Annotated in this window: 48 protein-coding genes and 4 tRNA genes (1 of these 52 cut by a window edge); 31 read left to right on the top strand and 21 right to left on the bottom strand. The window is 64.3% G+C overall.

Translation table 11 applies throughout. The features are described 5' to 3' along the window. Window positions 1-476: the 3' portion of an MFS transporter gene (locus KHO41_RS00260; protein WP_211951313.1), read on the top strand. 718 nt of this gene lie to the left of the window's left edge; only the last 476 of its 1194 coding nucleotides appear in the window; its start codon lies off the left edge, out of view; it ends in the stop codon at window positions 474-476. On the opposite strand, the gene KHO41_RS00255 is transcribed toward KHO41_RS00260, so the two are convergent. Beyond that, on the bottom strand, window positions 473-1579 hold the full coding sequence (locus tag KHO41_RS00255; protein WP_211951312.1) for an NAD(P)/FAD-dependent oxidoreductase: 1107 nt from the start codon (window positions 1577-1579) through the stop codon (window positions 473-475). The genes KHO41_RS00260 and KHO41_RS00255 overlap by 4 nt on opposite strands. Before the next feature lie 49 nt (window positions 1580-1628). Further along, the gene (locus tag KHO41_RS00250) at window positions 1629-2336 is read right to left on the bottom strand and encodes a FadR/GntR family transcriptional regulator (protein WP_211951628.1); all 708 of its coding nucleotides are present in this window, start codon (window positions 2334-2336) and stop codon (window positions 1629-1631) included. Between the two features lie 207 nt (window positions 2337-2543). Here KHO41_RS00250 and KHO41_RS00245 point away from each other — a divergent pair, with 207 nt between their 5' ends. Next, a complete protein-coding gene (locus tag KHO41_RS00245) occupies window positions 2544-3440 on the top strand; it encodes a flagellar brake protein (RefSeq protein WP_211951311.1) in 897 nt (298 codons plus the stop codon). 79 nt (window positions 3441-3519) lie between these two features. On the opposite strand, the gene KHO41_RS00240 is transcribed toward KHO41_RS00245, so the two are convergent. Beyond that, complete coding sequence (locus KHO41_RS00240; protein WP_211951310.1) at window positions 3520-5208, bottom strand: electron transfer flavoprotein-ubiquinone oxidoreductase; 1689 nt, start codon at window positions 5206-5208, stop codon at window positions 3520-3522. A 284-nt stretch (window positions 5209-5492) separates the two neighbouring features. Between KHO41_RS00240 and KHO41_RS00235 the strand changes: the two genes are divergently transcribed. From KHO41_RS00235 to KHO41_RS00215, 5 genes are all read left to right on the top strand, one after another. Continuing rightward, window positions 5493-6278 carry an SDR family oxidoreductase gene (locus tag KHO41_RS00235; protein ID WP_211951309.1) on the top strand — a complete coding sequence of 262 codons (786 nt, stop codon included), beginning with the start codon at window positions 5493-5495 and terminating at the stop codon, window positions 6276-6278. A 281-nt stretch (window positions 6279-6559) separates the two neighbouring features. Continuing rightward, window positions 6560-7162, top strand: coding sequence for a TRAP transporter small permease (locus tag KHO41_RS00230; protein ID WP_211951308.1), 603 nt, complete (start codon window positions 6560-6562; stop codon window positions 7160-7162). Further along, the gene (locus KHO41_RS00225; RefSeq protein ID WP_211951307.1) at window positions 7159-8463 is read left to right on the top strand and encodes a TRAP transporter large permease; all 1305 of its coding nucleotides are present in this window, start codon (window positions 7159-7161) and stop codon (window positions 8461-8463) included. The genes KHO41_RS00230 and KHO41_RS00225 overlap by 4 nt, the downstream gene beginning before the upstream one ends. Before the next feature lie 58 nt (window positions 8464-8521). Continuing rightward, window positions 8522-9550, top strand: a complete 1029-nt coding sequence (locus KHO41_RS00220) for a DctP family TRAP transporter solute-binding subunit (RefSeq protein WP_211951306.1) — start codon at window positions 8522-8524, stop codon at window positions 9548-9550. 52 nt (window positions 9551-9602) lie between these two features. Then, window positions 9603-10004 carry an acyl-CoA thioesterase gene (locus tag KHO41_RS00215; RefSeq protein WP_211951305.1) on the top strand — a complete coding sequence of 134 codons (402 nt, stop codon included), beginning with the start codon at window positions 9603-9605 and terminating at the stop codon, window positions 10002-10004. A 171-nt stretch (window positions 10005-10175) separates the two neighbouring features. On the opposite strand, the gene KHO41_RS00210 is transcribed toward KHO41_RS00215, so the two are convergent. Further along, on the bottom strand, window positions 10176-10721 hold the full coding sequence (locus KHO41_RS00210; RefSeq protein ID WP_011297440.1) for a PAS and helix-turn-helix domain-containing protein: 546 nt from the start codon (window positions 10719-10721) through the stop codon (window positions 10176-10178). 172 nt (window positions 10722-10893) lie between these two features. On the opposite strand from KHO41_RS00210, the gene KHO41_RS00205 reads away from it, so the two are divergent. Together KHO41_RS00205 and KHO41_RS00200 are read left to right on the top strand one after the other, a co-directional pair. Next, window positions 10894-11595: a CoA transferase subunit A gene (locus KHO41_RS00205; RefSeq protein WP_211950261.1), complete on the top strand. Its 702-nt coding sequence runs from the start codon at window positions 10894-10896 to the stop codon at window positions 11593-11595. Between the two features lie 14 nt (window positions 11596-11609). Continuing rightward, entirely contained in the window at window positions 11610-12248 is a 639-nt protein-coding gene (locus tag KHO41_RS00200) for a CoA transferase subunit B (RefSeq protein ID WP_011297442.1), read from the top strand. A gap of 68 nt (window positions 12249-12316) precedes the next feature. Here KHO41_RS00200 and KHO41_RS00195 read toward each other — a convergent pair whose 3' ends face one another. Beyond that, a complete protein-coding gene (locus tag KHO41_RS00195) occupies window positions 12317-13093 on the bottom strand; it encodes a 3-hydroxybutyrate dehydrogenase (RefSeq protein WP_211951304.1) in 777 nt (258 codons plus the stop codon). Between the two features lie 196 nt (window positions 13094-13289). Between KHO41_RS00195 and KHO41_RS00190 the strand changes: the two genes are divergently transcribed. The 13 genes from KHO41_RS00190 (at window position 13290) to KHO41_RS00130 (ending at window position 25480) form a co-directional block, all read left to right on the top strand. Further along, complete coding sequence (locus KHO41_RS00190) at window positions 13290-14174, top strand: alpha/beta fold hydrolase (RefSeq protein ID WP_211951303.1); 885 nt, start codon at window positions 13290-13292, stop codon at window positions 14172-14174. Between the two features lie 51 nt (window positions 14175-14225). Further along, window positions 14226-14588: a RidA family protein gene (locus tag KHO41_RS00185; RefSeq protein WP_211951302.1), complete on the top strand. Its 363-nt coding sequence runs from the start codon at window positions 14226-14228 to the stop codon at window positions 14586-14588. Between the two features lie 26 nt (window positions 14589-14614). Further along, window positions 14615-16840: a RelA/SpoT family protein gene (locus KHO41_RS00180; RefSeq protein ID WP_211951301.1), complete on the top strand. Its 2226-nt coding sequence runs from the start codon at window positions 14615-14617 to the stop codon at window positions 16838-16840. Between the two features lie 21 nt (window positions 16841-16861). Next, a tRNA-Val gene (locus KHO41_RS00175) sits at window positions 16862-16938 on the top strand. A 369-nt stretch (window positions 16939-17307) separates the two neighbouring features. Continuing rightward, the gene (gene thrS, locus KHO41_RS00170; protein ID WP_211951300.1) at window positions 17308-19215 is read left to right on the top strand and encodes a threonine--tRNA ligase; all 1908 of its coding nucleotides are present in this window, start codon (window positions 17308-17310) and stop codon (window positions 19213-19215) included. 48 nt (window positions 19216-19263) lie between these two features. Beyond that, on the top strand, window positions 19264-19785 hold the full coding sequence (gene infC / locus KHO41_RS00165) for a translation initiation factor IF-3 (protein WP_084791900.1): 522 nt from the start codon (window positions 19264-19266) through the stop codon (window positions 19783-19785). 165 nt (window positions 19786-19950) lie between these two features. After that, complete coding sequence (rpmI, locus tag KHO41_RS00160) at window positions 19951-20148, top strand: 50S ribosomal protein L35 (protein WP_011297448.1); 198 nt, start codon at window positions 19951-19953, stop codon at window positions 20146-20148. Window positions 20149-20175: 27 nt separating this feature from the next. Continuing rightward, window positions 20176-20532 carry a 50S ribosomal protein L20 gene (gene rplT / locus KHO41_RS00155; protein ID WP_008650487.1) on the top strand — a complete coding sequence of 119 codons (357 nt, stop codon included), beginning with the start codon at window positions 20176-20178 and terminating at the stop codon, window positions 20530-20532. 220 nt (window positions 20533-20752) lie between these two features. After that, entirely contained in the window at window positions 20753-21784 is a 1032-nt protein-coding gene (gene pheS / locus KHO41_RS00150; protein WP_211951299.1) for a phenylalanine--tRNA ligase subunit alpha, read from the top strand. A gap of 60 nt (window positions 21785-21844) precedes the next feature. After that, entirely contained in the window at window positions 21845-24292 is a 2448-nt protein-coding gene (pheT, locus tag KHO41_RS00145; RefSeq protein ID WP_211951298.1) for a phenylalanine--tRNA ligase subunit beta, read from the top strand. Window positions 24293-24372: 80 nt separating this feature from the next. After that, entirely contained in the window at window positions 24373-24789 is a 417-nt protein-coding gene (locus tag KHO41_RS00140; protein ID WP_211951297.1) for an integration host factor subunit alpha, read from the top strand. 127 nt (window positions 24790-24916) lie between these two features. Then, on the top strand, window positions 24917-25348 hold the full coding sequence (locus KHO41_RS00135) for a MerR family transcriptional regulator (protein ID WP_211951296.1): 432 nt from the start codon (window positions 24917-24919) through the stop codon (window positions 25346-25348). 55 nt (window positions 25349-25403) lie between these two features. Next, window positions 25404-25480, top strand: a tRNA-Pro gene (locus KHO41_RS00130). Window positions 25481-25944: 464 nt separating this feature from the next. Here KHO41_RS00130 and KHO41_RS00125 read toward each other — a convergent pair. From KHO41_RS00125 to KHO41_RS00110, 4 genes are all read right to left on the bottom strand, one after another. Beyond that, window positions 25945-27492: a serine hydrolase gene (locus tag KHO41_RS00125; protein WP_211951295.1), complete on the bottom strand. Its 1548-nt coding sequence runs from the start codon at window positions 27490-27492 to the stop codon at window positions 25945-25947. A gap of 180 nt (window positions 27493-27672) precedes the next feature. Beyond that, window positions 27673-27933: a hypothetical protein gene (locus tag KHO41_RS00120; RefSeq protein ID WP_211951294.1), complete on the bottom strand. Its 261-nt coding sequence runs from the start codon at window positions 27931-27933 to the stop codon at window positions 27673-27675. A 48-nt stretch (window positions 27934-27981) separates the two neighbouring features. Beyond that, window positions 27982-28494, bottom strand: coding sequence for a cupin domain-containing protein (locus KHO41_RS00115; protein WP_211951293.1), 513 nt, complete (start codon window positions 28492-28494; stop codon window positions 27982-27984). Window positions 28495-28515: 21 nt separating this feature from the next. After that, complete coding sequence (locus KHO41_RS00110) at window positions 28516-28776, bottom strand: hypothetical protein (protein WP_211951292.1); 261 nt, start codon at window positions 28774-28776, stop codon at window positions 28516-28518. Between the two features lie 193 nt (window positions 28777-28969). Between KHO41_RS00110 and KHO41_RS00105 the strand changes: the two genes are divergently transcribed. Both KHO41_RS00105 and KHO41_RS00100 read left to right on the top strand, forming a co-directional pair. Beyond that, a complete protein-coding gene (locus KHO41_RS00105) occupies window positions 28970-29359 on the top strand; it encodes a hypothetical protein (RefSeq protein WP_211951291.1) in 390 nt (129 codons plus the stop codon). A 112-nt stretch (window positions 29360-29471) separates the two neighbouring features. Further along, window positions 29472-29798: a hypothetical protein gene (locus tag KHO41_RS00100; RefSeq protein WP_211951290.1), complete on the top strand. Its 327-nt coding sequence runs from the start codon at window positions 29472-29474 to the stop codon at window positions 29796-29798. Between the two features lie 26 nt (window positions 29799-29824). Here KHO41_RS00100 and KHO41_RS00095 read toward each other — a convergent pair whose 3' ends face one another. Continuing rightward, window positions 29825-34666: an NAD-glutamate dehydrogenase gene (locus KHO41_RS00095; protein WP_211951289.1), complete on the bottom strand. Its 4842-nt coding sequence runs from the start codon at window positions 34664-34666 to the stop codon at window positions 29825-29827. A gap of 201 nt (window positions 34667-34867) precedes the next feature. Further along, window positions 34868-35392: a MarR family transcriptional regulator gene (locus KHO41_RS00090; RefSeq protein WP_211951288.1), complete on the bottom strand. Its 525-nt coding sequence runs from the start codon at window positions 35390-35392 to the stop codon at window positions 34868-34870. A gap of 394 nt (window positions 35393-35786) precedes the next feature. On the opposite strand from KHO41_RS00090, the gene KHO41_RS00085 reads away from it, so the two are divergent. Further along, window positions 35787-37304, top strand: coding sequence for an acetyl-CoA hydrolase/transferase family protein (locus KHO41_RS00085; RefSeq protein ID WP_211951287.1), 1518 nt, complete (start codon window positions 35787-35789; stop codon window positions 37302-37304). A 92-nt stretch (window positions 37305-37396) separates the two neighbouring features. Here the strand turns inward: KHO41_RS00085 and KHO41_RS00080 are convergent, their stop codons facing one another. The 3 genes from KHO41_RS00080 to KHO41_RS00070 all read right to left on the bottom strand — a co-directional run bounded on the left by KHO41_RS00080 (window position 37397) and on the right by KHO41_RS00070 (window position 39464). Further along, window positions 37397-37783: a hypothetical protein gene (locus KHO41_RS00080; RefSeq protein WP_211951286.1), complete on the bottom strand. Its 387-nt coding sequence runs from the start codon at window positions 37781-37783 to the stop codon at window positions 37397-37399. 268 nt (window positions 37784-38051) lie between these two features. Then, window positions 38052-39029: a tripartite tricarboxylate transporter substrate binding protein BugE gene (locus KHO41_RS00075; protein ID WP_211951285.1), complete on the bottom strand. Its 978-nt coding sequence runs from the start codon at window positions 39027-39029 to the stop codon at window positions 38052-38054. 359 nt (window positions 39030-39388) lie between these two features. Further along, window positions 39389-39464: transfer RNA gene (locus KHO41_RS00070), tRNA-Lys, on the bottom strand. Window positions 39465-39584: 120 nt separating this feature from the next. Here KHO41_RS00070 and KHO41_RS00065 point away from each other — a divergent pair. Both KHO41_RS00065 and KHO41_RS00060 read left to right on the top strand, forming a co-directional pair. Continuing rightward, the gene (locus tag KHO41_RS00065; RefSeq protein WP_211951284.1) at window positions 39585-40493 is read left to right on the top strand and encodes a LysR family transcriptional regulator; all 909 of its coding nucleotides are present in this window, start codon (window positions 39585-39587) and stop codon (window positions 40491-40493) included. 109 nt (window positions 40494-40602) lie between these two features. After that, entirely contained in the window at window positions 40603-41994 is a 1392-nt protein-coding gene (locus KHO41_RS00060) for an 8-oxoguanine deaminase (RefSeq protein ID WP_211951283.1), read from the top strand. 103 nt (window positions 41995-42097) lie between these two features. Here the strand turns inward: KHO41_RS00060 and KHO41_RS00055 are convergent. Then, window positions 42098-42173, bottom strand: a tRNA-Lys gene (locus tag KHO41_RS00055). Between the two features lie 236 nt (window positions 42174-42409). Between KHO41_RS00055 and KHO41_RS00050 the strand changes: the two genes are divergently transcribed. After that, window positions 42410-42673, top strand: coding sequence for a DUF1488 family protein (locus KHO41_RS00050; RefSeq protein WP_011297465.1), 264 nt, complete (start codon window positions 42410-42412; stop codon window positions 42671-42673). Between the two features lie 190 nt (window positions 42674-42863). On the opposite strand, the gene KHO41_RS00045 is transcribed toward KHO41_RS00050, so the two are convergent. The 4 genes from KHO41_RS00045 to folD form a co-directional block, all read right to left on the bottom strand. Continuing rightward, on the bottom strand, window positions 42864-44663 hold the full coding sequence (locus KHO41_RS00045; protein ID WP_211951282.1) for a SulP family inorganic anion transporter: 1800 nt from the start codon (window positions 44661-44663) through the stop codon (window positions 42864-42866). Between the two features lie 166 nt (window positions 44664-44829). Further along, window positions 44830-45657, bottom strand: coding sequence for an exodeoxyribonuclease III (gene xth / locus KHO41_RS00040; RefSeq protein ID WP_211951281.1), 828 nt, complete (start codon window positions 45655-45657; stop codon window positions 44830-44832). Then, window positions 45654-47732, bottom strand: coding sequence for a M3 family metallopeptidase (locus KHO41_RS00035; RefSeq protein ID WP_211951280.1), 2079 nt, complete (start codon window positions 47730-47732; stop codon window positions 45654-45656). Before KHO41_RS00035 ends, xth begins: the two co-directional genes overlap by 4 nt. 105 nt (window positions 47733-47837) lie before the next feature. Continuing rightward, the gene (folD, locus tag KHO41_RS00030) at window positions 47838-48689 is read right to left on the bottom strand and encodes a bifunctional methylenetetrahydrofolate dehydrogenase/methenyltetrahydrofolate cyclohydrolase FolD (protein ID WP_211951279.1); all 852 of its coding nucleotides are present in this window, start codon (window positions 48687-48689) and stop codon (window positions 47838-47840) included. 177 nt (window positions 48690-48866) lie between these two features. Here folD and KHO41_RS00025 point away from each other — a divergent pair, with 177 nt between their 5' ends. Further along, on the top strand, window positions 48867-49547 hold the full coding sequence (locus KHO41_RS00025; protein WP_211951278.1) for an energy-coupling factor ABC transporter permease: 681 nt from the start codon (window positions 48867-48869) through the stop codon (window positions 49545-49547). An 84-nt stretch (window positions 49548-49631) separates the two neighbouring features. Here the strand turns inward: KHO41_RS00025 and KHO41_RS00020 are convergent, their stop codons facing one another. Further along, window positions 49632-50264: a response regulator transcription factor gene (locus KHO41_RS00020; protein WP_011297471.1), complete on the bottom strand. Its 633-nt coding sequence runs from the start codon at window positions 50262-50264 to the stop codon at window positions 49632-49634. Between the two features lie 120 nt (window positions 50265-50384). Then, window positions 50385-53000: a PAS domain S-box protein gene (locus tag KHO41_RS00015; RefSeq protein WP_211951277.1), complete on the bottom strand. Its 2616-nt coding sequence runs from the start codon at window positions 52998-53000 to the stop codon at window positions 50385-50387. Window positions 53001-53414: 414 nt separating this feature from the next. On the opposite strand from KHO41_RS00015, the gene aceE reads away from it, so the two are divergent. Beyond that, complete coding sequence (aceE, locus tag KHO41_RS00010; RefSeq protein ID WP_211951276.1) at window positions 53415-56102, top strand: pyruvate dehydrogenase (acetyl-transferring), homodimeric type; 2688 nt, start codon at window positions 53415-53417, stop codon at window positions 56100-56102. 162 nt (window positions 56103-56264) lie between these two features. Further along, on the top strand, window positions 56265-56944 hold a 680-nt coding region (locus KHO41_RS00005; protein ID WP_342344451.1), incomplete at its 3' end, for a biotin/lipoyl-containing protein.

Genomic DNA, 56944 nt, shown 5'->3' with positions numbered 1-56944 from the left:
TGGAACGCCTGGGCTACAGCAAGTTCGCGATCGGCGTGATGTGGACGATCGGCGTGGTCGCTGAGATCGTGTTCTTCTACTTCCAGGGCCGGTTGTTCGCGCGCGTGCCACTGGGGACGATCCTGGCCGGGACGTTCGTGCTGGCCGCGGTGCGTTTTGGATTGACCGGTTACTTTCCCGAGGCCTTGTGGCTGATGGCCGCCGTGCAGGTGTTGCACGCCGCCACGTTTGCCGCGCACCACAGCGCGAGCCTCAAGCGCCTGCAGCACTGGTTCGCAGGGCCGCTGCAGGGCAGGGGGCAGGCGCTATACACGGGGATTTCCTACGGCGTCGGCGGCACACTGGGCGGGCTGGTGATGGGCTGGACCTGGAAGGTGCTGGCACCCGCGCACACCTTCGGTCTTGCGGCGGCCGCTGCCGCCGCGGGCGCCATCTGCGCCGCGATGAGTTTTCGCAGCCGCCCAGGCGCGGCTTAGGGCAATTCGGCAGCGACGCGTTCGGCGATGGCGAGCGAAGAGGTCAACCCCGGCGACTCGATGCCGAACAGGTGAACCAGTCCCGGCACGCCGTGCACGGCGGGGCCATCGATGCGGAAATCGGCAGCAGTTTCGTGCGGGCCGCTGATCTTCGGGCGGATGCCGGCATAGCCAGGCTGGAGCGCCCCGTCGGCGAGCGCCGGCCAGTAGCGGCGTACCTCGTCATAGAAGCTGTCTGCGTCGGTGGGATCGACGCTGTACTCGATGTCGTCGATCCATCGCACATTCGGGCCAAATCGGGCTTGCCCGCCCATGTCGATCGTCAGGTGCACGCCGAGGCCGGCGGCTTCGGGCACCGGATAGATCAGCCGCGAAAACGGCGCACGCCCGGCCAGCGTGAAATAGCAGCCCTTGGCGTAGTACTGCGGCGGGATGTGGTCTTCCGGCATGCCGTCGATACGGCGAGCCAGTTCGGGCGCGGTCAGGCCGGCCGAGTTGACGACCGACCGGGCTAGCAGCGTGGTGCTGCCGCCGTCTTCGCTGCCGACTTCGAGTTCGATGCCGGCCGGCGTGATGGCGCCGCGCAGCACCGGCGACTGTACGGCCAGCATCGCGCCCGCGTTTTCGGCGTCGCCGAGCAGCGCTGTCATCAAGCCGTGGCTGTCGACGATACCGGTCGATGGCGAGAGCAGGGCAGCGTGGCACTGCAGTTGCGGCTCCAGCGCCTGTGCTTCGGCTCGGGTCAGCAACTGCATGTCATGCACGCCATTGGCTGCTGCCTTGGCGCGGATGCCCTCCAGCGTGGCGACCTGCGCCTCGCTCGTGGCGACGATCAGCTTGCCGCAGCGCTGGTGGGGAACGTGGTGCGAGGCGCAGTACTCGTACAGCATCTCTTTGCCGCGCACGCATAGTTCAGCCTTGAGCGAGCCGGCCGGATAGTAGATGCCGGCGTGGATTACCTCGCTGTTGCGCGCACTGGTAATGGTGCCGAACGCATTTTCGGCCTCCAGGATGATCACTTCGCGCCCGTTCTGTGCCAGTGCCCTGGCGACTGCAAGTCCGACAACGCCTGCACCGATCACCACGCAATCCACGTTCTCCATGGTCTTTTCCTTGTTCTGGTTGATGCTGTTTCCGATCTGCGACTGATCCTCAGGCCAGGCGAAGGCCCAGCCGTCCGGCGGCGGCGTTCAGGTGGTCGAGTGCCGCCTGCCGCGCAGTGGCCGGGTTGCCGCTGGCAATGGCGTCTACCAGCGCCGCGTGTTCCGTATCCGCGGCGCGCGCGGCGCCGTCCCGAGCCTGCAGGCGGGCCGTGTTTTCCCAGGCGCGCTGGCGCGCGGCCAGCATCTGCTGGCTGACGAAATCGGTCAGCCCGGTGAAGCAGGGGTTGTGCGCGGCCTGGGCGATGGCGTGGTGAAACGCGATATCGGCAGCGGCCGCGGCCGCGAAATCGCCGGCCTGATCGCGCATGTTGGTCAGTGCCTCGCGAATCTGCAGGAGATCCGCCTCAGTCCTGCGCGCCGCCGCCATTTCGGCGCACGCGGTTTCCACGACCATGCGCAGTTCGAACAACTGAGCCAGCGTCGGACCGCCATCCGGCGCGCTGGCGACACGCCACGCTTGTCCGCCCGGCGTATCGGAGACATAGGCGCCGGCGCCCTTGCGCGTTACCAGAATGCCGTCTGCCTTCAGCAGTGCAATGGCCTCGCGCACGATCGGGCGGCTCACGCCGAACGTTCCGGCCAGCGCTGACTCGGCGGGCAGGCGCGCGCCGGTGGCGAACCGGCCCGCGGCAATGTCTTCGCGCAGCGACTGGGCAATGCGGTTGGCCAGCGAGGCCGGGCGCGGCAGGATATCCACGATCATATTGTAGATGTCAGGTTGTCAGACAGATTTAGCGAATTCTGCCGGTCGGAGCGTTCATCGTCAAGAGGCCTCGGATGGGCTCAAAAAGTCGCTTAATGTTTCCGGATATCCGTCGATATGAAACGGGTGGCGCATACTGCTCAGTTGGCGGTCGTCACGCAATCTCTCAGGCCTTGGGCCGCATCGCATGCCGGAGTAATCATGATCCATCTCTCGCCCAACGATCTTCCCGTAGGGGCGCCCTTGCCCTGGTCGCTGCTGGACGGCGATGGCAATCTGGTGCTGGGCAGCGGCAACGTCATTCCCGATACGCGCGATGTGGCGCTGGTGTTCCGCCATGGCGATCTGTGCCGCCTGGAGGCGGATTCGGGCGAGGATCCCCAGGACGATCCGCTTCCGCCGGGCCCGCTGGGGCTGCAGGTCGGGACACTCTTGCACGTCAAGCAGCCCGGCGACAACAGCCGCGCCGCAGCCAGCCGCCTGATCGGCTTCGTCGAGCAGGGCCTGTTCATGACCTGGCCCCAACTGGGTGGGCGCGACCTGCCGGTGCAGGCCGGCGATACGCTGCTGCTGCGCGGCTTCTCGGGCCGCGTCATCCACAGCTTTACCTCGACGATCACCGCGGTCTGCCGCAGCCCGTTCCGCTATCTGGTGCTCTCGGCGCCGTCGCAGCTTGACCAGATGCCGGTGCGCAAGGCGGCGCGCGTGCCGACCCGGCTGGCGGCCTACATGACGCAGTCGCAGGAAGGTTTTCAGGACGCGGGTCACGACGCGTTTTCCGCCGAGATGGCCAATGGTGCTGCGCGCCTGGTGATGGTCTCGGATCTCAGTACTGGCGGGGCGCAGGTGCATGCCGCCGGACCGGCGCCGGTCACGGGCAGTCGCGTACAGTTGCGTTTCCGCCTGCGTACCGCATCGCTCGACAGCGAGATCGTGGCCGATGCCTGGGTCCGCGCCGTTACCAGCGACAATGCCGACGCCGAGTTTCCGTCGTTCGGCATTTCGTTCGACGTACTGGGTGAACGCGAGATGACCTTGCTTCAGTGCTTCATCTACGAGCAGTTGCTGACCAGCAGCGGTCTGGGCGTCCACCGCTGACACACCGCATCAAACGAAAAGAGGCACCTGAAGGTGCCTCTTTTCGTTTGGAGGCCCGGCCAATGGCCGGGCACAGCCCTTACATGTTCACGTAGTTCGGACCACCACCGCCTTCCGGCGTGACCCACACGATGTTCTGCGTCGGGTCCTTGATGTCGCAGGTCTTGCAGTGCACGCAGTTCTGCGCATTGATCTGCAGACGCTCCTTGCCGGAGGTTTCGTCCTGCACGAACTCGTACACGCCGGCCGGGCAGTAGCGGCTTTCGGGGCCAGCAAACTTTTCCCAGTTGACGTTGACCGGCACGCTGGCGTCCTTGAGCGTCAGGTGAGCCGGCTGGTTCTCTTCGTGGTTCGTGTTGCTGATAAACACCGAGCTCAGGCGGTCGAAGGTCAGCTTGCCGTCCGGCTTCGGGTAGACGATCTTCTCGCACTCGGCTGCCGGCTTCAGGTAGACGTGGTCCGGCTTGGTGCGGTGGATGGTCCAGGGCGGGTTGCGGATGCCGAGCTTCGGCAGCAGCCATTGCTCGATGCCGGTCATCAGCGTGGCCGTGGTGCGGCCCTTCTTGAACCACTGCTTGAAGTTCTTGGCCTGCAGCAGTTCCTTGTGCAGCCAGCTCTGCTCGAAGGCAGCCGGGTAGGCGGTCAGTTCGTCGCCCTGACGGCCGGCTTGCAGCGCGTCATAGGCGGCTTCAGCAGCCATCATGCCAGTCTTGATTGCGGCGTGGCTGCCCTTGATGCGCGAGGCGTTCAGGTAGCCAGCGTCGCAGCCGACCAGCGCGCCGCCCGGGAATACGGTCTTGGGCAGCGACAGCAGGCCGCCTGCGGTAATCGCGCGCGCGCCGTAGGACAGGCGCTTGCCGCCTTCGAAGAACGTACGGATCTCCGGATGGGTCTTGAAGCGCTGGAATTCCTCGAACGGCGAGAGCCACGGGTTGGTGTAGTCCAGGCCGACGACAAAGCCTACCGCGACCTTGTTGTCTTCCATGTGGTACAGGAACGAGCCGCCGTAGGTAGCCGGATCCAGCGGCCAGCCGGCCGTGTGAACGACCAGGCCGGGCTTGTGCTTGGCTGGGTCGATTTCCCACAGTTCCTTGATGCCGATACCGTAGCTCTGCGGGTCCTTGCCGGCGTCGAGCTTGAACTTCGCGATCAGCTGCTTGCCCAGGTGGCCGCGCGCGCCTTCGGCGAAGATCGTGTACTTGGCATGCAGTTCCATGCCGAGCTGGAAGTTGTCGGTGGGCTCGCCTTCCTTGCCGATGCCCATGTTGCCGGTGGCCACGCCCTTGACCGAGCCGTCTTCGTTGTAGAGCACTTCAGCGGCGGGGAAGCCGGGGAAGATTTCCACGCCCAGCGCTTCGGCCTGCTGGCCCAGCCAGCGCGTGACGTTGGACAGGCTGACGATGTAGTTGCCGTGGTTGTGGAAGCATTCCGGCAGCAGCGCGTTCGGGGTGCCCTTGGAGCCGGACTCGTTGAGGAACAGGAAGCGGTCCTCGGTGACGGGCTGGTTCAGCGGCGCGCCCAGTTCCTTCCAGTTCGGGAACAGTTCATTGAGTGCGCGGGGGTCCATGATGGCGCCAGACAGGATGTGCGCGCCGGGCTCCGAGCCCTTTTCGAGCACGCAGACGTTGACGTCGTTGCCCTTCTCCTGTGCCAGTTGCTTGAGGCGGATGGCCGTGGCCAGGCCGGCAGGACCGCCGCCGACGATGACCACATCGTATTCCATGGCCTCACGTGGCCCGAACTGCTCCAGGAGCTGCTGCTGATCCATTGTCTCTAACCCTCTGTTTCTTGGCGCCTTGCCTGCAATTGTGGGAAATGCTTGTTTGTTCGTAGCGAACCGGCCTGCGCGCAAAGGGCGCCAGGATGCGCCGTTCCGCGCGTTTTCCCTCTTTCCCTTTACTAGCCAAGTTCTTAGAATCTCCGGCATTGTCCGGGACTCGTCACCCTCAGGCAAGATTTTTTTTGGAACGGTCGTTCTTTTTTTGGTATCCTGCCTTTCGAATCACGTTGGGCAGGGTACGCCACATGGTCAGCGGGCACACAGAGGCAAATATGGGTTTGTCGATCAATCTGGAGGGCAAGGTCGCGCTGGTGACCGGTGCCTCGAGCGGGCTGGGCTCGCGTTTTGCAACCGTTCTCGCCGCCGCCGGCGCCAAGGTGGTACTGGCCTCGCGCCGCACCGAGCGTCTCAAGGACTTGCGCGCGTCGATCGAGGCCGATGGCGGCAGCGCCCATGTGGTGCGCCTCGACGTGACCGACCAGGCCAGTATCCGCTCGGCCGTCGCGCACGCGGAAACCGAGGCGGGTTCCATCGACATCCTCGTCAATAATTCGGGCGTCTCCACGACGCAACGGTTGACCGACGTCACCACGGAAGACTTCGATTTTGTCTTCGACACCAATACGCGCGGCGCCTTCTTCGTCGCGCAGGAAGTGGCCAAGCGCATGATCGCGCGTGCGAAGGGTGCCGAGAAGAACGGCAACCCGCTGCCGCAGGCGCGCATCATCAATGTCGCGTCGGTGGCGGGCCTGAAGGTGCTGTCGCAAATCGGCGTCTACTGCATGAGCAAGGCCGCGGTGGTTCACATGACCAAAGCTATGGCGCTCGAATGGGCGCGCCACGGCATCAACGTCAATGCGATCTGCCCCGGCTATATCGACACCGACATCAACCACCATCACTGGGATACCGACGCCGGCCAGAAGCTGATCCAGATGCTGCCGCGCAAGCGTCTGGGCAGGCCGGAAGACCTGGACGGCCTCATGCTTCTGCTGTCTTCGGACCAGTCGCAATTCATCAACGGTGCTGTGATCACCGCCGACGACGGCATGGTCTGATCTCCCTGAGAGGGAGGTAACCGCACCGCGCCGCCACACCGCTGCCCAGGGCCAAAAGCCGGTGGGCAGCGCTTTTTCATGGATCGTTCCAGGGCTTTATCCGGTCCCCTTGGGCGATATTCGAGCGCGGCTTCCACTCAGGTAATCATAAAACCCGATACAGGGCGGCCCAGTCTTGGCATAATCCGCCATGTTTTCTGATTAAGTCTTTACATACAAAATAAGCTGCGGTGGTCGATCAGCCTGATCCGCCCGAGCAGCCCGGACCGGAGGCCGGGGAGATGGAGCAACAAGAGCAGGCACGGCGCGACGCCGTGCCGCAACACGTCGTCGACTCCGCGGTGATCCCGCAGGCGGCAGACGAGGCGCAAGACGCCGATTTCCGGGTTTCACCCCGCGTCGAGGACTGGATCGGCGTGATCGTGATGGTGCTGCTGGTCTGCATCACCTTCGCCAACGTGGTGGTCCGCTACTTCACCGACGAGTCATTCGCCTGGACCGAGGAATTCTCGGTGTTCCTGATGATCGTGCTCGCACTCGTCGCCGGCAGCGCGGCCGTGGCGCGCGACCGCAATATCCGCATCGAATTCTTCTTCGAGCGTGGCAGCCAGGCGCGTCAGAAACGGCTGGCCATCCTGTCGGCGCTGGCCGTCGCGGTGATGTTTATCGCGCTGGCGGTATTGGGCGCCCGCATTACCTGGGATGAATACACCTTTGGCGAAACGTCCCCAGGTATCGGCGTGCCGAGCTGGTGGTACTCGATCTGGTTGCCCGTATTGTCGGCCTCCATCGCGCTGCGCGCGTTCGGGCTGATGGCGCGCAACGTGCGCGCGCTCAAGGCGCTGCATGCCGCACGCAACGAACAAGCGGGGCGCAAGCCATGACACTTGTCGCCATCATCCTGTTCGTGGTCTTTATCGGCCTGATGCTGCTGGGCGTGCCCATCGGGGTATCGCTGGGTCTTGGGGGGCTGGTCGCCATCGGGCTGTCGAACCTCGATACCCAGATGTTCGGCCTGCTGGCCGTGCCGCAGAACTTCTACGCGGGCCTGGCCAAGTATCCGCTGCTGGCCATTCCGATGTTCGTGCTGGTCGGCTCGATCTTCGATCGTTCTGGCGTAGCGCAGCGGCTGGTGACGTTCGCGATCGCCATCGTCGGCCGTGGCCCGGGCATGCTGCCGCTGGTGGCCATCCTGGTGGCCATGTTCCTCGGCGGCATTTCGGGCTCCGGCCCCGCCAACGCGGCGGCCGTCGGCGGCGTGATGATCGCGGCGATGTCGCGGGCCGGCTATCCGGGCTCGTACAGCGCGGCGGTGGTCGGCGCTGCTGCGGCGACGGACATCCTGATTCCGCCGTCGGTGGCCTTCATCATCTACAGCGTGCTGGTGCCGGGCGCTTCGGTGCCGGCGCTGTTCGCGGCCGGCATGATCCCGGGCGTGCTGGCCGGCGTCGCGCTGATCGTGCCGGCGGTATGGCTGGCCCGCAAGCACAACATGGGCGCCATCGAAGCCGCGCTGCCGCGCCCGCCGTTCTGGAAGAGCCTGCGCGAGGCTGCGTGGGGTCTGGTGGCGCCGTTCCTGATCCTGGGCGGCATGCGTGCCGGCTGGTTCACGCCGACCGAAGCCGCGGTGGTGGCGGTGGTCTACGGCCTGTTCGTGGGCATGGTGATCTACCGCAGCATCGGCATGAAGGACCTGTTCGTGATCTTCCAGGAGGCGGCGGAGACGTCGGCCGTGATCCTGCTGGTGGTCGCGCTGGCTGGCATCTTCGCGTATGCGCTGTCGACGCTCGGCGTGATCGACCCGCTGGCGAATGCCATCGCCAATTCCGGTCTCGGCGAATACGGTGTGCTGGCGCTGATCGTGCTGCTGCTGATGACGGTGGGCATGTTCCTGGACGGCATTTCGATTTTCCTGATCTTCGTGCCGCTGTTGCTGCCGATCGCCAACGCATTCCACTGGAACCCGGTGTGGTTCGGCGTGGTGCTCACACTGAAGGTGGCGCTGGGCCAGTTCACGCCGCCGCTCGCCGTGAACCTGATGGTGTCGTGCCGGATTGCCCGCGTGCGCATGGAAGAGACGGTGCCCTGGGTGGTCTGGATGCTGCTCGCGATGTTCATCGCCATGCTGATGGTGCTGGCCTACCCGCCGCTGGCGACGTGGTTGCCGGACTATCTGGGCTATTGATGCCCGCTACAAACCAAACAACAAGCTACAAGCAACGATTCCCAAGAGGAGAGACCTGATGAAACGCCGTGCCCTGATGCTGTCGATCGCTGCCACGATCGCCGCTTCCGCCTTTGCGCCCGCCGCCACCATGGCCCAGACCTACAAGCCCGAGTACAAGATGTCGCTGGTGCTCGGCCCGGCCTTCCCGTGGGGCAAGGGCGGCGAGATCTGGGCCGACCTGGTCAAGCAGCGCACCAACGGCCGCATCAACATCAAGCTGTACCCGGGCACCTCGCTGGTGGCCGGCGACCAGACGCGCGAGTTCTCGGCGATCCGCCAGGGCGTGATCGACATGGCCGTGGGCTCGACCATCAACTGGTCGCCGCAGGTCAAGGAACTGAACCTGTTCTCGCTGCCGTTCCTGATGCCCGACTACAAGGCGCTGGATTCGCTGACGCAGGGCGAAGTCGGCAAGCAGATCTTCACGACGCTGGAAAAGGCCGGCGTGGTGCCGCTGGCATGGGGCGAAAACGGTTTCCGCGAAGTCTCGAACTCGAAGAGGGAAATCCACAAGCCGGAAGATCTCAAAGGCATGAAGCTGCGCGTGGTGGGCTCGCCGCTGTACATCGAGACCTTCAATGCGCTGGGTGCCAACCCGACCCAGATGAGCTGGGCCGATGCGCAGCCGGCCATGGCCTCGGGTGCCGTGGATGGTCAGGAGAACCCGCAGTCGGTGTTCGCTGCGGCCAAGCTGTACACGGTGGGCCAGAAGTTCGTGACGACCTGGGGCTACGTGGCTGATCCGCTGATCTTTGTGGTCAACAAGCAGATCTGGGAAAGCTGGACGCCGGCTGACCGCGAGATCGTCAAGCAGGCCGCCATCGACGCCGGCAAGCAGGAAATCGCGCTGGCCCGCAAGGGCCTGGCCGAGCCGGGCGCGCCGGCCTGGAAGGACATGGAGACTCACGGCGTCAAGGTCACGCACCTGACGCCGGCCGAGCATGATGCCTTCCGCAAGGCGACCGCCAAGGTCTACGACAAGTGGAAGAAGCAGATTGGCGCGGACCTGGTGACCAAGGCGGAAGCCTCGATCGCCAAGCGCTAAATCATCAGGCAGGCCCGTCGGTATCGGCGGGCCTGTTGCATTGGAGATCGTGATGAAGCACGTCTACACGGCGGTCCTGCCGATTCGCTGGGGCGACATGGACGCGATGGGCCATGTCAACAACACCGTCTATTTCCAGTACCTGGAGCAGGCGCGCATTGAATGGTTTGCATCGCTCGGGCGCGGTGGCAAGGATCCGAAGGGGCAGGGGCCGGTCATCATCAATGCCCATATGACGTTCCTGAAGCAGTTGCGCTATCCGGGCACGATCGAATGCCGGCTCTATGCCGGACAGCTTGGCCGCACGAGCTTCGAGACGCGCATGGAGATCGTGCGCGCGGATATGCCCGATGTGGTGTGGGCCGAGGGCGGGGCGAAGGTGGTGTGGTGCGATTACTCGATCGAGAAGTCGGTGCCGGTGCCGCCGGAGATCAGGGCGATCATCGAAGGGTAAGCGCCGATACCGCTGGTTTTCTCCCCTCTCCCATTTATGGGAGAGGGGCGGGGGAGAGGGCAGGCATTTATGACGAAGTGACCCCCGTCGGAATTGCAAGCGCCGGCCCTCTCCCCCAACCCCTCTCCCGCAAGCGGGAGAGGGGAGCACACCATCAGCCTGTCGAGGCTCTCAGTGGTTCACCAACCGCTGCACCAGATCCACCGACGTACTCGCCCCATATTTCTTCATCAGCCGCGCCCGATAGATATCGACGGTGCGCGGACTGATCGCCAGCAGCTTGCCGATCTGCTTGCTGGTCTTCCCTTCCACGAGCTGCGCCGCGATATCGCGCTCGCGTGCCGTGAGTTCCGCCGTGACCTGGCGCTTCTGGGACAGGTCCTCGAACGTCCAGATGCCCGCGCCGAGCGGCTGCGAGCGGTCCAGCGAGCGACCGGTGACGTGGCACCAGAACAGTTCCCCGCTGGCGCGCTTCATGATCCGTTCGTCCGAGTACATACCGCGCTTGTTCATGATCGGTACGATGCGTGCGCCGGTGCGCTCGAACTCGTCAGCGGTGGGGTAGAGTACCTGGAAAGATTCGCCGATCAGCGCCTGTCGCGTGGTCCCGAAGATCCGGCAGACCTCGTCGTTGCAGTCTTCGATCTTGCGCTCGCGGGACAGCACCAGCCCCACGGGGGCGAGCTGGAAAGCGGTCTGGTAATCGATGGCGGGCATCTACTTATGTATTTTTACGTAATGGCGTAGGCGGCGCGCCTTGCGTATCCTTTCGGTCGGACGAGAGCGCGGCAGCCGCCGCTGATTGTACCGTTACAATTTCCTTGCGTCGTCCGCCGCACACCCCGGCGGCGGAATCGGCGACAGGGGACTACCAAGGAAGGAGCGAACCATGAACAAGGTCTACGCCAGCGCCGCCGAGGCGCTTGCAGGCGTCGTCCGCGACGGCCAGACGATCGCCGTGGGCGGTTTCGGCCTGTGCGGCATTCCCGAGGCGCTGATTGCCGCGCTGCGCGACACCGGCGTCAAGCAGCTCACCTGCATCTCCAACAACGCCGGCGTGGATGGCTTCGGTCTGGGCCAGTTGCTGGCCACGCGCCAGATCAAGAAAATGATCTCGTCCTACGTGGGCGAGAACAAGGAATTCGAGCGCCAGTACCTGGCCGGCGAACTCGAACTGGAATTCACGCCGCAGGGCACGCTGGCCGAGAAGCTGCGCGCCGGCGGCTCGGGCATCCCGGCGTTCTTCACCAAGACCGGCGTGGGCACCATCGTGGCCGACGGCAAGGAAATCCGCGAATTCGACGGCGAAAAGTACGTGATGGAGCGTTCGCTGACCGCTGATGTGGCGCTGGTCAAGGCCTGGAAGGCCGACAAGGCCGGCAACCTGGTGTTCCGCCGCACCGCGCGCAACTTCAACCCGATGTGCGCCATGGCGGGTAAGTTCACCGTGGCCGAGGTCGAGCAAATCGTCGAAACCGGCGAGCTGGACCCGGATGAGATCCACCTGGCCGGCATCTTCGTCAAGCGCCTGGTGCTCAACACGACCCCCGAAAAACGCATCGAGCAGCGCACCGTGCGTGCCGCCAAGTAAGAGGGAGACACATCATGGCATGGACACGTGACGAAATGGCCGCGCGCGCCGCGGCGGAGCTGCAGGACGGCTTTTATGTGAACCTGGGCATCGGCCTGCCGACGCTGGTGGCCAACTGGGTGCCGGAAGGCATGGAAGTGTGGCTGCAGTCGGAAAACGGCCTGCTCGGTATCGGCCCGTTCCCGACCGAGGACGAAGTGGACGCCGACATGATCAATGCCGGCAAGCAGACCGTGACGACGCTGCCGGGTTCGTCGATCTTCTCGTCGGCCGATTCCTTCGCGATGATCCGCGGTGGCCATATCAACCTGGCTATCCTCGGTGCGATGCAGGTCAGCGAGAAGGGCGACCTCGCCAACTGGATGATCCCGGGCAAGATGGTCAAGGGCATGGGCGGCGCGATGGACCTGGTCGCCGGCGTGGGCCGCGTGGTGGTGCTGATGGAACACACCGCCAAGAAGAAGGACGGCACCGAGGACATCAAGATCCTGAAGGACTGCAACCTGCCGCTGACCGGTGTGGGCGTGGTCAACCGCATCATCACCGACCTCGGTGTGATCGACGTGACCTCGGACGGCCTGAAGCTCGTGGAAACCGCCCCGGGCGTGAGCCGCGAGGAAATCCAGAGCAAGACCGGCGCGACGCTGCTGTAAGTGCTGCAGGTCTGGATGTAAAAAGCCCCGCTGTGAAGCGGGGCTTTTTCGTTCTTGCGGAGCGGATCTTACTGGGCGACCCAGCCGCCGTCCATGTTCCAGATCGCGCCGCGCACCTGGCGCGCCGCCTCGGACGACAGGAAGACCGCCAGCGCGCCGAGTTCCTCGGGCGTGACAAACTGGCCCGACGGCTGTTTCTCGATCACGAGCTCGCGCTTGGCCTGCTCGACCGGAATGCCTTCCTTCTGCGCGCGCGCATCGACCTGCTTCTGCACCAGCGGCGTCAGCACCCAGCCCGGGCAGATCGCGTTGGCGGTGACGCCGGTCTGCGCGGTTTCCAGTGCGGTGACCTTGGTCAGGCCGACGATGCCATGCTTGGCCGCCACGTAGGCCGACTTCTGCGCCGATGCCACCAGCCCATGGGTCGACGCGACATTGATGATGCGTCCCCAGTTCTTCTGCTTCATGCTGGGCAGCGCCAGGCGCGTGGTGTGGAACGCCGAGGTCAGGTTGATGGCGATGATCGCGTCCCAGCGCTCAGGCGGGAAATCCTCGATATTGGCCACGAACTGGATGCCTGCGTTGTTGACCAGGATGTCGGCGCCGCCGAATTCGGAGTCGGCATAGCGCATCATGTCCTCGATCTCGGAGGACTTGCTCATGTCCGCGCCGTGGTAGCCCACCTTGATGCCCGCGCCGGCCTGCGCGATCTCTTGCTTTGCGGCCTCCACGTCACCAAAGCCATTGGCGATGATGTTGGCGCCCTGCGCGGCCAGTGCCTGCGCGATGCCGAGTCCGATGCCGCTGGTCGAGCCAGTCACCAGTGCCGTCTTGCCTTTGAGCATGTAAGCCTCCGTCGAGATCGAGAGTCGAGAGAATGAGTGGCCGGACGCAGCCGGCCGAACTGCGTCGCCATGGCCGCAATGCTGCGGCTGACGCGGTGGACTAGTGCTGTGGCATTGTAACCGCTGCGGCGTACAATCCTGCTTTGCTCAACCTTCGGCAATGCCCGTGCGGCAGCCGGTTCGTCAGGGAGTTCAGATGTCTGCCAGTCCGCGCCTCGGCTTCGTTCAGTGCATCAGTCCGGCGGGCCTGCACCGCATGGCCTACCACGAATGGGGCGACCCGGCCAATCCGCGCGTGCTGATGTGCGTGCATGGCCTGACGCGCACCGGCCGCGATTTCGATGCGCTGGCCCAGTCGCTGTGCGGCGACTACCGCGTGGTGTGCCCGGACGTGGCTGGCCGCGGGCGCTCGGACTGGTTGCTTGACCCGTCCGGTTACGTGGTGCCGAAGTACGTGGCGGACATGGTCACGCTGATCGCCAGGCTCAACGTCGACAAGGTCGACTGGTTCGGCACGTCGATGGGCGGGCTGATCGGCATGGCGCTGGCGGGCCTGCCCAATTCGCCGGTGCGCAAGCTGCTGCTCAACGATGTGGGTCCGCGTATCACGGCCGCGGCCGTGGAGCGGATCGGCTCGTACGTTGGGCTGCCGGTGCGGTTCAAGACCTTCGAAGAAGGGCTGGCCTACCTGCAGACCATCAGCGCATCATTCGGGCGCCACACGCCGGAGCAATGGCGCGAGCTCAATGCTGCGATCCTCAAGCCCGTGCAGGGTACGCAGGGGCTGGAATGGGGTTTGCATTACGATCCGGCGCTGGCCGTGCCATTCCGCGGCGCCACGCCGGAGCAGCTCGCCGCAGGCGAGGCCACGATGTGGCAACTGTTCGAGGCCATTGAAGCGCCGGTGCTGGTCGTTCGCGGTGCGCAGTCGGACCTGCTGTTGCGCGATACCGTGGCCGACATGGTCGCCCGCGGCAAGCATGTCAGTTCGGTGGAGATCCCCGATGTGGGGCATGCACCGACTTTTGTCGATCCGGCGCAGATTGCCGTGGCGCGCCAGTACTTTCTCGGAAGCGCCTGAGGCGGGCCGGGCCGGATCGTTCGTATCAACCTGAAATCGTTTTAACTAGTCATGAGCAGCAATGAACTGAAGCGCGCCCACGTGGGTGCACGCCTGTCGGAATACGCGGTGTACAACGGTGTGGTCTACCTGGCCGGGCAAGTGCCGGAAGTGGACCCGAAGGCCGACATCAGCGGCCAGACCCGCGAGGTGCTGGGCCATATCGACCGGCTGCTCGCCGAAGCGGGCAGCGACAAGACGCGCATCCTGTCGTGCCAGATCTTCCTGACCGATATCGGCCTGATTGGCAAGATGAACGAGGTGTGGGACGCGTGGGTGCCGCAGGGCAATACGCCGCCGCGCGCCACCGTCGAAGCCAGGCTGGCCAATCCCGACTACCTGATCGAAGTGGTGGTGACCGCTGCGCTCAACTGAAGATGGCGTTGTGACATGGTGACCCTATGGTGACGTCCACCGACCTGGCCGGCCAGGTTGCCGGCGTCCCGGACGCCGACATGGTCGAGCGCGCGCTCGCGTACGTGCGGGAGCAGGCGGGCGCCGCTGTGCTGCCCACTGGTGAGCCGGTGCTGTCGCATGCGGAAGGGATGCTGCGCATCCTTGACGGCTTGCGCGTGGATGATGCCGCGCGCGCCGCGTGCTGCCTGTTCCCGCTGGCCGAATTCGCGCCCGCCGTAGAGCCGGAAATCGAGGCGCGCTTTGGCGAAGATGTATGCCGGATGGTGAAGGGCGTGCGGCAACTGCTGCGCATCGGCGCCATTGCCGGCGGCCACGACGCGCAGGAAGCATCGCGCAACGTGGCGCAAGCCCGGCACGAGCAGGTCGAAGCGCTGCGCAAGATGCTGCTGGCGTTCGCGCAAGATATCCGCGTGGTGCTGGTGCGCCTGGCTTCGCGACTGCAGTCGCTGCGCTGGCTTGCGCAGAACAAGCGCGAGCCGCTGCCCGGCATCGCGCGGGAAACGCTCGACATCTACGCGCCACTCGCTAACCGCCTCGGCATCTGGCAGATGAAGTGGGAGCTCGAGGATCTGGCCTTCCGTTTCGAGCAGCCCGATACCTACAAGCGGATCGCTAAGCTGCTCGATGAAAAGCGCATCGAGCGCGAGGGCTACATCGCCAGCGCCATCGCGCGACTGCAATCGGAACTGGCCGATGCCGGCATCCGTGCCGAGGTGAGCGGGCGGCCCAAGCACATCTACAGCATCTGGAAGAAGATGCGCGGCAAGGAACTCGATTTTGCCGACCTGTATGACGTGCGCGCGTTCCGCGTGATCGTCGACGATATCAAGGACTGTTATACGGTCCTCGGCATCGTGCACCATATCTGGCAGCCGATTCCGCGCGAATTTGACGACTACATCTCGCGGCCCAAATCGAACGGCTACAAGTCGCTGCATACGGTGGTGATCGGCGACGACGGGCGCGCTTTCGAGGTGCAGATCCGCACGCACGAGATGCACCACTTTGCCGAGTACGGCGTGGCGGCGCACTGGCGCTACAAGGAAGCGGGCAGCAGGGGCTACAGCGGGCAGTTCGCGGCAAGCGACAGCTACGACGAGAAGATCGCGTGGCTGCGGCAGTTGCTTGCGTGGAAGGATGACGCCGACCACAGCGTGGCGCATGACGAGTCGCCTTCGCCGTGGGAGCAGCTCAAGCATGCGGCGATCGACGACCACATCTATGTGCTGACGCCGCAGGCACGCGTGATCGCGCTGCCGCAGGGTGCCACGCCGCTCGACTTCGCGTATTACCTGCACAGTGATCTTGGTCACCGCTGCCGCGGCGCGCGCGTCGACGGCACCATGGTGCCGCTGAATACGCCGCTGAAGAACGGTCAGACCGTCGAGATCATCGCCGTGAAACAGGGTGGGCCGTCGCGCGACTGGCTCAACATCGAACTCGGCTACCTGGCAAGCAGCCGCGCGCGCGCCAAGGTGCGGGCGTGGTTCAACGCGCTGGATTCGCAGGAGACCATCGCGCAAGGCCGCGTGCTGATCGACAAGACGCTGCAGCGCGAAGGCAAGACCGCCGTCAAGCTCGAAGACCTGGCCACGCGGCTTGGCTTCAAGTCGCCGGACGACCTCTTTGCCGCGGTGGCGAAGGAAGAGTTCAGCCTGCGGCATGTCGAGCAAGCCCTGCGGCACCCCGAGGGCGAGGTGCAGGCGCCGTTCAGCGAGGAAGACGCCGTCACCAAGAAGAGCCGCGCTACCAGCGTGGCGCGAGGCGCCAAATCCGGCGTGCTCGTGGTCGGTGTGGATTCGCTGATGACGCAGATGTCGCGCTGCTGCAAGCCGGCGCCGCCCGACGAAATTGTGGGCTTCGTCACGCGCGGGCGCGGCGTGTCGATCCATCGGCGCAACTGCCACACGTTCCAGCAACTCTCGGCGCGCGCACCCGAGCGCGTGATCCAGACCGAGTGGGGCAAGAAGAGCGATGCGGTGTATCCGGTCGACATCCATGTCGAGGCCATCGACCGCCAGGGGCTGCTGCGCGATATCTCCGAAGTGCTCTCGCGCGAGAAGATCAATGTCACGGGCGTGAAGACGCTGTCGAGCAAGGGTGTGGCGCGCATGCAGTTCACGGCCGAGGTCTCGGAGGCCACGCAACTGCAGCGCGCGCTGTCGATCATCGAAGATGTGCAGGGGGTATTGCAAGCACGAAGAAAGTGAGGCTATAATTGCTGCTTCGCTAGGCTCGTAGCTCAGCTGGTTAGAGCACCACCTTGACATGGTGGGGGTCGTTGGTTCGAGTCCAATCGAGCCTACCAACGAATTGCAGTAAAGCAGTAAAAGAAGCAGTACAACAATACAGTGCGGCAAGTCCGATTCAATCTCACAAGGAACGGAAGGGCATTATGTTCATGACACCGCGAACTACTACCGCTGGTATGCGACAGTAGTCGAGGTGCGCCTCCGTCCCGATTGAATCGGGTTTGACAAAGAGAAACGCGGCCTTGGCCGCGTTTTTTTTCGTCTGTCGCCTGCCAGCTGCCTGATAAGCTTGCCGCCTGCCGTGCGCAAGCACCAAGAACGTTGTCGGTACGCCGCCTGTTTCGGGGTGGGCCGGTGCTACAAAAGATGCAGTTTGATCCGCCCGCCGAGCGCCAGGCGCCGGGGCGGAATCCTGGAGAGTCGAAATGATCGCAATCACGCTGCCGGATGGGTCCCGTCGCGAGTTTCCCGGCCCGGTGACGGTCGCCGAAGTGGCGCAAAGCATCGGCACTGGCCTGGCCAAGGCCGCGCTGGCTGGCAAGGTGGATGGCAACCTGGTCGACACGAGCTACTCCATCGATCGCGATGTGGCACTGGCCATCATCACGGACAAGGATGCCGACGGCGTCGACGTCATTCGTCACTCCACGGCCCACTTGCTGGCGTATGCGGTCAAGGAACTGTACCCGGACGCGCAGGTGACGATCGGCCCGGTGATCGAAAACGGCTTCTACTACGACTTCGCCTACAAGCGTCCCTTCACGCCGGAAGACCTGGCCGCCATCGAGAAGAAGATGACGGAGCTCTCCCGCAAGGACGAGAAGGTCACGCGCGAGGTCTGGAACCGCGACGAGGCGGTGGCGCTGTTCGAGTCGATGGGTGAAAAGTACAAGGCCGAGATCATCGCCTCGATTCCGGCGGACCAGGAGATCGGCCTGTACCGCGAAGGCAAGTTCGTCGACTTGTGCCGTGGCCCGCACGTACCGTCTACGGGCAAGCTCAAGGTCTTCAAGCTCATGAAGGTGGCCGGCGCCTACTGGCGCGGCGATGCCAACAACGAGATGCTCCAGCGCATCTATGGCACGGCCTGGGCCAAGAAGGAAGACCAGGAAGCCTACCTGCACATGCTTGAAGAGGCCGAGAAGCGCGACCACCGTAAGCTTGGCAAGTCGCTCGACCTGTTCCACCTGCAGGAAGAGGCGCCGGGCATGGTGTTCTGGCACCCGAAGGGCTGGCAGGTATGGCAGGCCGTCGAGCAGTACATGCGCGGCCGCCTGACGGTTGCCGGCTATGACGAAGTGCGCACGCCGCAGGTGATGGACCGTTCGCTGTGGGAGAAGTCCGGCCACTGGCAGAACTACAAGGAAAACATGTTCGTCACGGAGTCGGAGAAGCGCGACTACGCGATCAAGCCGATGAACTGCCCGGGCCATGTGCAGATCTTCAACCATGGCCTGCGTTCCTACCGTGACCTGCCGCTGCGCCTGGCCGAGTTTGGCGCCTGCCATCGCAACGAGCCCTCAGGCGCGCTGCACGGGCTGATGCGCGTGCGTGGTTTTGTGCAGGATGATGCGCATATCTTCTGCACGGAAGAGCAGATCGTTGCCGAGGCGAAGGCCTTCAACGAACTGGCGTTCTCGGTCTATGACGACTTCGGCTTCAAGGATGTGGCGGTGAAGCTGTCGCTGCGTCCGGCGCAGCGCGCTGGCTCGGACGAGGTTTGGGATCACGCCGAAGAAGGCCTGCGCCTGGCGCTGCGCGCCTGCGGCGTGGACTGGGAAGAACTGCCGGGCGAGGGCGCATTCTATGGTCCGAAGGTCGAATACCACATCAAGGATGCCATCGGCCGCTCGTGGCAGTGCGGCACGCTGCAGCTCGATCTGGTGCTGCCGGAACGGCTGGGTGCCGAATACGTGGCCGAGGACAACTCGCGCAAGCGCCCCGTAATGCTGCACCGGGCAATTCTCGGTTCGTTCGAGCGTTTCCTCGGCATCCTGCTCGAAAACCACGCAGGTGCACTGCCCGCCTGGCTGGCCCCGGAGCAGGTGGTTGTCATGAATATCGCGGAATCGCAGGCTGAATATGCCGAAAACGTCGTGCAATCGCTGCTAAAACAAGGGTTTAGGGCGAAGGCCGATTTGCGTAACGAGAAAATTACGTATAAAATCCGCGAGCATTCGCTTCAGAAGATCCCCTACCTGCTGGTGGTGGGCGACAAGGAGCGGGATGCCAATCAAGTGGCCGTGCGTGCCCGTGGCAACGTGGATCTGGGTGTGATGCCCGTCTCCGCGTTCGTGGAGCGTCTGCAACAGGACGTCACCCACAAAGCCTGATGGGTCGGAAGCACGGCTTGTTTTTTTGTCTTCTTGAGGTAACGCAACATCGCTACGGACAAAGGTCATCGCATCAACCGGGAGATCAGTGCGCCTGAGCTGCGCCTGGTAGGGGTTGATAACGAGCAGCTCGGCATCGTCAAGTTCATGGACGCACTGCGGCTGGCTGAGGACAAGGACTTGGACCTGGTGGAGATCGCCCCGAACGCGACTCCGCCTGTCGCCCGGATCATGGATTACGGGAAGTTCAAGTACGAGGAAGCCAAGCGCGCGCACGAGGCGAAGCTGAAGCAGAAAATCATCCAGGTCAAGGAAGTGAAGTTCCGCCCTGGCACGGATGATGGCGACTACAACGTCAAGCTGCGCAACCTGAAGCGCTTCCTGGAAGATGGCGACAAGACCAAGATCACGCTGCGCTTCCGCGGCCGTGAGATGGCGCACCAGGAAATCGGCGTGCGTGTGCTCGAACGCCTGAAGGCGGACCTGGAGGAAATCGGCCAGGTCGAGCAGATGCCGAAGATGGAAGGGCGCCAGATGGTGATGGTGATCGCCCCCAAGAAGAAGAAGTAATTTTTGCGCGATGCGGCGGCCGGGATGCCGAGGCATTCCGGCGTTGTGTCGCGTGGAAGTAGCGCGGAACCCTTGTGGCGCCGTGCAACAACAAGTGGATGCGGGTCTTGCAAGCGTCGGCGACAGCCGTCCACCTGCATGCATGTCATAGAGCTGGAGTTTTTCATGCCGAAGATGAAGACGAAGAAAAGCGCCTCCAAGCGCTTTACTGCCCGTCCGAATGGCTCGTTCAAGCGTGGCCAGGCCTTCAAGCGTCACATCCTGACCAAGAAGACCACCAAGAACAAGCGTCACCTGCGCGGTACTCAGGACGTCCATGAGACGAACCTGAAGTCGGTGCGGGCGATGATGCCTTACGCATAACCCTTACGAAAACGAAAGGAGAATTACATGCCTCGAGTAAAGCGTGGGGTCACTGCACGGGCCCGTCACAAGAAAGTCATCGACGCTGCCAAGGGTTACCGCGGCCGTCGCAATAATGTCTACCGTATCGCCAAGCAGGCGGTCATGCGTGCTGGCCAGTACGCGTACCGCGATCGCCGCAACAAGAAGCGCGTGTTCCGCGCTCTCTGGATTGCGCGTATCAATGCCGCGACGCGTGAGCATGGCATGACCTACAGCGTGTTCATGAACGGTCTGAAGAAGGCCTCGATTGAACTGGACCGCAAGGTGCTGTCGGACATGGCTATTCACGACAAGCCTGCCTTTGCCGCCATCGTCAACCAGGTGAAAGCCACCGTTGCCTGATGCCGGCTGCGGCAACCCGTAGGGGTTGCCGGGCAAGCACCGACCGCAAGGTCTGCTGAAACGGGGCTCTCACGGGGCCCCGTTTTCATTTTCGAATGCCGCTTCGGCGATTGCTTAGCAGTCATCACCGCGGGCAGTGCCGAAACGCCATTCGAAACGAACACCAACCCACGCCGCGACGGCTGCATCGTCACGGCGCCAAGCTATTTCCACGACCGCCATGTCTCAGGATCTGGATCAAATCGTCGCCGACGCCCAGGCCGCTTTCGCCGCCGCCAACGACAACGCCACGCTGGAAAACGAGAAGGCCAGGTTCCTCGGCAAGACCGGCGCGCTGACCGAACTGCTCAAGGGCCTCGGCAAGCTCGACCCGGAAACGCGCAAGGCTGAAGGCGCGCGCATCAACCAAGTCAAGCAGCAAGTCGAAGCCGCGCTTACGGCGCGCCGCCAGGCACTGGCCGATGCGCTGATGAATGCGCGCCTGTCCGCCGAAGCCATCGACGTGACCCTGCCGGGCCGCGCAGTCAGCCGCGGCAGCCTGCACCCGGTCATGCGCACGTGGGAACGCGTGGAACAGATCTTCGGCTCGATCGGCTTCGATGTGGCCGATGGCCCCGAGATCGAAACGGACTGGATGAACTTCACCGCGCTGAACAACCCGGACAATCATCCGGCGCGTTCGATGCAGGACACGTTCTATATCGACGGCCGCGACAGCGACGACAAGCTCCTGCTGCTGCGCACGCACACCAGCCCGATGCAGGTGCGCTACGCGAAGATGCACGTCGAGAAGTACGCCGGCAAAGCCATGCCGCCGATCAAGGTGATCTGCCCCGGCCGCACGTACCGCGTCGACAGCGACGCCACGCACTCGCCGATGTTCAACCAGGTCGAAGGCCTGTGGATCGGCGAGGACGTGAGCTTTGCCGACCTGAAGGGCGTGTACACCGACTTCCTGCGCAAGTTCTTCGAGCGCGACGATATCCAGGTGCGTTTCCGCCCGTCGTACTTCCCGTTCACGGAACCATCGGCCGAGATCGACATGGCGTTCGGCAACGGCAAGTGGCTGGAGATCTCCGGGTCCGGCCAGGTGCACCCGAACGTGCTGCGCAATATGGGCCTGGACCCGGAGCGCTACATCGGCTTCGCGTTCGGCTCGGGCCTCGAGCGCCTGACGATGCTGCGCTATGGCATCCACGACCTGCGCCTGTTCTTCGAAGGCGACGTGCGTTTCCTGCGCCAGTTCGCCTGACGCGCCGCGCCCAGCCCTTCGTCAAAGACATCACAGAATACTTACCGGATCAGAAGCGCCATGCAATTCTCGGAATCCTGGCTTCGCACCTTCGCCAACCCTGAAAAGATCTCCACCGACGCGCTGTCGCACAGCCTGACCATGGCCGGGCTCGAAGTGGAAGAGGTCGGCCCGGTCGCGCCGCCGTTCGACAAGATCGTGGTCGCACACGTGCTGTCGACCGAGCGCCATCCCAATGCAGACCGCCTCAACGTGTGCCAGGTCGATGCCGGCACCGGCGAGACGCTGCAGATCGTTTGCGGCGCGCCCAACGTCAAGCCCGGCATCAAGGTGCCGTGCGCATTGGTTGGCGCCGTGCTGCCGCCGGCTGAGCCGGATGGCAAGCCGTTCGAAATCAAGGTTGGCAAGCTGCGCGGCGTGGAGAGCTACGGCATGCTGTGCTCGGCGCGCGAGCTGAAGCTGTCGGAAGACCATGGCGGCCTGCTGGTGCTGCCGGAAGATGCGCCTGTCGGCCAGAACATCCGCGAATACCTGGATCTCGACGATCAGGTCTTCATCATCAAGCTGACGCCGAACAAGGCTGACTGCCTGTCGATCCACGGCGTGGCGCGTGAAGTGTCGGCCCTGACTGGCGCCGCGCTGACGCTGCCGGACATGAAGCCCGTGGCGGTCACCATTGACGACAAGCTGCCGGTAAAGGTGTCGGCGCCCGACCTGTGCGGCCGCTTCTCGGGCCGTGTGATCCGCGGCGTGAATGCGCGCGCGGCCACGCCGGCCTGGATGGTGCAGCGCCTGGAGCGCTCGGGCCAGCGCAGCATCTCGGCGATGGTGGATATCTCCAACTACGTGATGCTCGAGCTGGGCCGCCCGTCGCACGTGTTCGACCTGGACAAGATCCACGGCGGGCTCGACGTGCGCTGGGGCCGCAAGGGCGAACAGATCAAGCTGCTGAACGGCAACACCATCGAGGTGGACGAGCAGGTCGGCGTGATCGCCGACGACAAGGAGATCGAGAGCCTGGCCGGCATCATGGGCGGCGACAGCACCGCTGTGACGCTGGACACGACTAACATCTATCTGGAAGCTGCGTTCTGGTGGCCATCGGCCATCCAGGGCCGTGCGCGCCGCTACAACTTCTCGACCGATGCGGCGCATCGCTTCGAGCGCGGCGTGGACTATGCGACGACGGTTGAGCATATCGAACGCATCACCGCGCTGATCCTCGAGATCTGCGGTGGTCAGGCCGGTCCGGTTGACGATCACATCGTCAACCTGCCGCAGCGCAAGCCCGTCAGTCTGCGTCTGGCGCGGGCCGAACGTGTGCTCGGCATCGAGCTGTCGTCGGCCGTCGTGGCCGATGTGTTCCAGCGCCTGCAGCTTCCGTTCATGCGCTCGCAAGGTGCCGAAGGCGAAGTGTTCGAGGTCACGCCGCCGAGCTATCGCTTCGACATCGAGATCGAAGAAGACCTGATCGAAGAAGTCGCGCGCATCTACGGCTTCGAGCGCATTGCCGCGCGCCCGCCCGTGGCGGAGAGCGAGATGCGCCCGACCAACGAAGGCCGCCGCTCCACGCACGTAGTGCGCCATGCGCTGGCCGCGCGCGACTATCAGGAAGTCATCAACTTCGCTTTCGTTGAGGAGAAGTGGGAGCGAGACTTCGCCGCCAATGACAACCCGATCCGCCTGTTGAACCCCATCGCGAGCCAGCTTGCGGTAATGCGGTCCTCGCTGATCGGCGGCCTGCTCGACAAGGTGCGCTACAACCTGAACCGCAAGGCTGCACGTGTGCGCCTGTTCGAAGTCGGCCGTGTCTTTCATCGCGATGCCGATGTGAAGGACGGCGGCCTGACGGTGGCCGGCTACCATCAACCGATGATGGCTGCCGGTATCGCCTACGGTCCCGCCTTCGAAGAGCAGTGGGGCATCGCCACGCGCAACGTCGATTTCTTCGACGTGAAGGGCGATGTGGAAGCGCTGTTCCATCCGCGCGTCGCGCGCTTCGAACCGGTCGCACATCCGGCGCTGCACCCGGGCCGCGCAGCGCGCGTGCTGATCGATGGCAAGCCGGTCGGCGTCGTGGGCGAAATGCATCCGCGCTGGCTGCAGGAGTATGAACTGACGCAGGCGCCTGTACTGTTCGAACTCCAGCTCGATGCGCTGCGTGAAGCTGGCCTGCCGAGCTACACCGAGATCTCGAAGTTCCCTGCCGCCGTGCGTGATCTGGCTGTAGTCGTGAAGCAGTCGGTACGCGTGCAGGACATGCTTGACAGCATGCGCGCAGCGCTCGACAAGCAGGACTTTGGCCGCTATTGCCAGAGCCTGGTACTGTTCGACGAGTTCCGTCCGAAGGCTGCTTCGGCCGCCATCGCGGCCGACGAGAAAAGCCTTGCGTTCCGGGTGACCTTGCAAGATACTGGGTCGACCCTGCAGGACGAGACCGTCGACAGCGCGGTGCGCTGCATGGTCGAAGCATTGGGCGAAGCCTTCCAGGCCCGCCTGCGCGGCTGACCACCAGCACGTACCACAGACAGGGCGCCCGGGCAGTGCACCCGGGCGGATCGCCAGACAGAATTCCTTGAGCGATCGACATGAAAGATCGAGACGCGAACTCCATGACCGCAGCAGCTTTGGGCGAGATGAGCGACCGGCAGGCTTCCTCCCGCGACGACTCCATGCCGGAAAACCGCGCCACCGAGGTGCCGACGCTGACCAAGGCCGAACTCGCCGAAATGCTGTTCGACCAGGTGGGCCTCAACAAACGCGAATCGAAGGACATGGTCGAAGCCTTCTTCGACGTCATTCGCGAAGCGCTGGAGCATGGCGATAGCGTCAAGCTCTCCGGCTTCGGCAACTTCCAGTTGCGCGACAAGCCGCAACGCCCCGGCCGCAATCCGAAGACCGGTGAAGTCATTCCCATCACCGCGCGCCGCGTCGTGACATTCCACGCAAGCCAGAAGCTCAAGAGCCTGGTGGAGGAGCGTGCGGGCCTGGACGTACCAGGCTGACCGACCGGCCGGGATCACCCCAACGGCGGATTGCTTGGCACAGCAGGCGTCTGTATGCTTCATGGCGCGCGGATCGACGCGCCAACTCAAACCGACCGGCATGGCCTGACGCCTGTCTACACCACTCATGTCGGACAAATCCAGCGAGCGCATAGCGCTGCCGCCCATTCCCGCCAAGCGTTACTTCACCATCGGTGAAGTCAGCGAACTGTGCGCAGTCAAGCCGCACGTATTGCGCTACTGGGAGCAGGAATTCACCCAGCTCAAGCCGGTCAAGCGCAGGGGCAACCGGCGCTATTACCAGCATCATGAAGTCCTGCTGATCCGTCGCATTCGGGAGCTGCTGTACGAGCAGGGCTTCACGATCAATGGTGCGCGCAATCGGCTGGATGAAGGGCGGCACGCGCATCATCATGCCGCGGCAGAGACAGAAGAAGTGGCTGTGGAGACCACGGCGAAGACGTCGGTGCCGTCGGTGGATATCACCAGTCTTCGAGGTGAACTCGTCGACGTCCAGCACCTGCTCGCACAGCTTCAGCAGATCGTGCGGCGCACATAAATTTCAGCAGCACGGCTGGTCAGCGGGGAAATGCGTCTGCTATAATCTTTTTCTTCGGGGCGTAGCGCAGCCTGGTAGCGTACCTGCATGGGGTGCAGGTGGTCGGAGGTTCAAATCCTCTCGCCCCGACCAGTAAATAGAAGGCCTGACAGGTTTTACCTGTCAGGCCTTTTGTCTATCTTCGGCAGGTTTGTCTAACTTCGCCGCCTTTCTCAGCTCGTGGCGCCATTGTCGATGAGTGAGCCTACGCAGGCTGCGCTTCCACCAATGCCCAGTCGCGTGGCGATCTCACGTGTGCGACCGCAACGCGGTACTCCTCGGCCATCTGCGAGACGGTGATTTACGCAAGGCGCTCATAGTGGCCCATTCACGCGCCCGCGCATTTAATGGATTTTTTCCGGCTCAATCATCGATTAATCGAGCGTCGGGAAAACGCATTTACCATCGCGACGCAAAGGCCCGACGGAAGCGAATCGACACATTGCCGGCCACCACCTCAGCGTGCTCATTGACTATGCGGCACGATCCGCAGGGGAATGGGGTGCGTGTACGAGAATTGGCGCAAACGAGAAAGGAGCGCGCCTGCAACGCAAGTCTCAGCGGGTGAAGACCCCAAGCCCCTCGTGGTCGTAGTACTCGAGCCACACCCGGTCGCTGGCAAACGCTGCGCGCGAGATAGTGCCCGGCGTCGCGTTCTCGTTGTGGAGCGTGAAGGTAAAGACATCGCCGTCCAAGTGGGTCAGCGGCAAGGTGAGGGGCCTGGCACCGAGCGTCATCACGAGCGTGCCGCTTTGCTCGGCGACCTGCAGCGGCCCATAGTAGTCGTTGGCATAGATGCCTGCGTAGGTGGATAGCGCGCGCGCCGGCAACGGGCTGGCCGGCGGCGACTGGCCCACCAGCCGGCCCTCGGGCACAAGCAGCGGCGCAAAGGCCTCGGTGAAGATCGCGCTCCAGTCGCGGCGGAAGGCGCCATACTGGACTAGGTCGAGGAATTGCGCATTCAACGTCTCAGGGATGCCGATTGGGTAGCCGTTGGTCAGGGTGACGATGGCCAGGTTCAGCGGCGGCACTGCGGTAAAGCTGGTGGCCGCGCCCACCGCGAAGGCGCCTGAATGGTTGTAGGAAGTCAGGCCCAGCTCGGTCGTGCCGACGTTGAAGCCATAGCCGTAATATCCCGCCGGGCGGCCATTGACGGGCGGACTGCTTTGCATCTGCTGCTCCAGCGCGGGTGCCAGTGCTGCAGCATCGACGATGCGCTGGCCGGCGTACTCACCCTTGGCCAGCAGCATGATCAGCCATTTCGCCATGTCGTTGACTGAAGAACTGACTCCGCCCGCAGGCGATTGCGCATCCGGCATGGTTCCCATGCCTTGCACCCAACTGCCATTGACCTTCACGTGGCCGAGTGCCCGGTTGTCGCGCGCGGCAAAGTCGGCGTAGCGTGAGCTGGTACGCGCCATGCCCAGTGGCTGGTAGATGGCCTGCTCCGATAGCGTGGCCCAGTCGATGCCGGCCGCGGTCGCCACGGCCTCGGCTGCGGCGGTCATGCCGAAGTTGGTGTACTCGTAGACCGCGCGCAGCGGATGCAGCGGCAGGAAGCGCAGGCGCGTGAGTACTTCGCGGCGATCGTAGCCCATATCTTCGAGCCGGTCGCCGGCATGGTCGGGCAGGCCGGAACGATGCGCATAGAGGTCGCCGACGGTCACGGCCTCGGTAGTTTCGGCATCCGACAGAGCGAACCATGGCAAATGCTTGATGACCGGCGTATCCCACTGGATGCTGCCGCGCCCGACCTGGCGCGCCACTACCGTAGCGCCGATGGGTTTGGACACCGAGGCGAGTTGGAACACGGTGTCGGCATCGACGGGAGCGGGGTCGGTCACCAGCCGGCGACCAAAGCCCTTGGCGTACACGGTCTGGTTGCCGCGGACCACGGCAACCGCCATGCCGGGCACACCGGAAGCGCTCATCAGGTTGGCGGCCAGCGTGTCGACCTGGGCGATGGCCTGAGTGATCTGCGCTTCGGGGACGGATCCGGGCGAGGATTGGGAATCGCCATCGCCGCCGCAGGCTGGCAAGGCAGGGGCCAGCACGCCACTGAGCGCAGCACCGAGGAAGCGGCGACGATCTTGCAGTTTTCCCACGGCTGTTCTCCTGGCGGCAAAGGGGCTCCATGCCCTGTGTGCAGACCGATAGGAACTACTGTAGGCGATGGTGTGCTGGAGGTACTATGCCTCAGCGTGAAGGGCTTGCATCCAATCCTGCTTGTTGTATGTCATGCAGGATGACGAGGTGCGGTCAGGAAAGCGATGTTGGCTCACCGCTCAATCCGCCAACGGAAACCCAAACACATCGCCAGCCAGGTCGCGTTCGAAGCGTCCAACCCAAGCTGCGCCATCGGCCCTCGCGTACCGCTCGAACTGACTTCCCACCACGCGCCCAACGCTGATGGTCCGCTGCGCGTCAGACCCATCATCGTCCACCGTCACCTCAAAGTCTTCGACAACAAAACCATGCCGCGCACAGGCGGCTTCAAAAGCGTCCCGTTCTTCCGCAGGCAGTTCGTGATAGCGCTTCAGGACCATGGGCGTCTCCGGGGCTCTTTCAGGCCATCGTAGCACCGCGACTAACGCTCACGTAGGCCGACGTGAGAGCCGGTGGATCAGGCTGGTTTGACGAGGAAAAATCGCCACAAGCCCCGATGCATCTGCCAGCTCGAATTCAGTGAACTCGAACCCCGGGGCAACAGTGCAACCAAGCAGCGAAAAATCCTGCGCACCTGATGGCACGCGTTCGGCAGCAAACCAATGATTGGCTGGAACCATGGCCTGAAACAGCGCGCCGCGGTGCTCCAGCGGATTGCCAAGCCGATGCGTGACAAGGTTGCCGTCGCCGCTCAGCACATGCACATCGAGCGGCGTGCCGGCGTGGAAGTGCCACAGTTCATCCGACCGGATGCGGTGCCATGCGGAGAAATCGTTGTCGCGCAGCATGTAGTAGATGGCAGTCGACGCGCTGCGCTGCCGGCCGTCGCTGCATTGGATATTCTCCGCGCTTCGGTAGGTTTCGCGAAAATAGCCGCCTTCCGGATGGGGCTGCAGATCCAGGGCTTTGATCAGGCGATCAGCGGTGCTGTCAGCTTGCATGGTGTCGGCGAGAGGGCTTCGTCAGAGCAGCGCAAATTGCGCGCGGTCAGGGCCGATGAAGGCCGGTCGGCCGACCGGGTAGCGGTGGTGGTTGCCGCTCGCGTCGAACGACAGGAAGTCGGGCGTCCAGCGCAAGCCTTGCAGTTGCCTCGGCTCGATGCCCTGCACGACGATGGCGCCGTTGCCGACGCTGACGTTTGCGCAAGGCAGGCGCATGTACTCCGCATCGTCACCGAAGTAGTGCGCTTCCAGCAAGATGGAATCGGATTGATAGAGCGGCATGGTAGTGCCTTTGTGAATACTGTATGAATATACAGTATAAATGCCAGGAACGCGTGCGTCATCTCCTTTGCGCGCGGCATTGAAGTGACGAATGCTGCCATTGCGGCGACTGTGTTTCCGGCTTTGGTATAACCTGAACCACAAGGGGGACGAACGCCGCTCCACGTCGCTCCGTGAATCCAAGGGGGCAGCCATGGCGCATTGTCATAACAGGGCCTGCTGGTTTGGGCTGGGTTTGCTGTCCGGTGCCGCAGTGGCGTGCCTCGGCGCGTGGCTGGCGAACGGTGTGCGTCGCGATGCCGGTGCGGGCATGGCCGCTGCCGTGCTTGCGGAGCAAGAACAGGCAGTGGACCCCGAGCCGTTGCCGGAAGCGGCCACCGACATCGTCGAATACCGCGGTTTCGTGATTCATGTGTTTTGCCATGCGCTCGGGGCCAGCCGGTTTCGCGGCGTCTGCGATATCTGGGATTCCGGCGCCGTCGCGCTGGAAGGCGGCTCACCGCCCACGACGTATCCGACACCGGAAGAAGCGCGCGTGGCAACCATCGCATGGGCACGCCAATGGGTGCAGCACAATGGCTGAGCTTGGCGGGGCTCGTTCGTCAGCGGATGGATTGATTTAACCCCTCGCATGTAGGGTAATTGCTACGTCACTTTGCGCTCAAGGAGCAGGACCGCGGACCGTTAGACTGCCCATGGACATTTCCGACCTCCCTCACAAGCCAGCCTCCAATGCCGAACGGATCGGTTGGGCCGGCGCATCCCCCGAGGTGATCGCCAGGGTGCTGAATTCCGCGCTGGCCGCTCAGGACCTGTCCGGCTTTGCGGCGCTGCTTTCGGACATTGCCCGGGACCGGGGCCTGAAGGGCCAGCGCGCCGCGCACCAGTCGATCTACGACATGCCCTACGCCAGCCTGCTGCCACGGCAGACACACCTGCTCGCCGATGCCTTCGAGCTGGTCGTACTGCTGGGCCTCGAATTCCGCCCGCGCGGGCCGGACGAGGACGAGGGCGAGGACTGAGGGACCTGACGGTCCCTCAGGCTTCGTCAGCTTCGTTCCAGCATCCCGATCTCGCGGATAGCCACCGACAGCATCGACAGTCCCGTGGCGCCCGATGCCCGCTGGTCGGTCAGCATGCGCGTGAAGCGTTCCAGCGCGTTTTGCCGGCTGCCACGCCAGCTGTCGATCAGCGGTTCCGCGTTGCCATAGTCGCCGGACTGCCCGAGCACACTGGTCATCAGCGCGCGCTTGAGGCGTCCCAGGTCATCCAGCGTGGTGGTGCGGGCGAGCAGATCCCAATGCGTATCGGCGGGCAGCGCCTGCGCGCGCTCGCGCAGCCAGCCGAAGCTGAGCTGGGTGTCGAGCGCGAAGTAGACGCCAGCCACGAGTTCCAGCGGACGATCGCACGATGCTGCGACCTCCGCGATATCGAGCGCCGCCGCGGCGATGTCGCTGCTGGCTACCTTCTGGGCCAGCGCCGGCTCGACGCCGGCATCGGTCAGCGCACGCGTGCGATCGGCCAGTGCCGCGGCATCGGCCTGCGGTAACAAGGCCGGCAATTGCGGGACCAGCCATTGGGCCGCCTGCGTGAAGCGTGTCATGTCCGCAGCGGTGCTTCCGCCGGTGCGCAAGTACCGGATGAACCAGAGGCAGGCCCGCTCAAGCAGTTGTCCGACCGCGCTGAACATCCGTGCCTGTTCGGCATCGGCCACGCGGTTGTCGAGTGCATCGATGTCTTCCCACAGCGCAGTCAGTCCGAACACGTCGCGCGCGATCAGGCACGCGCGCACGATGTCCGCCGGACGCGCATCCGTTTCTTCCATGATGCGATGCACGAAGGTTGCACCGATCCGGTTGACGAGCAGGTTTGTGAGGTGCGTGGCCAGGATTTCGCGGCGCAGCGGGTGGCGCTGCATGGCCTCGCCATAGCGCTGGCGCAGCGGTACCGGGAAGTAGTCGAGCAGCAGCCCCGCCACCAGTGCATCCTCCGGGACGTCAGAGGCCAGCAGTTCGTCATAGAGCCACATCTTGCTGTACGCCAGCAGCACTGCACGTTCCGGCGAGGTCAGCCCTTCGCCGGCGGCCTTGCGCTCGGCAATCTCTTCGTCGCCGGGCAGGAATTCGAGCGCGCGGTTCAGGCGGCCGGCGCGCTCCAGCCAGCGGATCTGGCGTGCCTCGCCATCGAGCAGAGCGGTGCTGCCGCGGCCCGCCACCGACAGGGCCTGCGTCTGGTAATAGTTGTCCTGCAGCACTAGCAGCCCGACTTCATCGGTCATCTCGGCCAGCAGCTTGTTGCGCTGCTTTTCCGTCATCTCGCCTTCGGCGACGACCTGACCGAGCAGGATCTTGATATTGACCTCGTGGTCCGAGCAATCCACGCCAGCCGAGTTGTCGATCGCGTCGGTGTTGATGCGTCCGCCACGGCGCGCGAACTCGATGCGGCCGAGCTGCGTGAAGCCGAGGTTGCCGCCTTCGCCGACGACCTTGCAGCGCAACTCCGCGCCGTTCACGCGCACGGCGTCGTTGGTGCGGTCACCGGCCTGCAAGTGCGTTTCCTGGCTCGATTTGACGTAGGTGCCGATGCCGCCGTTGTACAGCAGGTCCACGGGCGCCATCAGGATCGCGTGGATCAGCTCGGCCGGCGCCAAGGTGCTTGCGGTAATGCCCAGCACCGCCTGGACCTGCGGCGACAGCGCGATGGTCTTGGCTGTGCGCGGGAATATGCCGCCGCCGGCCGAGATCAGCTTGGTATCGTAGTCGGCCCAACTCGATCGCGGCAGCGCAAACATACGCGCGCGTTCTTGCAGGCTGGAAGCCGGATCGGGATCGGGGTCCAGGAAGATATGGCGATGGTCAAACGCGGCCACCAGCCGGATATGCGGAGACAGCAGCATGCCATTGCCGAACACGTCGCCCGACATGTCGCCGACGCCGGCCACGGTGAAGTCCGTCGTTTGCGTATCGATGCCCATCTCGCGGAAATGCCGCTTGACCGATTCCCACGCGCCACGCGCGGTAATGCCCATCTTCTTGTGGTCATAGCCGACCGAGCCGCCTGACGCGAATGCATCGCCCAGCCAGAAGCCATATTCGGCCGAGATCGCGTTGGCGAAATCGGAGAAGGTGGCCGTGCCCTTGTCGGCTGCGACGACTAGGTACGGGTCGTTGTCGTCAAGACGGACGACGTCAGGCGGCGGCACGAGCGCGCCGGCCACAAGGTTGTCCGTGAGGTCGAGCAGGCCGCGCAGGAACGTCTGGTAGCACGCGACGCCTTCCTGCAGGAACGCATCGCGATCCGTCGGCGGCGGCGGGCGTTTGACGACGAAGCCGCCTTTCGAACCGACCGGCACGATCACGGTGTTCTTCACCATCTGCGCCTTCATCAGGCCCAGCACTTCCGTGCGGAAATCTTCGCGCCGGTCCGACCAGCGCAAACCGCCGCGGGCCACGCGGCCGCCGCGCAGGTGCACACCTTCCACGCGCGGCGAGTAGACCCAGATCTCGAACATCGGCCGTGGTTCAGGCAGGCCGGGTACTTGCGATGGATTGAACTTGAACGAGACGAAAGGTCTCGGTTGTCCGCCGGTATCGCGGTGGAAATAGTTGGTGCGCACGGTCGCGTTGACTACGCCGAGGAACAGGCGCAGGATGCGGTCCTCGTCGAGGTTTGGCACCTGGTCCAGCGCCGTCTCGATATCGGCGAGCAATTGCTGGCAACGCGTGTCGCGCGTACTCATCGTGGCAGGATCGAAGCGTGCGACAAACAGCGCCACCAGTTTCGCGGCGATGCCAGGATTGCCGGTCAGTGCGCGTTCGATGTATGCATCGCTGAAGGTCGAGCCAACCTGGCGCAGGTACTTCGCGTACGCGCGCAGGATGGTGACGTCGCGCGCAGCAAGCTCTGCGCGCAGCACCAGCCGGTTGAGGTCGTCGTTCTCGATCTCGCCATTCCACGCGCGGGCGAACGCATCTTCAAACAGCGCCTTGATGCGCTCGATATCGAAATCGGCACCGCTCGCGCTGTCCGCGATCTCGAGCCCGAAGTCATGGATCCAGACCGGCGCGCCACCATCGGGCTCGATCAGGTATGGGCGTTCCTCGTCCACGCGCACGCCAAGGTGCTCGAGCATCGGCAGGCTATGCGAGAGCGCAATCGGTTCCCCAGCGCGGTACACCTTGAAGCGAAATGCGCCGGGCACGGCCTCGATCGGGCGGTACAGGTTCATGGCAATGCCATTGCCCTGCAACGCGTGCTCCATCAGCTCGATGTCGCGCACCGCGGTGCGTGCGGGGTAGTCTTCGCGATAGCCGGCGGGGAAGGAGCTGCCGTACCGGCGCAGCAGGCTGTTGCCTTGCTCCTCGCCGCGGCTCTCATGCAAGGCATCGGCCAGATCGTCCTGCCAGCGGCGGCTCGCCTGGACGATGCGTGATTCCAGTTCCTGCGTGTCGACCTGCGGCATGCTGCCAGGCTCGCCGCGCACGGTGAGCTGAATGCGCGCCAGCGGCGATTCCGACAGCAGCGGCGTGAACTCGCACGCGCTGCCGTGGAATGCCCCCATCAGGATCTTCTGGATCTTCTGGCGCAGGTCGGTGTTGTACTTGTCGCGCGGGACGAACACCAGGCAGGACACGAAGCGGTCGAAGCGGTCGCGCCGCACGAACAGGCGCGTGCGCTGGTGTTCCTGCAGACGCAGGATGCCGATGGCGATGTCGAACAGTTCGTCCTCGTCGATCTGGAACAGTTCATCGCGCGGATACTGCTCGAGGATGGTGACCAGCGACTTGTACAGGTGGCCCTTGGTCAGGAAGCCGGCACGCGCGAGGATATTCGCGCACTTGCGCCGCACCTGCGGAATCTCGGCAATCGGAGAGGTATAGGCCGTGGACGTGTACAGGCCCACGAAGCGGCGCTCGCCGAACAGCTTGCCGTTGGCATCGAGCAGCTTTACGCCGATGTAGTCGAGGTAGCCGGGCCGGTGCACGGTGGCGCGCGAATTGGCCTTGGTCAGGAAGATCGGCGAACTGCCCTGAATGATGGACGTGGCCGCGGCGGGTAGCGGCGTGAGGTCGTCGGCTTCTGGCGGGCGCAGACTTTCGCGCAGGATGCCGCAGCCAGTGTCCGGCATGCCGCGCAGGAAATAGCGCTGGTCCTGGGAGACCAACTGATAATCGCGCTGGCCAAGGAAAGTGAAGTGGTTGTCGAGCATCCACTGCAGGAAGGCGCGTCCTTCTGTGCTGTCAGCACTATTGGCATCCGGTGCCTGCGCCATGTTGCCGATCGTGGTCTCGGTGATATCGCGCATGCGTTGCCAGTCTTCCACCGCGGCGCGTACGTCGCCGAGCACGCGCGCAATGCCGGTGCGCAGTGCTTCGAGCCGCGCCGGCTCGCCGGTCCGGTCGACCTCGAAATGGATGAACGATTCCAGGTGCGATGCCGCATCGCCGCCGGCGCCGCCCACTTCGATTCTCTCGATGCCGCCCTTGGGGGACCGCCATACGCGGAAGACGGGGTGGATCGCCGAGTGCAGGGCCAGGCCCAGCCGGTTGATCTCCATGGTCACGGAGTCGACCAGGAAGGGCATGTCGTCGTTGACGATCTCGACCACGGTGTGGTCCGAATGCCAGCCGTGCTCTTCCAGGTTCGGGTTGTACACACGAATGCGCGCGGTGCCCGGTACGAACTTCTGAGCGGTTTGCCAATGCGCCATCACGGCGCCATACATATCGGCAACTTCGCGGTGGATCAGGTCATCGGAGTCGGTCTGGTCGTAGTAATGCCGCAGAATCGGTTCAAGCAGCTCGAACCCTGCCGCGGGCAACCGCTCCCGCGCGAACGCCAGCATTTCTTCCTGCAGGTGTGCGACTTTTTCTTCGTTCTCCTGCGGCATGGTGCCTCCTTGCGGTATCGGGCGCGGGCCGGGGCATGCCGCGCGCCTGTACGCAGGCGGGGCATGTGCCGGTGCATGCTCATACTTTAGGAAAAAACAGGACGTTGCGAAGGGAAAGTCTTCACGGCGTCAGCCGTTCACCCGCGCCGCCAAGGCGGCGCCGGGCAAGTGCCGTCAGGCGCCCGGATCAGGCTCCCGGGGTCAGGCACATGCAGGCTGGGAGGTGCCGGTGCAGGAGGCCCTGCTTGTGCAAACGACCATGGCGGTCGGCTCCGTCGTCGTGCTGCGGTTGCGACGCTCGGAATGATCGCTCAGGGTCAGTTTCATGCGCTGCAACAGCGTACCCAGCGCCGCGCGTTCCTGCGAACTGAACGGCGATACCGAGACCGAATGCAGGGCTTTCACGGCTTGCCATACGCGTTCGAGCCGGCCCTCTGCTGCAGCGCAGATCTGCGGGGCGGCGGCGGAGCCGGAGTATTCGATCCAGCCATCACCCTGCAAATCGCTCAGCAATCGTTCGGAACAGGCGGCATCGATCAGCATGGCCCCGGCAAGCGGCTCGTGGCGGACGAAAATATTTTGCCGGATGGCACGCAACAGGAGCCATTTGGCGTAATTCAAACCTGAAGCAGCCAGCGTCTGCTCCAGGGCGCGTTGCCAGGCGGTGACAGCGTCCACCAGGGCAAGGACCACCGGCTCGTTGGGTTCGAGTGGTTTGGTGTGCATGAATTGGCGTCTCCTCATGTCTGTCGCCGACATTACAACGCTCTTGGGCCGGAGCTTGGCCGGCCCGGGCGGCACAGGTGCCGCGCCTCGAAATCAGGGGCAAATCGGGGCGGTCTTTCCTGATAGCGGCAGACACTACCAGAAGCGAATGTTTTTTGTATGTTCCCTAGGGTTTGTCCTGTCCTGCCTCGAGCCACAGCGTCACATGGCGACCCATGCAAGCGACATGGCCAGCACTTCACTTGGCACATGGGCTATGAAAATCACGACTGCAACTTATGAATTTATATCCCTGTGGGAATGTATGCGCGTGGCTACACTGCCTTTCCAACCCCCGCGCTAAAGCCAAGGGGCGCACGGGCGGACCGGAACCGCCCGGCAACCGGAGATGTTGATGTACAAGGAACGCATTCGCCTGCCCAGGCTGCTCGACAAGGTGGTCTCGGCCGACGCGGCCGCCGAGCTTATCCGCGATGGCATGACAGTGGGCATGAGCGGCTTCACCCGGGCAGGCGACTGCAAGGAAGTGCCATTTGCACTGGCGCGCCGCGCCGCTACCGAGCCGCTGCGCATCACGCTGATGACCGGCGCATCGCTCGGCAACGACATCGACAAGGTGCTGGCGCAGGCCGACGTGATCGCGCGCCGGCTGCCGTTCCAGTCCGATGAGACGCTGCGCCGCAAGATCAATGCGGGCGAGGTCATGTTCATCGACCAGCATCTGTCCGAAACTGTCGAGCAATTGCGCTCCGGTCAGATCGCCCCGGTGGACGTAGCGGTAGTGGAGGCGGTGGCGATCACGGAGCAGGGCGGCATCGTGCCCAGCACGTCGGTCGGCAATTCGGCGAGCTTTGCCATGCTGGCGCGCAAGGTGATCGTCGAGATCAACATGAATATGCCGCTCGCGCTCGAAGGTTTCCACGACATCTACTTCCCGGTGCAGCGCCCGTACCGGCAGCCCATTCCCCTGATTTCCGCAGAGCAGCGCATCGGCCTGCCGTATATCCCGATCGATCCCGAAAAGATTGCCGCCATTGTCATCACGGGCAAGGACGACAGCCCGTCCAATGCGCTGCCGCCCGACGAAGGCACGCGCGATATTGCCGGGCATCTGAACGCATTCCTGGATCGCGAAGTGCGCGCCGGCCGCCTGACGCCGTCGCTGCAGCCGCTGCAGGCCGGCATCGGCACCATCTCCAACGCCGTGCTGCACGGACTGATCGACTCGCCGTTCCACGACCTGAAGATGTATTCGGAGGTGCTGCAGGACAGTACGATCGAGTTGCTTGATTCCGGTCGGCTTGCGTTCGCGTCGGCCTCTTCGGTGACGCTGTCGCGCTCGGTCTACCAGCATTTCCTGGCCAACCTGGAGCGGTACCGCTCGCGCCTGGTGCTGCGGCCCCAGGAAATCAGCAACCATCCGGAGATCTTGCGCCGGCTTGGGCTGATCACCATCAACACCGCGCTCGAATGCGATATCTACGGCAACGTCAACTCGACGCACGTCGGCGGCACGCACATGATGAACGGCATCGGCGGCTCCGGCGACTTCGCGCGCAATGCGCATCTGTCAGTGTTCGTGACCAAGTCGGTGGCCAAGGGCGGGGATATCTCCAGCATCGTGCCGATGGTCTCGCATGTGGACCACACCGAGCATGATGTCGATATCATCGTGACCGAACACGGTCTGGCCGACTTGCGTGGCCTTGCGCCGCGCGAGCGTGCCAGGCAGATCATCGACAACTGCGCGGACCCGGCCTACCGCGATGTGCTGGGCGACTACTTCCGCCGTGCCAGCCGGCTGGGCGGGCAGACACCGCACCTGCTCGAGGAAGCGCTGTCCTGGCACGTGCGTTATCGCGATCGCGGCACCATGCGTGAATCCGTGCCCCAGCATGCCATGGCTGCCTGACAGGCGGCATCCTTCAGCGCCATAAGCAAACAGCCCGCAAATGCGGGCTGTCTTGTTTGCGTGGCCTGCTCTGGAAAGCAGGCCTGAGGGGCTTACTGCGACTTGGCCGCAGGCGCCTTGGCACCGTCGGTGTACGGGTCGAACTTGCCGGCCTTGGCACCGTCGGTGTACGGGTCAGGCTTGCCCGACTTGGCACCGTCGGTGTACGGATCGTACTTGCCTGCCTTGGCACCATCGGTGTTCGGGTCGAGCTTCTTGCCAGCCAGGTCAGCCTTGGTCGACTGCTTCGCACCGTCCGTGTACGGGTCGAACTTGCCCGACTTGGCAGCGCTCTGGTTCGGACTGGCCTTCTTCTTGGTGTGGCTGCCGCCGTACAAGTCGCCGCCCTCCGTATAGTTCTTCTGCGCGTACGCAAGCTGGGTTGCACCGAAGGCAGCAAGCGCGGCAACGATCAGGGTGGGAACGGTCTTCTTGAGCATCTTCATCCTCGCGAGTGGAGGTCGCGCAGCGCCTGCGCGATCCGGTTGGGGCCGAGTTTGGCGGACTCCACGGCTAATTTACCGAGTCGGCGCTGGTCCGCAAAGTGAAACTTTCTTCTAAATGTATTGAACGCCTTCTCGTCCTGAACGGTACTGTGCAATGTCAAGTTGACGCAGAATAAGCAATGGAATATTGCTGGTAATGCACGATCCGGCACAAAAAAAAGCCGGCTGGTTTCGCAGCCGGCTTTTTGCTGAGCGCAGAAATCTATTCCAGCGTGATGTTCTGGTCGTGGGCAATTTTCTTGCGCAGATCCAGTTCCCGCTTGATCTGAGCGGCGTACTGCGCCGACGTATTCCCGTCGGGGTACGCGCCGCTGTCCGCCAGGCGACGCTTGACCGCCGGATCCTGCAGCGCCTTGACGGCGGCGTCATGCACGCGCGTGACGATGGCCGCAGGCGTGTTGGCCGGGGCGACCAGGCCATACCAGGCCATATTGTTCATGTCCTTCATGCCGGCTTCCGCGAAGGTCGGCACGTCAGGCAGGCCTTCCACGCGCTTGGGCGCGGCCACGGCCAGCGCGCGCAGCTTGCCGGCCTGAATGAACGGCATCGAGGACGGCAGGTTGTCGAACTGGACGTTGACCTGGCCGGCCAGCGTGTCGTTCAGCGCCGGGCCCGATCCGCGGTAGGGGATATGGACCATGTCGGTCTTGGTGATGTCCTTGAACAGCTCGCCATCCAGGTGCGAAATGCTGCCCTTGCCGGCCGACGCGTAGCTGTATTTGCCGGGGCTGGCCTTCAGCAGCGCGACGAATTCCTTCAGCGTCTTGGCGGGAACCTTCGGATTGACCGTCAGCACGTTCGGCACGTTCACCAGGTTGGTGATCGGCGCGAAGTCCTTGATCGGGTCATACGGGTTGCGGGCGTTGGTGGCGGGGTTTGTAGCCATCGTGCTCACGGTGGCAATGCCCAGCGTATAGCCGTCCGGGGTGGACTTGGCCAGTGCATCGGCGCCGATCGCGCCGCCGCCACCGCCACGGTTTTCCACCACGACGGGCTGGCCGAGTTCACGGCCGAGCGCGTCCGAGACGGCGCGCGCGACGATATCGGTGGTGCCGCCTGCCGCGAACGGCACGATCAGCCGGACCGGCTTGGTCGGGTAGCTCTGCGCCTGTGCGCTGACATGGAACAGGCCAAGGGCTGCGATGCAGGCCGCAGCGCCTGCTTTGAGAACTGCTTTCAAGGAGTGCCTCCGTTCTTCATTCACTGATTGTCGGCCAGTCCGGATGCTGGGGCGTTCTTCGGGACGATTATGTTCGCCTGCGCTTGTCGGTGAGTCGTCCGGTCCTGGCTGGGGCGGGCTGGTCATCGTTATGCGATAGCCAGCCAACAACATCGAAACGATTTGTTCCGCGATACGGAACTGCGTTCCGCGTTGTGCGCCGACGGCCATTCAACAGGGAAAGGGCGGGAAACGGTATCGGGAAGAACCCGCGTATCGAGAAATAAAGCGGGCTGTCGTGAGGAATTAGCCGTCCGAATGGGCGACGGAGGCCAAAAGCAAAAAGGCCAACCGCAAGGTTGGCCTTTTTTCGAATTCGTTGGTGGGGCGTGAGTGACTCGAACACTCGACCTACGGATTAAGAGTCCGCTGCTCTACCAACTGAGCTAACGCCCCAACGAAGAAAAAGATTTTAGCAAGGTATCTAGTAAGACGCAATAGGAAAGTCGAAATTTCTTTTGCGGCACTCAGGGCTACAATGCCGACCTTCCCACTGCGGCCACCCAGACAACGTTCATGCATGCCCGGATCCTGCGCTATCTGGATGAGGTAGTACGCTGCGGCTCCATCCGCAAGGCGGCAGAGTCTCTGCATGTGGCGCCTACGGCGATCAACCGGCAGATACTCGATCTGGAAGCCGAGCTTGGTGCGCCGGTCTTCGACCGCATCAACAAACGCCTGCGCCTGACGCCGCTTGGCGAGATGGTGCTCGCGCACGTCCGGCAGACATTGCGCGAGCACGAGGCGTTGCGCGATCGGATCGAAGAGTTCAAGGGCGCCCGGCGCGGCGAGGTGACGGTAGCAGTGACGGCCGGGCTGGCCGGGTCATTGATGCCGTCTCTGACGCATGAATTTCACCAACGGTATCCGGGCATTGTCGTGCGCGTGGTCGACCTGCCGGTTGCCGAGATCGCCATGGCCGTGGGGCAGGGCGATGCCGACCTGGGTCTCGGCTATGACCTGCCTGCTGCGCCGGCGCTGCGCACCCTGGGAGCGAGTGACTGGCAAATCGGCGCCGTGGTCCCGCCCGGTCACCCGCTGGCGGCGCAACCGTCGGTCCTGCTCAGCGAATGCGTCGGTTATCCGTTGGTGCTGCCGGCGCCATCGCTTTCCATTCGCGGCATTCTCGACGATGCCTTTGCGCGCAATGCCATCGACGTGACGCCTGCTGCCGAGTCGACCTCGATGGCGCTGATCCAGCGCCTGGTCATGCTGGGCAGCGGTATTGCGCTGCTCAATCCGCTCGACATCATGGAAGAACGCGCGCGTGGTGCGCTGGTCCTTGTGCCGCTGCGCGACCGTTATCTGCGACGCCAGACGCTGGCGCTGGTGGCGCGGGCGCAAGCTGCACTGAGCCCGGCGGCCGAATTGATGGCCGGGGACATCGGCGAGCGGCTGGCTGCACTGTTCGCGCAAGGGCGCTGATCGTGCTGGTGTCCACTTTTTGTGGACATTGTTGGCGAAATTCTGCACTTCCGGATTGACGGTGCGAGTCATAGACTCGCGTCATGCCAATCTGCCGAGAGTTGCTGAAATGACCCTGATCGCCCTGAATGCCGATGTGCTTGTCACCATGGATGCGCAACGGCGGGAGATTCCCGATGGCGCGCTGGTTGCCGAAGGTCCTGCGGTGCAATGGGTTGGAGCCACGGCGGATCTGCCGCTCGAATATCGCCGCAAGATCGACGACGGCACGGCGCAGGTGATCGACATGCGCGGTCACGTGGTGACGCCGGGCTTGGTCAATACGCACCATCACATGTACCAGAGCCTGACGCGCGCCGTGCCCGCCGCGCAGGACGCCGAGCTGTTTTCGTGGCTGACCAATCTCTACATGCTGTGGTCGCACCTGACGCCGGAGATGATCCGCGTCTCGACGAAGACGGCGATGGCCGAGCTCATGCTGTCGGGCTGCACCACCACGAGCGATCACCTGTACCTCTATCCGAATGGCTCGCGCCTGGATGACTCCATTGCCGCCGCACAGGAAATGGGCATGCGCTTCCACGCGGCGCGCGGCTCGATGAGTGTCGGCCGCAGCAAGGGCGGGTTGCCGCCCGATGTGGTGGTGGAGGAGGAGGCCGCTATCCTGCGGGACAGCCAGCGCCTCGTGGAGCAATACCACGACGGCTCGCGCCACGCGATGCTGCGCATGGTGCTCGCGCCGTGCTCGCCGTTTTCGGTGTCGCGCGACCTGATGCGCGAATCGGCGGTCATGGCTCGCCACTACGGGGTGTCACTGCATACCCACCTGGCCGAGAACGACAACGACATCGCCTATTCGCGCGAGAAGTTCGGCCTGACGCCTGCGCAGTATGCCGAAGACCTCGGCTGGGTCGGGCACGATGTCTGGCATGCCCACTGCGTGAAGCTCGATGACGAGGGGATTGCGCTGTTTGCGCGTACCGGCACGGGCGTGGCGCATTGCCCGTGCTCGAACATGCGGTTGGCATCCGGCATCGCGCCGGTGCGCGCCATGCGCGACGCCGGCGTCAAGGTCGGGCTGGGCGTGGACGGCAGTGCTTCGAACGATGGCGCACACATGCTCGGCGAAGCGCGCCAGGCCTTGCTGTTGCAGCGTGTGGGATATGGGCCGGCCGCGATGAGTGCGCGTGAGGCGCTGGAGATTGCAACGCTCGGTGGTGCGCGCGTGCTCAACCGTGATGACATTGGCGCGCTGGCGCCGGGCATGTCGGCCGATTTCGTGGCGTTCGATATGTCGGCCGTGGGCTTTGCCGGCGGCGGGCATGACCCGGTCGCGTCGCTGGTGTTTTGCACGCCCGCGAATGTGGCGACCAGCGTGATCAATGGCAGGGTCGTCGTTCGTGACGGCGAACTGCTGACGGCTGACCTCCCGGTCGTACTGTCGCAGCACCGACAGCTCGCGCGCACATTGTTCGAGCGCGCACGCGACGGCGGAGCCTGAGCGTGTTGTCTTGGTGCCTGCTATCGAGCAGGCACTGAATAATCCAATCAGACGCCGGAAAACAAAAAGGCCAACCTTGCGGTTGGCCTTTTTTTGAATTCGCTGGTGGGGCGTGAGTGACTCGAACACTCGACCTACGGATTAAGAGTCCGCTGCTCTACCAACTGAGCTAACGCCCCAACGAAGAAAAAGATTTTAACATGATTTCGGAGTTTGTCAAACACCTGTGTGCATCAACCATGTTCGGGGTGCCATGCATGGCAGCTTGCGACGTCGGCATCGCTCCGCTCGCCAATGGAACCGGCAGCCCCATCCGGTTGTCATTCGATTGGGCGCATCAGTGAGGGCCGGCGCATACGATATCGCTCCGGCCATGTTAGGATGTTTCTCCACTTGCATATGGAGGGCTGCACCGATGGAAATCAAGTTCCAGGAGCAAGAGCGCTACGACATCAACAACGAAGGCCTGCTGTTTCACGCTATCGTCAATGGCGAGCAGGTAACCTGCGTGGTGACACGCGAAGCACTGTGGGAAGGATTCAGTGCGGATCAGGTTCTTTCGCTGGAAGAAGCCTTCCGCGCCGGCCGCGACACGATCGAACGTGCGGCGGTGGTGCTGATCGAACAGGGCGTCCCGCAGCCGGTCGTCGTCAAGCGCGCACACGTGGCACCGGTCTGATTCGGATGGATGCCCCGGCCAGCCGTAGGCAAGCCGCGGGCGCCCATCTCGCATCAGCATCCTCCCGGCAGGATCGCTCTCCGCACAGCCGCTACGGCTAACCCGTCATATCATACCCAGCTGCTTCCGGTTCTCACCGGTGACAGCGTCCCGTCTCAATCCACCGAATTCTGGTTTTCTGACGCTGCCGTCACAGCGCTTCTGCGTGCGTTTGTGCGCCGGGGCGTTGCGCGCACTCTTCGAAGATGCGCACCTTGCACTGCGCGCAGATATCGGGCGACAGCTGGCCGATGATGGTGTGCAGCGCCTGACGCTTGGTCGAGAAGACATGGTCGGGGCCGAGCTTGCCGGTGAACCCGGTCTGCTCCCACGTTTGCAGCACCTGCGTGCGCGGACGGTGGAAGTACAGGTCGCCGCCGGCGGCGCGTCGCTCCGACAGTTCGGCTTCCCACATCTCCGCGCCGGCCAGGTCGATGAAGTTCATGCTCTTGGTCATCGCCAGCAAATGCTTCTGGCCGGCATTGACCGTGCGCAGCCAGTGCAGCCGATCCGTCACGTATTGCACGGCGCCAAAGTAGATCGCGCCTTCCATGCGCAGCAGTTTGAGTTGCGGGCACTCCGGCTGAGGCCGATGCAATTCGTCGAGCGGCGTGAAGCGGCGTCCCGGATCATCGGCGTCGGGCACGAGGCTGCGCACTGCGGGTCGCGAGGTACGGTACAGGTAGGCCACCAGCGACAGGATCGTGCCGAGCAGCACCGCCATCTCCAGGCGGATCACCAGCGTGGCGGCAAATGTGCCGACCGCGATGGCAAACTCCGTACGGCTCAGCGCCGCGATGCGCCGCAGGCGCGCAAAGTCGAACAGGCCCCACGCTACGAGCAGCAGCATCGCCGCGATCGCGGCGAGTGGAATTTGCGCCAGAAGCGACGCGCTGACGGCCACCAGCGCCAGCAGCCATAGCGCCGAGAACACGCTGGCCAGCGGCGTTTTCGCACCGGCTTCGAAGTTCGGCACTGAACGATTGAGCGAACCGCACGAGATATAGCCGGAGAACAGGCCGCCGGCGATATTGGACAGCCCCTGGCCGATGAACTCGCGGTTGGCGTCGATGTGCTGGCCGGAACGCAGTGCCACGGCCTTGGCAATCGAGATCGACTGGCCCAGCGCAACGATGGTAAGTGCGGCGGCAATGCCGAGCAGGTCTGGCACGCTGCGCCAGGAGACATCGGGCACGTGGAAGGCCGGGATAGCCGAGGGGATCGGCCCGACCACATTGACAAGGTGTCCGCCGCCCCAGCCGGTCTGGTTCAGCAGCAGGGCGACGCCATAGCCGGCCATGAGTCCGAGCAGCATGAACGGCAGCCGCTTGTTGAGCCGCTTGAACAGCAGCGTCGCACCGAGCGTGACGGCGCCCACGGTGGCGGCGCCCCAGTTGATGTCGTCAACGTTGTCGAACAGGAAGCGCAGCACGCCGAACGCGCTGGTCCCGGTGGGCACCGCCAGGCCGAACAGATCCTTGAGCGCGTACAGGCCGATCAGTGTGGCCGCGCCACATGTGAAGCCGAGCAACACCGACGGCGAAATGAAGTTGGCCAGCGTGCCAAGCCGCAGCGTGCCGACGGCCAGTTGCATCAGACCGACCAGGATCGTCACCGACAGCGCCAGGCCGATATAGGCCGGGCTGCCGGCGAACGCCACCGGGCTCAGCATCGCGAACAGCGCGAGCGAGTTGGCGTTGGTCGGGCCCGACATCACATGCCAGCTTGATCCGAACAGTGCGGCGACAATGCACGGCACCACAGCCGTGTAGATGCCGTACTCGGGCGGCAGACCCGCGAGCGTGGCAAACGCCACGCCCTGCGGCAGTACGAGCACGGCGCCGAGCAAGCCCGCTATCACGTCCGCGCGTAACGTGGCCCGGGATACGCGTTGCGTCCAGGGAAGCAGGCGCTGCAGCCGGGTGCCGGGGCTGGTTGCGGAGACAGTCATGGGCGGGAGACAGTGATGCAGGCAGGCGCCGGATAACGGGCCAGCCTTGGCAAACCAGGACGTTGGCGGTGGCAGGGTGATGCGGGGGTCATCGCCGCAGTGTAGCGGCGCGCTCCGTTCGCCGCGAGCCGGGCTTGCCCGGACTTGCGTGAACGGAGCATGCAGGTCAGCCGCAGTTCAGCGTGGCGACCACCGGCGTGTGGTCGGACGGCTGTTCCCAGGTGCGCGGGACGCGATCGATCACGCAGGCCGAGCAGTTGCCGGCCAGTTCCGGCGACAGCAGGATGTGGTCGATGCGCAGGCCGGCATTGCGCCGGAACGCGAACATGCGGTAATCCCACCAGGAGAACACCTTTTCCGGCTGCTCGAACTTGCGGAACGCATCCGCCAGGCCCAGTTCGACCAGCGCGGCAAATGCCGCGCGCTCCTGCGGCGAGACCAGGTTCTGGCCCTCCCACTTGGCCGGATCATGCACGTCGCGGTCTTCCGGGGCGATGTTGAAATCGCCGAGCAGCGCGAGCCGCGGATACTTCACGAGCTCTTCGCGCAGCCATGCCGTCATGGCGTCGAGCCACTTCAGCTTGTAGACGAACTTGTCCGAATCGAGCGCCTGCCCGTTCGGGAAATACGCGCAGACCAGGCGGATGTCGCCATACGTGGCCGCGACGACGCGCTGCTGCGCATCTTCAAAGCCCGGGATATTGCGCACGACGTCGGTCGGACCCGGCATGCTGGCATCGCGCGCCAGGATGGCGACGCCGTTGTATGTCTTTTGGCCCGTGTAGACGCTGTGGAAGCCGACGTTCTCCAGTTCCGCGAGCGGATACTTGTCGTCAGGCAGCTTCAGTTCCTGCAGGCACAGCGCGTCGATCGGCGCGCCGGCCTGTTCCTGTTCCGCCAGCCATTGCAGCACCTGCGGCAGGCGGACCTTCAGCGAGTTGACGTTCCAGCTTGCGATACGCAGCGGTCCGGTTGCAGGCAGCGCCGCGCTCATGCTGCCATGCCTCCATGGCGCAGCAGCGCGTCGATCTGCGGCGCGCGGCCGCGGAACGCAACGAACGAATCCATGGCCGGGCGGCTGCCGCCGACCGACAGGATTTCGCGCTGGTAGCGCGCGCCGGTTTCGCTGTCGAGCACGGTGCCCGAAAGCTGCGCGGCTTCTTCGAATGCCGCATACACGTCGGCCGACAGCACTTCAGCCCACTTGTAGCTGTAGTATCCCGCGGCATAGCCGCCAGCGAAGATGTGGCTGAAGGTATTGGGCCAGCGCGACAGCGGGAATTGCGGCACCACGTGCACGCGGTCGTTGATCTCGCGCGACAGGTCGAGCACCGACTTGGCAGCTTGCGGATCGAAGTCGGTGTGCAGGTGCATGTCGAACGACGAGAACACGATCTGGCGCAGCGTCATCATGCCGTTCTGGAAATTCTTTGCGGCCAGCATGCGGTCGAACAGCGCGCGCGGCAGCGGCTCGCCGCTGTCCACATGCTGCGTCATGCCGCTGAGCACTTCGAATTCCCAGCAGAAGTTCTCCATGAACTGCGACGGCAGTTCCACCGCATCCCACTCCACGCCGTTGATGCCGGACACGCCCAGTTCACCCACCTGCGTCAGCATGTGGTGCAGGCCGTGGCCAAATTCGTGGAACAGCGTTATGACCTCGTCGTGCGTGAACAACGCGGGCTTGTCACCGACTGGCGACGAGAAGTTGCACGTCAGGTAGGCCACCGGCGTCTGAATCTTGCCGCCTGCCAGCAGCTTGCGGCCGCGCGCATCATCCATCCACGCACCGCCGCGCTTGCCTTCGCGCGCATAGAGGTCGATATAGAACTGGGCCAGCAGCGTGCCGTCGGCCGCGCTCACGCGGAAGAAGCGCACGTCCTTGTGCCAGGTCTGCGATTCGTCCGGCTGGATCTTCACCGAGAACAGCCGCTCGACGGCGCCGAACAGACCCTGCAGCACCTTGTGCTCGGGGAAGTACTGCTTCACCTCGTGTTCGGAGAACGCATAGCGCTGCTCGCGCAGCTTTTCGGAGGCGTAGGCGACGTCCCACGGTGCGAGGTCGGACAGCCCCAGTTCCGACGCAGCGAAGGCCTTGAGTTCGGCCCAATCCTGCTCGGCATAAGGACGTGCCTTGATGGCGAGTTCATCAAGGAATTTCAGTACTTCGGCCGGCGATTCGGCCATCTTGGGTACCAGCGAGACTTCGCCGTAGCACTGGTAGCCGAGCATCTGCGCTTCTTCACGGCGCAGCGCGAGCTGCTCGCGCATATTGTCCGTGTTGTCCCAGTCGGCCTGGCCGCTGCCGTACTGCGGACCCTGCGCCGACGCGCGCGTCACGTTGGCTTCGTACAGGGTCTGGCGCAGTGCGCGGTCGTCTGCGTACTGCAGCACGGGGAAATAGGACGGGAAGTGCAGCGTGAACTTCCAGCCGGCCTTGCCGTCCTTCTCGGCGGCGTGGCGCGCGGCTTCCTTGGCGTCTTCGGGCAGGCCGGACAGACGCGCAGGATCTTCGATGACCAGCGCGTACGCATTGGTGGCATCGAGCACGTGGTCGGAGAACGCCTTGGACAACTGCGCCTGCTGTTCCTGGATTTCGGCAAAGCGCGGCTTCTTGTCTTCGGGCAGCTCGGCACCGCCCAGGCGGAAACCGCGCAACTCGTTCTCGATCAACTGGTGGCGCGCGGCGTCCATGCCGGCGAACTCGGGGCTGGCGGCCAGCGCCTTGTACTTTTCATAGAGCGCCAGGCTCTGTCCGAGCGACGACCAGAACTCGGTCATGCGCGGCAGGTTCTCGGCGTGCGCCTTGCGCAGTTCCGGCGTATCGGCGACCGCGCTCAGATGGCCGACTACGCCCCACGCGCGCCCCAGCGGCTCGGTGGCGGTTTCCAGTGCCTCGACGGCATTGGCCCAGTCGGCCGGCGTGGCCGGGTCTTCGGCGCGGGCCACGGCGGCCTGGGCACGCTCGAGCAGCACGTCGAGCGCCGGGCTGATGTGCTCGGGGCGGATCTCGGAGAAGCGCGGCAGGTCGGTGAAGTCCAGCAGTGGATTGTTGACGGCTTGGTCCATGGCGGTTCTCGGTTATCAGGCCTGAAGAGGCAATGGCTTGCAGATTGGGGCAGCCCCGGTGCTTTTCCAGTGCCGTTGCGGCGCGTGCCGCAACGGCACACAGGCTTAGCCGGCGGCGCGCTCGGCGGCTTCCAGCGTGTTGATCAGCAGCATGGTAATGGTCATGGGGCCAACGCCGCCCGGCACCGGCGTGATATAGCCGGCCACCTCGCGCACGCCGGCGAAATCCACGTCGCCGCACAGCTTGCCGTTGTCGTCGCGGTTCATGCCCACGTCGATGACGACCGCGCCGGGCTTGACCATGTCGGCGGTGATCAGGTTGCGCTTGCCCACGGCGGCGACGACCACGTCGGCGTCACGCGTATGCGCGCCGATATCACGCGTCTTGCTGTTGCAGATGGTTACGGTGGCGCCGGCTTGCAGCAGCAGCATGGCCATCGGCTTGCCCACGATGTTCGAGGCGCCGACCACCACCGCGCGCGCGCCGCGCAGCGGGAAGTTGATCGATTCCAGCATCTTCATGCAGCCATACGGCGTGCACGGGCGGAACAGCGGGGCGCCGGTCATCAGCGCGCCGGCATTGGCCACGTGGAAGCCGTCGACGTCCTTTTCCGGGGCGATGGCTTCGAGCACCTTGTGGCTGTCGATGTGCTTGGGCAGCGGCAACTGCACCAGGATGCCGTGGATCTTCGGATCGTTGTTCAGTGCATCGATGCGGGCCAGCAGGTCGGCCTCGGACAGGTCGGCCGGATAGCGGTCCAGCGACGAATGGAAGCCGTTGTCCTCACAGGCCTTGACCTTGTTGCGCACATAGACCTGGCTGGCCGGATCCTCGCCGACCAGGACCACGGCCAGGCCAGGCTGGTGGCCGCGTTCGGTCAGGCGGGCAGCGCGCACGGCGGCTTCGGAACGGATTTGTTTGGCAAGGGCGTTGCCGTCGATCAGTTGTGCAGACATGGGGGAGAGGCGGGTTTGTGGCCGGAGTGAAGGCGCCGTCGCGGGGCGGCGCCCGGTCGGCAGAGCTTAAAGGCGAATTATACGGGGTGACGGGCGGGCATTCTGCCCCCGGCTGGCCACGCGGCCGTTTGATCGCTGGCAAGCCGGGATGCCCGGCGGCACTGGTAGCATCGGTGCATGCATACCGCGCTCCCATCCCTGCTGTCCGACCCGCTGCTCATCGTGCTGACTGTCGTCGGGCTGGGCTGGGCCCTCAGCCGCCGTCCGTGGCATCTGCTGCGGCGCGATTCCCTGCAGCATGCGTGGCTGGGCGGCATGATGTTCGTGGCGCTGTTGTGGACGATCCGTGCCACGCTGGTGGGCGGCCTGGTGATCCAGCTTCTCGGCGCCACGCTGATGGTGACGCTGTTCGGGCTGCCGCTGGCGCTCGTCTCGTTGTTTGTGGTCGACCTGGTATCGCTGTTCGGTCTTGAGTACCTGGCCGGCCATGGCTGGGCGCTGTTCGACTGGCCGTCGCTCTGGGTGCGCTACGTCTGGCTCGCGCTGCTGCCGGCGTTGATCTCTGCCGCCCTGCAGGGGCTCATGCGCCGCATGCTGCCGCACCACCCGTTCGTGTTCATCCTCGGCCACGGCTATTTCTGCGCGGGGCTGGCCGCCATGGGCGCCGGCGCGGCGGAAGCGGCCTGGCGGCACTGGATGGCGCCGGGATTGCCTTTCAGCACCGCCGACACGCTCGCGGCCATCGTCATCCTTGCCTTCGGCGAGGCCTTCCTGACTGGCATGCTGGTCGCGATCTTTGTGGTGTACCGGCCGCAATGGGTCGTGACGTTCCGTGACGAGGATTACCTGCGGAACTGAGGTGCGCGCCGAAGGGGGCGGAAGGGGCGGAGGGGGGCGGAGCAGGGACGCGTGCCCCGGCGAGCGCCGGGGCAGCTTGCGGGATCAACTGTTGCGCGACAGCGCCAGGCGCAGCAGGTCGGCCACGGTGTTCACGTTGAGCTTTTCCATGATGTTGGCGCGGTGCGCCTCCACCGTCTTGATGGAAATGCCCAGGTCGTCGGCGATCTGCTTGTTCAGGCGGCCGGCCACGATGCGCTCCAGCACCTGCTGCTCGCGCGTGGTCAGCTTGCCCAGCAGGTCCTTGGCGGCGCGTTGCTCGCGCGCGGCCGAGTGATCCGTGCGCGCCTTCTGCAGCATGCGTTCGACCAGCGAGCGCAGTTCCGACTCGTCGAACGGCTTTTCGATAAAGTCGATTGCGCCGCGCTTCATCGTGGACACCGCCATCGGCACATCGCCGTGGCCGGTAATGAACACGATAGGAATGTCGATGTTCTCGGCGATCATGCGCTCCTGCAGTTCCGGGCCGCTCATGCCGGGCATGCGCACGTCGAGGATCACGCAGGAAACCTGGCCGGCGTCATAAGCCGCCAGGAACTGTTCGGCGCTGCTGAAAGCACGCACCTGGTAACCATTGCCCTCCAGCAGCCAGGTCAGCGAGTCGCGCATCGCTTCATCGTCGTCGACGATAAAGACGGTCTCGCCGCGGTGAGGGGCAGGGTTTGGCGTTGCGGTCATGAAGTCTCCTGGGACAACCATTCATTTGCGGCAGAAGTGTAACCGGCCGCGGCGCTATGTAACAGATCCGGCACCCCACCGGCGGGGGGTGCCGGCAGTTCCGTGATCGGGCGCGTGTCGTTACTGATCAGCCATTGCCGGCTGCAGAGGCAGCATGATTTTAAACGTACAGCCAATGCCGTCGACATTGTTCTCGACCCACAGCCTGCCCTGGTGGGATTCGATGATCGAGCGGCAGATATTCAGCCCCATGCCCATGCCGTCGGACTTGGTGCTGAAGAACGGCTCGAACAGCCGTTCCTTGGTGGCTTCGTCGACGCCGGGACCCTGGTCGATCACGTCGATATGCACGTTGTTGCCGAACTCGCCCGGCTCGATGCGCGCGTGCAGGCGCACCACGCCGCCCGCGCGCGGGGCGGGCATGCCGGACATCGCCTCGACGGCGTTCTTGAGCAGGTTCACCAGCACCTGTTCGATCAGCACCGGGTCGACGTAGATCATCGTCGGCGGGGCGGGCAGGCGCGTCAGGATCGTGACGCGCCGGCGAGTGGCCTCGAGGTCGGCCAGGCCGACCGCGTCGGCGACGATATCGTGCAGCGAGGCCTCGCGCCGTTGAGGCTGGCTGCGCTTCACGAAGCCGCGGATACGGCTGATGATGGTGCCCGCGCGCACGGCCTGTGCCGAGGTCTTTTCCAGTACCGGGATAAGGTCTTCCGGCGTGCTGCGGCCCGAATGCAGGCGCGCCACGGCGCCCATGCAGTAGTTGTTGATCGCGGCCAGCGGCTGGTTCAGTTCATGCGCGAGCGACGACGCCATCTCGCCCATGGTGGTCAGGCGGCTGGTGAACTGCAGGCGCTCCTCGTGCTGGCGCGTCATTTCCTCGGCGGCCTTGCGCATCGTGATGTCGGTGGCGATCTGCATCTGCGCGAGATGGCCGTCCACCCACTGGATGTAGCGGCGGCGCACTTCGAACCACTTCTGCATATCGGGCACGAACACTTCGCGCGCGTCCGAGGTGTATGGCATCAGTTCCGAGGCTGGCAGGCCGGCGTACGCATCGACATAGTCGGTGTTGTCGCTCGAGACCTGGTCCTTGTCGACGTCGTCGCCTGCCAGTTTCAGGTGGCCCTCGGCCTCCCAGCCGAACAGCTGGCGGTAGTAGCGGTTGGCGAACAGCAGCTCGGCCTTGTCGGTGGCCAGCACGGACACCGCGGCGTCCAGGCTTTCCAGCACGGTGGTGAAGCGGTCGTGCGCGGCGGCCAGTTCCTCGCGCGCGCGCTTGGGCTCGGTGATGTCCGTCATCGAACTCATCCAGCCCGTGTGGCGGCCGCGGCTGTCCACCAGCGGCGACACGTACATACGCGAGAAAAAGCTGCTGCCGTCGCGGCGCATCACACGCATCTCGTAGCCGCCGGACGGGGACTTGCCCTGCAGCGTGAGGTCGATCTGCCGCTGCATTTCCTGCTGGTCGTTCGGCGGCCAGTAGGGGAAGGGCGGCAGTCGTCCGACCAGGTCGTTCTCCTGCCAGCCGGTCATGCGGCAGAACGCCGGATTCACGTAGGTAATGCGGCCGTTCAGGTCCAGCGCGCGCAGGCCGATCAGCATGGAGTTTTCCATGGCGCGCCGGAACGACGTTTCGGCCAGCAGCGCGCGCTGCGCCTCGGAGCGGCGGCTGGTGTGCCGCCACATGCTCCACAGGCTCCACAGCAGGAAACACGACAGCCCGACCACCAGCCACAGCAGCATGTTGTTGGGCAGATTGGACGGCGGCGGATACGCGTCGGCGCGCAGCGACAGCGAATGGCCCGGCGGATCGAGCAGTACCTCGTACGACAGCGCGTTGCCAGGCACCGGCCGTAGCGAGGTGCTGGCGCGGGTCTGGTTGTTCTTGTCGATCAGCGAGAAGCGGTAGCGCTCGGTCAGTTCCGGCGGCAGCAGGTGCGTGAGGATGCCGTTGATCGAGTAGAGCGCGCCGAGCGTGCCAAGGAACTCGTTGTCACGGACGATCGGCACTTCCATCAGCATGAAGCTGTCGCCGCGGTCGTTGGTGAGCGGGCGCGAGTAGACCACGCGCTGGGTTTCGCGCGCGGCGTCGAAGGTGTCCAGCACTTCGGGTTCGAGCGGCTGGTCCTGGTTCTCGCGCAGGCGCGCCGCGAATTCCGAGGTGGACGGCAGCGACCAGCGCCCGCGGCGCGTGGCATCGAGCCAGTTGATGAAGACGATCTCGGGGTTTTCGCGCAGGATTTCCTGCGCCGCGGTCCGGTACGCGCCCTGTTCGAGCTGCGCGGCTGCAATGTCGCGCGCGAGCGAGGCAAGCTGGTCCTGGTTGCTCAGCAGGGACAGCCGCACGCGCTGCTGGGCCCAGGCCGCGTCGCGGTACAGCGCGTCGCGCTGCTGCTGGCGCTCGGTCTCGTGCAGGGACCAGAGGATGACGCCCATGGCCGCGCTGAACAGCACGATGGCCACCAGCGGGATGAACATGAACCAGCTCGTGGCGACGAGGTTGCGCCAGCGCAGCCACCACAGGCCGCGCGTGGGCGCGGAGACGGTGCCGCCGTCATCGACGGGTGCGATGGTGTCGATGGTGCCCAGCGTGCCGGTCGGCGGCGCGGCGTGTGCGCCGTCGCCTCCGGCTGCCCTGGCTCTATCGGAGGCGGTAGAGGTCGCGGTGGGCGAGGCGGTGGGCGGAACGACGGGTGCACGCAGGCTGGACAGGAAACGATCGAAAAACGACATGACGGGGATTGACGGCTGACCGGCCAGTGTAGCGGGATTATTGCGGTGCGTCGCTTGGGGAAAGCGCCAATGAAATCAAGGAAATGCCTGACGTCGCGGCCCGGCTTGACCCGTATGGGCCAGGGCAGTGGGTGTGAAGTGTGGTGCGCCGCGCCAATATTTCACATTATAAAAAACGATATCGCAATTTGAAAATTTTGCTTGTGCTGCCCTTTCTGCTTCCATAGAATCCGATCGACCAAGAACGCGGGCGGTAACCATGCGCCTGCCGCGCGGAGTGTCCGGAACAGGACGCCCGGCGGCAGCTCCGATGCAAGGCGCGGCGGCGACGCATCCGCAAGTCATACCCCGTCACCCCGGGGCCCGAATGCCAAAAGCCAGGGCTCCGGAGCAGGAATTCACCAGGAGACAGTCATGTCCGCCGTACCCGAGCAGATTCTCGGCGCATCCAGCGCCAACGACGCCGATCCCCAGGAAACCCATGAGTGGCTGGACGCCTTGCAGGGCGTCATCGCCGCAGAGGGCTCAGAACGCGCGGCCTTCCTGATCGACAAGCAGATCGAGTACGCACGCGTGAATGGCGTTACGCAGCCGTTCCACGCCGAAACGCAGTACATCAACACGATCCCCGTCGAGCAGCAGGCCCGTATTCCCGGCGACCAGGACGTCGAGCACCGCATCCGCTCGTACACGCGCTGGAACGCGATGGCGATGGTGCTGCGCGCCAACAAGCACACCAACGTTGGCGGCCACATTTCCTCGTTCGCCTCGGCGGCCACGCTGTATGACGTCGGCTACAACCACTTCTGGCGCGCTCCCTCGGAGCAGAGCGGTGGCGACCTGGTGTTCGTGCAGGGTCACTCGGCGCCGGGCGTGTACTCGCGCGCGTTCCTGCTGGGCCGCCTGACCCCCGATCAGCTCGACAGCTTCCGCCAAGAAGTGGACGGCAAGGGCATCTCGTCCTACCCGCACCCGTGGCTGATGCCGGACTTCTGGCAATTCCCGACGGTGTCGATGGGCCTGGGCCCGATCATGGCCATCTACCAGGCCCGTTTCATGAAGTACCTGGACAGCCGCGGCCTGGCCAAGGCCGGCGACCGCAAGGTCTGGGCCTTCCTCGGCGACGGCGAGACCGACGAGCCGGAATCGCTCGGCGCGATCGGCATGGCGGGCCGCGAGAAACTCGACAACCTGGTCTTCGTCATCAACTGCAACCTGCAGCGCCTGGACGGTCCGGTGCGCGGCAACGGCAAGATCATCCAGGAACTGGAATCCGAATTCCGCGGTGCCGGCTGGAACGTGATCAAGGTGGTGTGGGGCAGCAAGTGGGATTCCCTGCTGGCGCGCGACACCAAGGGCCTGCTGATGAAGCGCATGATGGATTGCGTGGACGGCGAGTACCAGACCATGAAGGCCAAGGACGGCGCCTACGTCCGCGAGCACTTCTTCAATTCGCCTGAACTGAAGGCGATGGTTGCCGACTGGTCCGACGACGACATCTGGCGCCTGAACCGTGGCGGCCATGACCCGCACAAGATCTACGCCGCCTACAAGGCTGCCAGCGAGCACAAGGGCCAGCCGACGCTGATCCTGGCCAAGACCATCAAGGGCTATGGCATGGGCGACGCCGGCCAGGCCATGAACGTGGCTCACCAGCAGAAGAAGATGCCGGTGGACGCGATCCGCAAGTTCCGCGACCAGTTCAATCTGCCGGTACCCGACGACAAGCTCGACGAAGTGCCGTACATCACCTTCCCGGAAGGTTCGAAGGAACTGGAGTACATGCGCCAGGCGCGCCAGAACCTCGGTGGCTACCTGCCGGCCCGCCGCCAGAAGGCCGAGGCGCTGCCGGTGCCGCAACTGTCGGCGTTCGAGGCGCTGCTGAAGGCCACCGGCGAAGGCCGTGAAGTGTCCACCACCATGGCCTTCGTGCGTATCCTGAACACGCTGCTGAAGGACAAGCAGATCGGCAAGCACGTGGTGCCCATCGTGCCGGACGAGTCGCGTACCTTCGGCATGGAAGGCCTGTTCCGCCAGGTCGGCATCTGGAACCAGGAAGGCCAGAAGTACGTGCCGGAAGATCATGACCAGCTCATGTTCTACAAGGAATCGCAGACTGGCCAGGTGCTGCAGGAAGGCATCAACGAAGCCGGCGCCATGTGCGACTGGATCGCCGCCGCCACGTCGTACTCGACGCACGGCGTGCAGATGATCCCGTTCTACATCTACTACTCGATGTTCGGTATCCAGCGTATCGGCGACCTGTGCTGGGCAGCAGCCGACATGCGTTCGCGCGGCTTCCTGCTGGGCGGCACCGCCGGCCGCACCACGCTGAACGGCGAAGGCCTGCAGCACGAAGACGGCCACTCGCACGTGTTCCACGCGGTGATCCCGAACTGCATCTCGTACGATCCGACCTTCCAGTACGAACTGGCAGTGATCATGCAGGACGGCCTGCGCCGCATGTACGCCGAGCAGGAAGACGTCTACTACTATCTGACGGTCATGAACGAGAACTACGAGCATCCGGAAATGCCGGCTGGCGTAGAGCAGGACATCGTCAAGGGCATGTACCAGTTCCGCAAGGGCGTCGAGAACAGCAACGCACCGCGCGTGCAGCTGCTGGGCTCGGGCACGATCTTCCGCGAGGTGATCGCTGCTGCCGAACTGCTCAAGAAGGACTGGGGCGTGGAGTCGGACCTGTGGGGCTGCCCGAGCTTCACCGAGCTGGCCCGCGAAGGCGCCGCCGCCGAGCGCTTCAACCTGCTGCACCCGGCCGAGCCCCAGCGCGAGTCGTTCGTCGCGCAGAAGCTGAAGTCGGCGCGCGGCCCGGTCATTGCCTCGACCGACTATGTGCGTGCGTTCGCCGAACAGATCCGTCCGTTCGTGCCGCGCCGCTACGTCGTGCTGGGCACCGACGGCTTCGGCCGCTCGGACACCCGCGAAAAGCTGCGCCATTTCTTCGAGGTGGATCGCCACTGGGTCACGCTGGCCGCGCTGAAGGCGCTGGCCGACGAAGGCGCCATCAGCCGCGACAAGGTGGCTGAAGCGATCAAGAAGTACAACCTCGACCCCAACAAGCCGAACCCGATGTCGGTCTGACCGGCTTCCTGCACCAACCCCCGCAGTACGGCGACGCCGTGCCGCGGGCGCCCCGAAAAATTCGGCGCGCCTTGCGGCACAGCGGCGTGACAGAAGCGGGCGGCGAGGGTAACCTCGCCGCTTGCGGATGTCGTGCGCGCCGGCCTGCCCAGGAGACACTGAATGAGTCAAGCGATTGAAATCAAGGTGCCGGACATCGGCGACTATGACGCCGTTCCCGTCATTGAAGTGCATGTGAAACCCGGCGACAGCATCAACGCGGAAGACGCGCTGGTCACGCTGGAATCGGACAAGGCCACCATGGACGTGCCCTCGCCGCAGGCCGGCGTGGTCAAGGAAGTCCGCATCAAGGTGGGCGACAACGTATCCGAGGGCTCCGTGCTGGTGATGCTGGAAGCCGCAGGCGCAGCCGCGCCGGCCCCGGCGCCCGCAGCTGCTGCCGCACCGGCTCCGGCCCCCGCCCAGGCCGCCGCGCCCGCACCGGCTCCGGCCGCTGCCCCGGCGCCCGCCGCCGCTCCGGCAGCTGGCGGCACCATTGAAGTCAAGGTGCCCGATATCGGTGACTACGACGCCGTTCCCGTGATCGAAGTCCACGTCAAGCCGGGCGACACGATCAACGCCGAAGACGCCGTCGTTACGCTGGAGTCGGACAAGGCCACCATGGACGTGCCGTCGCCACAAGGCGGCGTGGTCAAGGAAGTCAAGGTCAAGGTCGGCGACAACGTGGCCGAGGGCACGCTGCTGATCCTGCTGGAAGGCGCCGCTGGCGCCGCCGCACCGGCTCCGGCCGCTGCAGCACCCGCTCCGGCTCCCGCGGCAGCGCCTGCCCAGGCTCCGGCCCC

This window comes from Cupriavidus numazuensis, assembly GCF_905397435.1.
GTDB classification, from domain to species: Bacteria; Pseudomonadota; Gammaproteobacteria; order Burkholderiales; family Burkholderiaceae; genus Cupriavidus; species Cupriavidus numazuensis.
Note: the sequence above shows the minus strand (reverse complement) of the source record. Positions and strands in the feature narration are given on the sequence as shown.

Excerpts from the sequence above, each read along its gene's own strand:
- KHO41_RS00255 (WP_211951312.1), bottom strand. The coding sequence starts at position 1,579 with ATGGAGAACGTGGATTGCGTGGTGATCGGTGCAGGCGTTGTCGGACTT.
- KHO41_RS00245 (WP_211951311.1), top strand. The coding sequence starts at position 2,544 with ATGATCCATCTCTCGCCCAACGATCTTCCCGTAGGGGCGCCCTTGCCC.
- KHO41_RS00240 (WP_211951310.1), bottom strand. The coding sequence starts at position 5,208 with ATGGATCAGCAGCAGCTCCTGGAGCAGTTCGGGCCACGTGAGGCCATG.
- KHO41_RS00235 (WP_211951309.1), top strand. The coding sequence starts at position 5,493 with ATGGGTTTGTCGATCAATCTGGAGGGCAAGGTCGCGCTGGTGACCGGT.
- KHO41_RS00230 (WP_211951308.1), top strand. The coding sequence starts at position 6,560 with ATGGAGCAACAAGAGCAGGCACGGCGCGACGCCGTGCCGCAACACGTC.
- KHO41_RS00225 (WP_211951307.1), top strand. The coding sequence starts at position 7,159 with ATGACACTTGTCGCCATCATCCTGTTCGTGGTCTTTATCGGCCTGATG.
- KHO41_RS00220 (WP_211951306.1), top strand. The coding sequence starts at position 8,522 with ATGAAACGCCGTGCCCTGATGCTGTCGATCGCTGCCACGATCGCCGCT.
- KHO41_RS00215 (WP_211951305.1), top strand. The coding sequence starts at position 9,603 with ATGAAGCACGTCTACACGGCGGTCCTGCCGATTCGCTGGGGCGACATG.
- KHO41_RS00210 (WP_011297440.1), bottom strand. The coding sequence starts at position 10,721 with ATGCCCGCCATCGATTACCAGACCGCTTTCCAGCTCGCCCCCGTGGGG.
- KHO41_RS00205 (WP_211950261.1), top strand. The coding sequence starts at position 10,894 with ATGAACAAGGTCTACGCCAGCGCCGCCGAGGCGCTTGCAGGCGTCGTC.
- KHO41_RS00200 (WP_011297442.1), top strand. The coding sequence starts at position 11,610 with ATGGCATGGACACGTGACGAAATGGCCGCGCGCGCCGCGGCGGAGCTG.
- KHO41_RS00195 (WP_211951304.1), bottom strand. The coding sequence starts at position 13,093 with ATGCTCAAAGGCAAGACGGCACTGGTGACTGGCTCGACCAGCGGCATC.
- KHO41_RS00190 (WP_211951303.1), top strand. The coding sequence starts at position 13,290 with ATGTCTGCCAGTCCGCGCCTCGGCTTCGTTCAGTGCATCAGTCCGGCG.
- KHO41_RS00185 (WP_211951302.1), top strand. The coding sequence starts at position 14,226 with ATGAGCAGCAATGAACTGAAGCGCGCCCACGTGGGTGCACGCCTGTCG.
- KHO41_RS00180 (WP_211951301.1), top strand. The coding sequence starts at position 14,615 with ATGGTGACGTCCACCGACCTGGCCGGCCAGGTTGCCGGCGTCCCGGAC.
- thrS (WP_211951300.1), top strand. The coding sequence starts at position 17,308 with ATGATCGCAATCACGCTGCCGGATGGGTCCCGTCGCGAGTTTCCCGGC.
- rpmI (WP_011297448.1), top strand. The coding sequence starts at position 19,951 with ATGCCGAAGATGAAGACGAAGAAAAGCGCCTCCAAGCGCTTTACTGCC.
- rplT (WP_008650487.1), top strand. The coding sequence starts at position 20,176 with ATGCCTCGAGTAAAGCGTGGGGTCACTGCACGGGCCCGTCACAAGAAA.
- pheS (WP_211951299.1), top strand. The coding sequence starts at position 20,753 with ATGTCTCAGGATCTGGATCAAATCGTCGCCGACGCCCAGGCCGCTTTC.
- pheT (WP_211951298.1), top strand. The coding sequence starts at position 21,845 with ATGCAATTCTCGGAATCCTGGCTTCGCACCTTCGCCAACCCTGAAAAG.
- KHO41_RS00140 (WP_211951297.1), top strand. The coding sequence starts at position 24,373 with ATGAAAGATCGAGACGCGAACTCCATGACCGCAGCAGCTTTGGGCGAG.
- KHO41_RS00135 (WP_211951296.1), top strand. The coding sequence starts at position 24,917 with ATGTCGGACAAATCCAGCGAGCGCATAGCGCTGCCGCCCATTCCCGCC.
- KHO41_RS00120 (WP_211951294.1), bottom strand. The coding sequence starts at position 27,933 with ATGGTCCTGAAGCGCTATCACGAACTGCCTGCGGAAGAACGGGACGCT.
- KHO41_RS00115 (WP_211951293.1), bottom strand. The coding sequence starts at position 28,494 with ATGCAAGCTGACAGCACCGCTGATCGCCTGATCAAAGCCCTGGATCTG.
- KHO41_RS00110 (WP_211951292.1), bottom strand. The coding sequence starts at position 28,776 with ATGCCGCTCTATCAATCCGATTCCATCTTGCTGGAAGCGCACTACTTC.
- KHO41_RS00105 (WP_211951291.1), top strand. The coding sequence starts at position 28,970 with ATGGCGCATTGTCATAACAGGGCCTGCTGGTTTGGGCTGGGTTTGCTG.
- KHO41_RS00100 (WP_211951290.1), top strand. The coding sequence starts at position 29,472 with ATGGACATTTCCGACCTCCCTCACAAGCCAGCCTCCAATGCCGAACGG.
- KHO41_RS00095 (WP_211951289.1), bottom strand. The coding sequence starts at position 34,666 with ATGCCGCAGGAGAACGAAGAAAAAGTCGCACACCTGCAGGAAGAAATG.
- KHO41_RS00090 (WP_211951288.1), bottom strand. The coding sequence starts at position 35,392 with ATGCACACCAAACCACTCGAACCCAACGAGCCGGTGGTCCTTGCCCTG.
- KHO41_RS00085 (WP_211951287.1), top strand. The coding sequence starts at position 35,787 with ATGTACAAGGAACGCATTCGCCTGCCCAGGCTGCTCGACAAGGTGGTC.
- KHO41_RS00080 (WP_211951286.1), bottom strand. The coding sequence starts at position 37,783 with ATGCTCAAGAAGACCGTTCCCACCCTGATCGTTGCCGCGCTTGCTGCC.
- KHO41_RS00065 (WP_211951284.1), top strand. The coding sequence starts at position 39,585 with ATGCATGCCCGGATCCTGCGCTATCTGGATGAGGTAGTACGCTGCGGC.
- KHO41_RS00060 (WP_211951283.1), top strand. The coding sequence starts at position 40,603 with ATGACCCTGATCGCCCTGAATGCCGATGTGCTTGTCACCATGGATGCG.
- KHO41_RS00050 (WP_011297465.1), top strand. The coding sequence starts at position 42,410 with ATGGAAATCAAGTTCCAGGAGCAAGAGCGCTACGACATCAACAACGAA.
- KHO41_RS00045 (WP_211951282.1), bottom strand. The coding sequence starts at position 44,663 with ATGACTGTCTCCGCAACCAGCCCCGGCACCCGGCTGCAGCGCCTGCTT.
- xth (WP_211951281.1), bottom strand. The coding sequence starts at position 45,657 with ATGAGCGCGGCGCTGCCTGCAACCGGACCGCTGCGTATCGCAAGCTGG.
- KHO41_RS00035 (WP_211951280.1), bottom strand. The coding sequence starts at position 47,732 with ATGGACCAAGCCGTCAACAATCCACTGCTGGACTTCACCGACCTGCCG.
- folD (WP_211951279.1), bottom strand. The coding sequence starts at position 48,689 with ATGTCTGCACAACTGATCGACGGCAACGCCCTTGCCAAACAAATCCGT.
- KHO41_RS00025 (WP_211951278.1), top strand. The coding sequence starts at position 48,867 with ATGCATACCGCGCTCCCATCCCTGCTGTCCGACCCGCTGCTCATCGTG.
- KHO41_RS00020 (WP_011297471.1), bottom strand. The coding sequence starts at position 50,264 with ATGACCGCAACGCCAAACCCTGCCCCTCACCGCGGCGAGACCGTCTTT.
- KHO41_RS00015 (WP_211951277.1), bottom strand. The coding sequence starts at position 53,000 with ATGTCGTTTTTCGATCGTTTCCTGTCCAGCCTGCGTGCACCCGTCGTT.
- aceE (WP_211951276.1), top strand. The coding sequence starts at position 53,415 with ATGTCCGCCGTACCCGAGCAGATTCTCGGCGCATCCAGCGCCAACGAC.